At 45.9% G+C, this 54872-nt stretch carries 45 protein-coding genes, 6 tRNA genes and 1 rRNA gene (1 of these 52 only partly in view); 12 read left to right on the forward strand and 40 right to left on the reverse strand.

The features are described from left to right. Window positions 1-278, forward strand: the final stretch of a protein-coding gene (gene rarD, locus BM100_RS04605; RefSeq protein WP_092508386.1) for an EamA family transporter RarD. It extends 613 nt beyond the left edge of the window; 278 of the gene's 891 nt are visible here — the last part of the coding sequence; the start codon falls outside the window, past its left edge; the stop codon is at window positions 276-278. A 99-nt stretch (window positions 279-377) separates the two neighbouring features. Here rarD and corA read toward each other — a convergent pair whose 3' ends face one another. The 7 genes from corA to lptM form a co-directional block, all read right to left on the reverse strand. Further along, window positions 378-1328, reverse strand: coding sequence for a magnesium/cobalt transporter CorA (corA, locus tag BM100_RS04610; RefSeq protein WP_092508388.1), 951 nt, complete (start codon window positions 1326-1328; stop codon window positions 378-380). Window positions 1329-1416: 88 nt separating this feature from the next. After that, a complete protein-coding gene (uvrD, locus tag BM100_RS04615; protein ID WP_476756452.1) occupies window positions 1417-3582 on the reverse strand; it encodes a DNA helicase II in 2166 nt (721 codons plus the stop codon). A gap of 70 nt (window positions 3583-3652) precedes the next feature. Then, entirely contained in the window at window positions 3653-4369 is a 717-nt protein-coding gene (gene yigB, locus BM100_RS04620; RefSeq protein WP_092508392.1) for a 5-amino-6-(5-phospho-D-ribitylamino)uracil phosphatase YigB, read from the reverse strand. Then, a complete protein-coding gene (gene xerC, locus BM100_RS04625) occupies window positions 4369-5283 on the reverse strand; it encodes a tyrosine recombinase XerC (RefSeq protein WP_092508394.1) in 915 nt (304 codons plus the stop codon). Before xerC ends, yigB begins: the two co-directional genes overlap by 1 nt. After that, a complete protein-coding gene (locus tag BM100_RS04630; protein ID WP_244590607.1) occupies window positions 5280-5993 on the reverse strand; it encodes a DUF484 domain-containing protein in 714 nt (237 codons plus the stop codon). The genes xerC and BM100_RS04630 overlap by 4 nt, the downstream gene beginning before the upstream one ends. Window positions 5994-6041: 48 nt before the next feature. Next, the gene (dapF, locus tag BM100_RS04635; RefSeq protein ID WP_092508398.1) at window positions 6042-6866 is read right to left on the reverse strand and encodes a diaminopimelate epimerase; all 825 of its coding nucleotides are present in this window, start codon (window positions 6864-6866) and stop codon (window positions 6042-6044) included. A 33-nt stretch (window positions 6867-6899) separates the two neighbouring features. Beyond that, window positions 6900-7082 (reverse strand): LPS translocon maturation chaperone LptM, encoded by a 183-nt coding sequence (gene lptM, locus BM100_RS04640; protein ID WP_092508505.1) that lies wholly within the window; start codon window positions 7080-7082, stop codon window positions 6900-6902. A gap of 78 nt (window positions 7083-7160) precedes the next feature. Between lptM and cyaY the strand changes: the two genes are divergently transcribed. Next, the gene (gene cyaY / locus BM100_RS04645; protein WP_092508400.1) at window positions 7161-7481 is read left to right on the forward strand and encodes an iron donor protein CyaY; all 321 of its coding nucleotides are present in this window, start codon (window positions 7161-7163) and stop codon (window positions 7479-7481) included. Window positions 7482-7574: 93 nt separating this feature from the next. Here the strand turns inward: cyaY and BM100_RS04650 are convergent, their stop codons facing one another. Continuing rightward, window positions 7575-10175: a class I adenylate cyclase gene (locus BM100_RS04650; protein ID WP_092508402.1), complete on the reverse strand. Its 2601-nt coding sequence runs from the start codon at window positions 10173-10175 to the stop codon at window positions 7575-7577. A 630-nt stretch (window positions 10176-10805) separates the two neighbouring features. Here BM100_RS04650 and hemC point away from each other — a divergent pair. From hemC to hemY, 4 genes are read left to right on the forward strand one after another with little or no spacing between them, the layout of a single operon-like run. Beyond that, window positions 10806-11747, forward strand: a complete 942-nt coding sequence (hemC, locus tag BM100_RS04655; protein WP_092508404.1) for a hydroxymethylbilane synthase — start codon at window positions 10806-10808, stop codon at window positions 11745-11747. Beyond that, window positions 11744-12484 (forward strand): uroporphyrinogen-III synthase, encoded by a 741-nt coding sequence (gene hemD, locus BM100_RS04660; RefSeq protein ID WP_092508406.1) that lies wholly within the window; start codon window positions 11744-11746, stop codon window positions 12482-12484. The genes hemC and hemD overlap by 4 nt, the downstream gene beginning before the upstream one ends. A gap of 20 nt (window positions 12485-12504) precedes the next feature. Further along, window positions 12505-13710: a uroporphyrinogen-III C-methyltransferase gene (gene hemX / locus BM100_RS04665; protein ID WP_092508408.1), complete on the forward strand. Its 1206-nt coding sequence runs from the start codon at window positions 12505-12507 to the stop codon at window positions 13708-13710. A 2-nt stretch (window positions 13711-13712) separates the two neighbouring features. Further along, entirely contained in the window at window positions 13713-14918 is a 1206-nt protein-coding gene (gene hemY, locus BM100_RS04670) for a protoheme IX biogenesis protein HemY (RefSeq protein ID WP_092508410.1), read from the forward strand. Between the two features lie 849 nt (window positions 14919-15767). Here the strand turns inward: hemY and BM100_RS04675 are convergent. The 19 genes from BM100_RS04675 to trxA form a co-directional block, all read right to left on the reverse strand. Continuing rightward, a tRNA-Pro gene (locus BM100_RS04675) sits at window positions 15768-15844 on the reverse strand. 28 nt (window positions 15845-15872) lie between these two features. Then, window positions 15873-15959: transfer RNA gene (locus tag BM100_RS04680), tRNA-Leu, on the reverse strand. 15 nt (window positions 15960-15974) lie between these two features. Further along, window positions 15975-16050: transfer RNA gene (locus tag BM100_RS04685), tRNA-His, on the reverse strand. A 102-nt stretch (window positions 16051-16152) separates the two neighbouring features. Continuing rightward, window positions 16153-16229 (reverse strand) — tRNA-Arg (locus BM100_RS04690). Window positions 16230-16404: 175 nt separating this feature from the next. After that, a complete protein-coding gene (gene thrP, locus BM100_RS04695; RefSeq protein ID WP_092508412.1) occupies window positions 16405-17775 on the reverse strand; it encodes a bifunctional threonine/serine APC transporter ThrP in 1371 nt (456 codons plus the stop codon). 424 nt (window positions 17776-18199) lie between these two features. Further along, complete coding sequence (gene wecG, locus BM100_RS04700) at window positions 18200-18937, reverse strand: lipopolysaccharide N-acetylmannosaminouronosyltransferase (RefSeq protein WP_092508414.1); 738 nt, start codon at window positions 18935-18937, stop codon at window positions 18200-18202. Then, on the reverse strand, window positions 18924-20348 hold the full coding sequence (wzyE, locus tag BM100_RS04705) for an ECA oligosaccharide polymerase (RefSeq protein WP_092508507.1): 1425 nt from the start codon (window positions 20346-20348) through the stop codon (window positions 18924-18926). The genes wecG and wzyE overlap by 14 nt, the downstream gene beginning before the upstream one ends. An 11-nt stretch (window positions 20349-20359) precedes the next feature. Next, complete coding sequence (locus BM100_RS04710) at window positions 20360-21442, reverse strand: TDP-N-acetylfucosamine:lipid II N-acetylfucosaminyltransferase (RefSeq protein WP_092508416.1); 1083 nt, start codon at window positions 21440-21442, stop codon at window positions 20360-20362. Further along, on the reverse strand, window positions 21439-22689 hold the full coding sequence (wzxE, locus tag BM100_RS04715) for a lipid III flippase WzxE (RefSeq protein WP_092508418.1): 1251 nt from the start codon (window positions 22687-22689) through the stop codon (window positions 21439-21441). Before wzxE ends, BM100_RS04710 begins: the two co-directional genes overlap by 4 nt. Before the next feature lies 1 nt (window position 22690). Continuing rightward, window positions 22691-23821, reverse strand: coding sequence for a dTDP-4-amino-4,6-dideoxygalactose transaminase (gene rffA / locus BM100_RS04720; RefSeq protein WP_092508420.1), 1131 nt, complete (start codon window positions 23819-23821; stop codon window positions 22691-22693). Further along, on the reverse strand, window positions 23808-24545 hold the full coding sequence (gene rffC, locus BM100_RS04725) for a dTDP-4-amino-4,6-dideoxy-D-galactose acyltransferase (RefSeq protein WP_092508422.1): 738 nt from the start codon (window positions 24543-24545) through the stop codon (window positions 23808-23810). Before rffC ends, rffA begins: the two co-directional genes overlap by 14 nt. After that, window positions 24529-25404: a glucose-1-phosphate thymidylyltransferase RfbA gene (rfbA, locus tag BM100_RS04730; RefSeq protein WP_092508424.1), complete on the reverse strand. Its 876-nt coding sequence runs from the start codon at window positions 25402-25404 to the stop codon at window positions 24529-24531. The genes rffC and rfbA overlap by 17 nt, the downstream gene beginning before the upstream one ends. Window positions 25405-25422: 18 nt before the next feature. Then, on the reverse strand, window positions 25423-26523 hold the full coding sequence (gene rfbB / locus BM100_RS04735) for a dTDP-glucose 4,6-dehydratase (RefSeq protein WP_092508426.1): 1101 nt from the start codon (window positions 26521-26523) through the stop codon (window positions 25423-25425). Beyond that, on the reverse strand, window positions 26520-27788 hold the full coding sequence (gene wecC / locus BM100_RS04740; protein WP_092508428.1) for a UDP-N-acetyl-D-mannosamine dehydrogenase: 1269 nt from the start codon (window positions 27786-27788) through the stop codon (window positions 26520-26522). Before wecC ends, rfbB begins: the two co-directional genes overlap by 4 nt. Further along, window positions 27785-28915: a non-hydrolyzing UDP-N-acetylglucosamine 2-epimerase gene (gene wecB, locus BM100_RS04745; protein ID WP_092508430.1), complete on the reverse strand. Its 1131-nt coding sequence runs from the start codon at window positions 28913-28915 to the stop codon at window positions 27785-27787. Before wecB ends, wecC begins: the two co-directional genes overlap by 4 nt. A 53-nt stretch (window positions 28916-28968) precedes the next feature. After that, on the reverse strand, window positions 28969-30024 hold the full coding sequence (wzzE, locus tag BM100_RS04750) for an ECA polysaccharide chain length modulation protein (RefSeq protein WP_092508432.1): 1056 nt from the start codon (window positions 30022-30024) through the stop codon (window positions 28969-28971). 31 nt (window positions 30025-30055) lie between these two features. Further along, on the reverse strand, window positions 30056-31144 hold the full coding sequence (gene wecA / locus BM100_RS04755) for a UDP-N-acetylglucosamine--undecaprenyl-phosphate N-acetylglucosaminephosphotransferase (protein ID WP_092508434.1): 1089 nt from the start codon (window positions 31142-31144) through the stop codon (window positions 30056-30058). A 373-nt stretch (window positions 31145-31517) separates the two neighbouring features. Then, a complete protein-coding gene (gene rho / locus BM100_RS04760) occupies window positions 31518-32777 on the reverse strand; it encodes a transcription termination factor Rho (protein ID WP_092508436.1) in 1260 nt (419 codons plus the stop codon). A gap of 825 nt (window positions 32778-33602) precedes the next feature. Next, window positions 33603-33929 (reverse strand): thioredoxin TrxA, encoded by a 327-nt coding sequence (gene trxA / locus BM100_RS04770; RefSeq protein ID WP_420855311.1) that lies wholly within the window; start codon window positions 33927-33929, stop codon window positions 33603-33605. Window positions 33930-34078: 149 nt separating this feature from the next. Between trxA and rhlB the strand changes: the two genes are divergently transcribed. After that, window positions 34079-35362 (forward strand): ATP-dependent RNA helicase RhlB, encoded by a 1284-nt coding sequence (rhlB, locus tag BM100_RS04775; protein ID WP_092508438.1) that lies wholly within the window; start codon window positions 34079-34081, stop codon window positions 35360-35362. A 58-nt stretch (window positions 35363-35420) separates the two neighbouring features. After that, on the forward strand, window positions 35421-36959 hold the full coding sequence (gppA, locus tag BM100_RS04780) for a guanosine-5'-triphosphate,3'-diphosphate diphosphatase (protein ID WP_092508440.1): 1539 nt from the start codon (window positions 35421-35423) through the stop codon (window positions 36957-36959). Window positions 36960-37032: 73 nt separating this feature from the next. Here the strand turns inward: gppA and BM100_RS04785 are convergent, their stop codons facing one another. Together BM100_RS04785 and rep are read right to left on the reverse strand one after the other, a co-directional pair. Further along, window positions 37033-37989, reverse strand: a complete 957-nt coding sequence (locus BM100_RS04785) for an AEC family transporter (RefSeq protein WP_092508442.1) — start codon at window positions 37987-37989, stop codon at window positions 37033-37035. Window positions 37990-38109: 120 nt separating this feature from the next. Further along, entirely contained in the window at window positions 38110-40131 is a 2022-nt protein-coding gene (rep, locus tag BM100_RS04790; protein ID WP_092508444.1) for a DNA helicase Rep, read from the reverse strand. A gap of 237 nt (window positions 40132-40368) precedes the next feature. On the opposite strand from rep, the gene BM100_RS04795 reads away from it, so the two are divergent. Beyond that, on the forward strand, window positions 40369-41484 hold the full coding sequence (locus BM100_RS04795; protein WP_092508446.1) for a class II histone deacetylase: 1116 nt from the start codon (window positions 40369-40371) through the stop codon (window positions 41482-41484). 134 nt (window positions 41485-41618) lie between these two features. On the opposite strand, the gene ilvC is transcribed toward BM100_RS04795, so the two are convergent. Beyond that, a complete protein-coding gene (gene ilvC, locus BM100_RS04800; RefSeq protein ID WP_092508448.1) occupies window positions 41619-43097 on the reverse strand; it encodes a ketol-acid reductoisomerase in 1479 nt (492 codons plus the stop codon). Window positions 43098-43256: 159 nt separating this feature from the next. On the opposite strand from ilvC, the gene ilvY reads away from it, so the two are divergent. Then, the gene (ilvY, locus tag BM100_RS04805; protein WP_092508450.1) at window positions 43257-44135 is read left to right on the forward strand and encodes an HTH-type transcriptional activator IlvY; all 879 of its coding nucleotides are present in this window, start codon (window positions 43257-43259) and stop codon (window positions 44133-44135) included. Between the two features lie 120 nt (window positions 44136-44255). Here the strand turns inward: ilvY and ilvA are convergent, their stop codons facing one another. The 6 genes from ilvA to ilvL form a co-directional block, all read right to left on the reverse strand. Next, a complete protein-coding gene (gene ilvA / locus BM100_RS04810) occupies window positions 44256-45803 on the reverse strand; it encodes a threonine ammonia-lyase, biosynthetic (RefSeq protein ID WP_092508452.1) in 1548 nt (515 codons plus the stop codon). Window positions 45804-45805: 2 nt separating this feature from the next. Beyond that, window positions 45806-47656, reverse strand: a complete 1851-nt coding sequence (gene ilvD / locus BM100_RS04815) for a dihydroxy-acid dehydratase (protein WP_092508511.1) — start codon at window positions 47654-47656, stop codon at window positions 45806-45808. A gap of 91 nt (window positions 47657-47747) precedes the next feature. Further along, on the reverse strand, window positions 47748-48674 hold the full coding sequence (locus BM100_RS04820) for a branched-chain amino acid transaminase (RefSeq protein WP_092508454.1): 927 nt from the start codon (window positions 48672-48674) through the stop codon (window positions 47748-47750). Window positions 48675-48698: 24 nt separating this feature from the next. Next, a complete protein-coding gene (ilvM, locus tag BM100_RS04825) occupies window positions 48699-48956 on the reverse strand; it encodes an acetolactate synthase 2 small subunit (RefSeq protein WP_092508456.1) in 258 nt (85 codons plus the stop codon). After that, window positions 48953-50599 carry an acetolactate synthase 2 catalytic subunit gene (gene ilvG, locus BM100_RS04830; protein WP_092508458.1) on the reverse strand — a complete coding sequence of 549 codons (1647 nt, stop codon included), beginning with the start codon at window positions 50597-50599 and terminating at the stop codon, window positions 48953-48955. Before ilvG ends, ilvM begins: the two co-directional genes overlap by 4 nt. Window positions 50600-50744: 145 nt before the next feature. Then, a complete protein-coding gene (ilvL, locus tag BM100_RS04835; protein ID WP_092508460.1) occupies window positions 50745-50843 on the reverse strand; it encodes an ilv operon leader peptide in 99 nt (32 codons plus the stop codon). Window positions 50844-51442: 599 nt separating this feature from the next. On the opposite strand from ilvL, the gene BM100_RS04840 reads away from it, so the two are divergent. Next, entirely contained in the window at window positions 51443-52969 is a 1527-nt protein-coding gene (locus BM100_RS04840) for a YifB family Mg chelatase-like AAA ATPase (RefSeq protein ID WP_092508462.1), read from the forward strand. A gap of 54 nt (window positions 52970-53023) precedes the next feature. On the opposite strand, the gene BM100_RS04845 is transcribed toward BM100_RS04840, so the two are convergent. Further along, a complete protein-coding gene (locus BM100_RS04845) occupies window positions 53024-53362 on the reverse strand; it encodes a MaoP family protein (RefSeq protein ID WP_092508464.1) in 339 nt (112 codons plus the stop codon). Window positions 53363-53478: 116 nt separating this feature from the next. Here BM100_RS04845 and hdfR point away from each other — a divergent pair, with 116 nt between their 5' ends. Further along, window positions 53479-54315, forward strand: a complete 837-nt coding sequence (hdfR, locus tag BM100_RS04850) for an HTH-type transcriptional regulator HdfR (protein WP_092508466.1) — start codon at window positions 53479-53481, stop codon at window positions 54313-54315. 247 nt (window positions 54316-54562) lie between these two features. Here hdfR and BM100_RS04855 read toward each other — a convergent pair. The 3 genes from BM100_RS04855 to rrf all read right to left on the reverse strand — a co-directional run. Continuing rightward, a tRNA-Trp gene (locus BM100_RS04855) sits at window positions 54563-54638 on the reverse strand. Window positions 54639-54646: 8 nt separating this feature from the next. Next, window positions 54647-54723: transfer RNA gene (locus tag BM100_RS04860), tRNA-Asp, on the reverse strand. 57 nt (window positions 54724-54780) lie between these two features. Then, window positions 54781-54872: ribosomal RNA gene (gene rrf / locus BM100_RS04865) — 5S ribosomal RNA — on the reverse strand; the annotation flags it as partial.

The following is a 54872-nucleotide window of genomic DNA, read 5'->3' on the forward strand; positions in this document are numbered from 1 at the left end:
TGTTAAATAACACGATATCCCTGAATCTGTTATTGGTTGCGGCAGGTATCATTACGACCGTTCCGTTGCTGCTTTTCACCGCAGCGGCCTCCCATCTGCGTTTATCCACGCTGGGATTTTTCCAGTATATGGCCCCTACGCTGATGTTTTTGCTGGCAACTTTGGTATATGGCGAAAAAATTAGGACAGAGCACTTAATAACGTTTGGCTTTATTTGGGCTGCTTTGATCTTCTTTACACTAGATGCGCTTTATACTCAGCGCCGTTTACGCAAATAACACGATTATCCCTCCGCCCATTCATGGGCGGGGATTTCTCTTTATTGAGAGCCGATAAATTAACTTATTCGAAAATCACTGAAGCCAACCGGTTGATGACTACAACCAATTCTTCCGTTTAAAGTAAAGATAGGGGGCTAACCCTGCCGCAATCATTAAACCAATCGCGCCGGGATAACCAAATGTCCAATGTAACTCCGGCATAAATTCGAAGTTCATTCCATAGCTGGAAGCCACCAGCGTTGGAGGCAGGAAGACCACGGAAACAACGGAGAAAATTTTGATAATGCGGCTCTGTTCGATATTAATAAAGCCCATGGCCGCCTGCATCAGGAAGTTCACTTTCTGGAACAGAGATTCGTTATGCGGCAACAAAGATTCAATATCCCGCAAAATCTCACGTGCCTGTTCTAACTGATTGGCCGGCAATCGGGCACGGCGCACAAGGAAATTCAGCGCCCGTTGGCTATCCATCAAGCACAAACGGACTTTCCAACCGATATCTTCCTGTTCAGCAAGATTGGATAACGCGGTATCGAATTCATCACCCTGCTTGCCTTCCATAATGACCCGGCTCAGGGATTCCAGCACGCTGTAAATATTTTCAATGACGTCAGCCAACTGTTCGATTTTTGTTTCGAACAAGTCCAGTAACAGTTCATACGCATTCCCGTCAACCATAGTCTGGTTACGGGCGCGCATTCGGTACAATCGAAACGCAGGGAGTTCACGCTCTCGCAATGTGTAGAGACGACCGTCACGAATAGTAAATGCCACGGTCGAGTTGCCAGCATGGTCTTCGGCATCTTCAAAATAGAAGAATGAGTGGACGTGCATACCGTCTTCATCTTCAAAAAAACGTGCCGATGCCTCAATGTCATCCAATTCAGTGCGGGTTGCCAGAACTTGCCCAAGCTCATTTTGAACACGGAGGCGATCATTGTCCCCCAGCCCAACTAAATCTACCCACATGGAATCAGATAACTTATCACCTTCTTCAAGTTCAAGACGGAGCAGGCGATTATTCTCTAGTTTAAATACGTTCAGCATGTACCATAAGTCTCCTTATACTCCCTACGATTATCGTAAGGCGCGAATGTTACGCTCACAGGAAAAAGCCTGTCAACATTCGACCGGATTATTGGCCAGTTTCAAGTCTAGCGTAAGCGGCTACCAGCCATTTGATGCCTTCGCCCTGAAACGCTATCTGCAAACGGCAGTGCTCCTGACTGCCCTCTATATTGATAATGGTTCCCTCGCCGAACTTAGGATGGCGGACACGCTGACCAAGTGCATAACCGCTATCGTTGGCGCTAATGGGGGTTCCCAAGCGTTTATGGTTAACCGGACGGGACACTGTCGCCCGCAGGCGAACTTCAGCCACACATTCCGTCGGCAGTTCGCCAATAAAACGAGATGGACGATGATACACTTCCTTGCCATATAAGCGACGACTTTCGGCATAAGTCAGTGTCAATTTTTCCATCGCACGTGTCACACCCACATAGGCCAAGCGACGTTCTTCTTCCAGCCTTCCACCTTCGTCAATGGTTCTCTGGCTCGGGAACATTCCCTCTTCCATGCCCACAATAAAGACTTGCGGGAATTCCAGACCCTTAGCCGAATGCAATGTCATGAGCTGTACTGCATCCTGATAAGCATCTGCCTGCCCTTCTCCTGATTCAAGGGCGGCATGGGAAAGGAAAGCTTGCAGCGGCAGCAAATTTTCGTCTTCATCCTGATAGCTGAATTGACGGGTTGCCGTGACCAATTCTTCAAGGTTTTCTATACGAGCCTGCGCTTTTTCACCTTTTTCCTGCTGGTACATCGCCCATAGGCCGGAATCACGGATAATGCGATCCGTTTGCACATGCATTGGCATATCCTGCGTTTCGGTATCCAGCGCTTCGATCAATTCAATGAAACGCTGCAATGCTGATGCGGCACGCCCTGCCAACACTTTTTCCTGAATCAATAACAGGCTGCTTTCCCATAAGGTTTTTTGCTGATCACGCGCCATTTGACGCACAACATCCAGTGTTCTGTCACCAATGCCACGTGTCGGTGTATTCACAACACGTTCAAAGGCCGTATCATCATTCCGGTTCACCACCAAACGCAGGTAGGATAAAGCATCCTTGATTTCCTGCCGTTCGAAGAAGCGCTGACCACCGTAAATACGGTAAGGAATTGACATCTGCAACAAGGCTTCTTCCAGAACACGGGACTGGGCATTGCTGCGGTACAAGATTGCACACTCTTTCAAAGCGCCGCCATTGTCCAGCCAATGCTTGATCCGGCCTACAACATAACGCGATTCATCCAGTTCATTGAAAGCGCAGTAAAGTGAAATCGGCTCGCCTTCACTTCCTTCTGTCCATAAGTTTTTGCCCAAGCGATCACTGTTGTGAGCGATTAAGGCGTTGGCTGCTTTCAAGATATTGCCCGTGGAGCGATAATTTTGCTCCAGGCGGATTGTCTCGGCGCCAGGAAAGTCCTTGAGGAAGCGCTGGATATTTTCTACCTGCGCACCACGCCAGCCATAAATTGACTGATCGTCATCCCCAACGATCATGACCTTGCCGCTGTCGCCTGCCAACAAGCGGATCCAAGCATATTGGACACTGTTGGTATCCTGGAATTCATCTACCAAAATATTAGTAAAACGTTCGCGATAATGCTGCAAAATCTGCGGCTTGTTCAACCAGAGTTCATGGGCGCGCAACAATAATTCGGCAAAATCCACCAATCCTGCGCGATCACAGGCTTCTTGATAGGCTTGATAGACTTTCAGCCATATTGCTTCCACTGGATTGCCGTAACTTTCAATGTGCTGTGGGCGCAAGCCTTCATCTTTTTTACCGTTGATGTACCACATGCCCTGACGGGCCGGCCACTGTTTGTCATCCAAATTCATGGCCTTGATGATGCGCTTGATGAGGCGATGCTGATCTTCACTGTCAAGGATCTGGAAATCCTGTGGCAGATTGGCATCCAAATGATGTGCGCGCAGCAAGCGGTGAGCAAGGCTATGGAAAGTGCCAATCCACATTCCTCCCTGACTCGTACCAATCAGGCTTTCAATGCGGTGACGCATTTCCGCCGCCGCTTTATTGGTGAAGGTTACGGCCATGATGGAGAAAGGTGATGTATTTTCAACTGACAGTAACCAAGCTATCCGGTGAACCAATACGCGTGTTTTACCGCTGCCAGCTCCGGCCAGCACCAGCATATTAGTACGGGATGCCGCGACGGCTTCTCGTTGTTTATCATTCAGGCTTTCGAGCAGATAAGAGACGTCCATAATTACCATCAGTTGTGTGAGAAACACTGTTTTTTGAACAGTGTTTTTTTATACAGATCGCAATCTGAAATTATATCAGTGCTATCAAAGAAGCCAAATCAGAAATCTCGACATGTGGAACCAAGCGCCCTTCCGGCTCCTGCATCAGTACTTTGTTTTCAAGATTGATCCAACAAGCCTGCATTCCGCTGCAAAGTGCGCCTTCTACGTCCGTTTTCAGGTTATCCCCGATGTGCAGAATTTGATTTATCGGGAGATTCAGCCGTTCTGCCGCCAACCGGTACATATCCGGATAGGGCTTAGAACGCCCATCTACACCCGCTTTCAACACAAATTTGAAATAAGGGGCAAGCCCGCATGCCTCAGGTTCGGCGTTTCCATTGGTAATGGCTACCAACGGGATGTTTTCTGCCAGCACAGACAACGTGCTGTGGGTTGATTCAGGGATCGTAATTTGATTGCGCCAATACATAAAGCAAGACATGATTTCATCCGTGCCTCGCATAGTTTCTTCATTGCTGAAACCATGATGGCTAAACATAAGCTCTGCGGATTGCCTGCGCCATGAGGTAACGTCATGATAGATGTCCGGCTCCCGCTCAAGAATAGCCTGACGGTATAAATGCAGGTCTTCACGTTCAAATTGACTGAATCGGCTATCGTACTGCCTGATAAAACACAACACTTCTTTTTCGGTTTTATCGATCACAGGATGATTGTCGTAAAGCGTATCATCCAGATCGAATGTCATCGCTGCAAACGGCGCGAGAGGCCGATAAAAACGCATTATGATTTCCCTCGTTTGGCTCTGGGGTGGGCCACATCATAAACTTTGGTCAAGTGCTGAAAATCCAAATGCGTATAGATCTGGGTCGTTGACAGGTTTGCATGACCAAGCAGCTCCTGCACAGCACGCAGATCACCACTGGATTCCAGAATATGCGTGGCAAAAGAGTGGCGCAATTTATGGGGATTGATATGGCTGTTCACACCTTGCCGGATCCCCCATTGTTCAAATCGTTTCTGCACGTTGCGGGCAGAAATCCGCTTCCCGCTCTTGGACGAAATGAAAATCGCATCATTTTCCGGCTCAAACAACTCCCGCATTTCCAGCCAACGCTGAAGCCACTCCTGTGCCATGCGGCCAAATGGAACTTTACGCTCTTTGCTGCCCTTGCCGTGAACCCAAACTTCCCCTGCATCCAGATCCAAATGGCGACAATCAAGGCCAACCAGCTCAGACAAGCGTAACCCCGCACCATACATAACTTCCAGCATGGTTCTGTCACGGACTGACAGCGGATCATTCAAATTGATGTTGAGGAGTTGGTTAACTTCATCCACATCTATGTTTTTGGGCAAATGGCGTTTCTTGCGGGGAGCGCTGACCGTTTTCGCGGGATTGGCTTCCAATTTCCCCTGCATGACCATCCAATCAAGGAAGCTGCGCAAAGAAGAAAGGCGCAGGGCAAGGCTGGCAGATCCCAATCCTGCCCGACGGCTACGGGAAGCAAACATTCTTACTTTAGCCGGATCAAGCCCCTGCCATTCACGCACGCCCATCTCCAGTGACATCTGCGCCAAAACAGCCAGATGGTGCCGATAGTTGGTGATAGTGGCGGGACTTAAGCGCCGTTCAACCCGCAAGTAATGCAGAAACGCCTCTACCGGCTCCAGAAGAAGATCGTTCGGCTGAGTCATGCGCGTTCAATCCAACGGGACAATAATCCCGGCAGCAATTTAGCCAGATGATCGAGAAGATCCGTTCCCATGCCATCGTGATAGTGTTTCTTATCATGGCTGTTGAAAATCATCATGCCCAAATCACTCTGTGGCCCTAAAAGGGAAATGGCTACCGAGCCGACATGGCGCGCCTGCGGCATCAGCAATAGAATTTCCGGGCCATGCAATGAACCAAGGTAATGGTTTCTATTGCCAAAAAGCTTAATGCGGACAGGCTCAAAAGTATGGCGGGAAATGGCCAGCTCTGGCGCATTCAAGGGAGCGCCAAGATGCCATTTCTCACTGAATAGCCGGATATAGCAATTGCTTAGCCCAAATGTTTTTGCCCATGAGCTCAAGCGGGAAAGTAAATCTTGTAAACTCTTCGCACTGGAGAGATCGGTGAATAACTGTAACAAGCGGCTAAACAGGACTTCATTTTGTTTGGCCTGCTCCATTAACTGAACCATATCATCTTCCAGATAACGAATGCGTTTCCTTTGGCGGTTCATGTGCCATTCCACCAAGGAAACACTTTCTCTTACCGGATGAGGTATCCGTACCCTCTCGACCATATTGGCATTGCGGATAAAAAAATCTGGATTATTCAATAAATAATCGACTACCGCTTGCTCATCCTGTCTTTTCAGCTCACTTTCGATGTGCAATGGTTCGTCTTTTCCACTCATTTTCCCATGCCCCATATTTCAAGAATGACTCAATGAAAACTGAATCAATCACAAATGAATCGTACCGTCATATACGTGGGTTGCAGGCCCTGTCATAAAGAGTGGCGTTCCCGGCCCGGCCCAGCGAATGAACAAAGAACCGCCCGGTAGATCGACCCTTACCTGACTGTCCAGTAAATTTTGCTGAATACCTACGGCCACTGCCGCACATGCCCCACTGCCGCATGCCCGTGTTTCACCGGCTCCACGCTCAAAAACACGCAGCCGAATATGGCCGCGATTCACAATCTGCATAAAACCGACATTCACTCGTTCAGGAAAACGCTCATGGCTTTCCAGCACAGGCCCCAGCACTTCAACTTCGGCAGTATCCACATCCTCAACCTGTATGACACAATGAGGATTACCCATTCCCACTACGCCACAAAGTACTGTGCGCTCAGCAACCCGGATAATATAAGTTTTCTCGGCCTTATTGGCACGAAAAGGGATATGTTGCGGTTCAAAGTCCGGTTCTCCCATGTTGACACAAACTTGGTTATCATTTGTGACACTCAATACCATACGGCCAGCTTGCGTGCTGACTTTAATATCCCGTTTATTTGTCAGCCCCTTGAGACGGACAAACTGGGCAAAACAACGAGCGCCATTCCCACATTGAGAAACCTCGCTGCCATCAGAATTAAAAATGCGATAGTGGAAGTCTAGGTCAGGATCATAGGGAGCTTCAACAACCAGAAGTTGGTCAAAACCTATCCCAGTATTTCTATCGGCCAGACGGCAGATTAACTCTGGAGAAAAATAAACATTCTGGGTTACAGCATCAACAACCATGAAGTCATTGCCAAGACCGTGCATTTTGGAGAATTGCATATACACCCCAAGAGAAATCACATTACCGACTCATTATTGTTGAACTTCGACAGACTGCTGGGTATCCGCTGGCAATGCCTTATATGTGTTGTTCATATCTGCCTTGCCCGCTAAAGACTGTGTTGCTGGCGGAAAATATAAAGGCCCTTTCAAGCCACAACCAGCCAAAGAGAGTAATGCTATGATAGTCAATGACCAACGGAGTTGTTTTTTCATCATATTAATGCCTGTGATTCATGCGCCAATACTCTCTATAATCGCAGCTAGGCCCTGAAAAGCAAATAGGAAATAAACATGAACGATAGCGAATTCCATCAATTGGCAGATCAATTGATGCTTCATCTTGAAGAAGAACTAGATAATTATGATGGGGATGCAGATATTGACTGTGAAACAAACGGCGGTGTGATGACGCTCAGTTTTGAAAACGGCAGTAAAATCATTATCAACCGACAAGAACCTTTCCACCAAATCTGGCTTGCAACCAAAAATGGCGGTTACCATTTTGACTATCGCGATAGCCAATGGGTTTGCGACCGCAGCGGAGATGATTTTCTCTCTATACTGGCCCAAGGGATCGCTGAGCAAAGCGGTGAGCCATTCCAGTTTTCATGATGTTCTTTCTGTCCCTCGCCCACACCGGGCGAGGTTTCATGGCTATCCCAGCATCGTTAAAACTGACGCAATTACTGTATCAATTCTTCAGCATCAGTAATGATACAAAGAGCGGTAAGGATCATGCGACTGACACGTTCCCTCAAGGCGTTCCTCAATATCAAGCCTTGCATTGCTCGTTTCCATATCATCCACAGGAAACGAACCATCGACAAAAGGAGCGACATGGGTACGCTCACCTTTCTTAATAATCTGGTAGAACTGAGGCAAGTTGAAATTGATAAAGCTGGAACCATAGGTAAAACGATCATGGGATGAAGAGTAAAAACGGCTGATATCACGCACCAGCTCTTCTCTGCTCCCTTCACAATGCGAATAAATTTCTACCCGATTGGATTCGTCAAGGATATAGATATTAAACCCTTGTTTATTCTCAATGTCTTCGAAAAAAAACTGGATGATCCCTTCACAGGCAAACCCGTCTATCACAGGGGGTAGGAGTTTTTCTTTGTTATCAATCTTAACGGGCAAGCCATGCAGTTTCGTATTGGAGATCGCACCATAAAACTCCACCGCATTTTCCAATTTTTGTACCGAAACGTTTAACCGCTCGAAGAACAATCCCCACGTTTGCCCTGAAATGCGCAATGCTTTAAAGCGGTTGGGATCTTGACGATTACTGGAAAGGCGCAATTCAATACATTCGGAAACCAATTGCTGGATGCGGGTACAGATCAAACCACGCAGATGCTTGCTATAACAAAATACTTCAACGTCCGATGGAGGTGCCGCATCCCGATGCATTTTGCCCAAGATGGTTTTCAAGGCTTCCAATACCGATTGTTCACCGCTGAAATGCAGAGTTCTCACTTCATTCCAAGAGTTGCGGTAAAGCAGATCAATGCTGCCCACCAAACATTTCTGGGACTCGCCAAAGCTGAAGACATTCATTTTTTTGAAGTCAAAATGAACAATTTGATTGGAGAATGCCGTTGTCGGATCTTTTTCCAGATTGACGATTATCGCCAAGTGGCGAATTTCACAAGGGCTATATAACGCTTTGGGTGTGGGTGCCGGTAAACGGATCGGGAAATGCGTGGCAATATCATTCACCAAATCACACAGTTTCTCCCTGTCACACTGGGATTCCCCATAATGCATGTGGATCCGGGTTTCTTTCGTTAATAGCCCGTTGAAATATGTCCAGGAAACTAATTTATTCAAATAACGGTTATATTCCAGCGGTTGATGGCCGATGATCGATTCTATCGTTGGTGCCTGATTATACAGATACCAGCCGCTGCGGTTCACGCGCCCCGGAGGAACGTAAATGAAAGTCAAATCTTGTTCTGACAGATCCGGCGATATCTGAGGATTCACCAATGTCACTTTGCCGGGCAGCGCTTCAAAAGCTGCATACAGTTTACGGGTCAATACGCCAATATCTTGCGGGCTGGCACTGACACTCAAGTTATTGCGGCGGGCAAAGCGGATTAAGTTGCGGTAACTTTGCATCATGGTGTCGAGCAATTCATTATGGGCTTCACGCACCTGCTCAATTTTCCACGAATTGCGGTTATCCAGCATGGCTAATTTGTGCTCGTCCCAGCCCCATTCATGCACCAATTGAGACATCACCTGACGACGCCATCCGGTACAGCCTTTATCACCACGGCTTTCCATCAACTTTTCACACACCTTCAGATAAAAACAGCGGCGCGCCAAATCCAGTCGTGTGTGGTCGTTCGTGGCAGTCAGGTAGCGGGTTACACGCTCCAGCATCATGCTATAGGCATCAAGCCCAAAAGAAACAATCGCACCGTCATGAAAATATTGTTTCATTTCCAGTGCCAAAAGTTTGCCATTGGGGTATTCCCATGAATAGGCTTCCAACAACAAACTTTTCAATACCGCTTTATAAGGGGAGTCCACACTTTTATAAAGCTGCCAAAGGCTCGCGCCAAAATATTCTTCTGCCGACAACTCACCCAATCCCCCAAGATCCAGCCATTCATTGGGCGTCAGAACGCCTTGGGCATAGAGGGAAAGGACATATTCGTCATAATGCGCTTCTTCTTCTACCGGAACCATCGTCCACAACAGACGTTTGCCGGCCATACAGACCGCAGTACGGTAAAATTCATCAAGCAGAAGAATATGCTGGGTAGAACCACAATCTTCACCGTTCAGCCGACCACTGGCGTGGTGCCGAAAACGGTTTTCATCTATCAGAAAAAAAGTGACTTCAATCCCCAGAGACGCTGCCCATTGTTCTATCAGGGAGCATTTCTTTTCCAGTAACGCTTTCTCATCGTTATCTAGCCAGGATTGGTGGCAAACCCAAACATCGACGTCTGAAGAGCAACTCTGCCCTATTGAAGAGGTGCTACCCATTGAATAAATTCCCGTGATCGGCAATTCCCCATTGGGTGCATGTGTCAAAGCACCAGCAAGCTGGCTACCTAAATCATTAATCCAAAACTGTTGCGATTCGTCAGGTGAAAAAAAGCAAACTCCATGAGGAACATCGCTTTTGATATAACCCGGCATCATTGGATGATGATAATGTAATAATACTGGAATTAAATTATAAACTTGCTTAAAAGCGGCACTCATTGAGTTCGTTGCGCGCTCTAATCTGAGTTGATTAATTGCATCCAGTCGCTGCTTCAGCGTTTCAATATAGAGATACAAGAGTTTCGCCTGATATCTGTTCCAGTGCCCACAGTGGTCCCCTGTTTCTGACAATTCATGGCATGGCAATGTTATTTGAAATTATTTTTACAAACTTATTGTCGGAAACGTGATCAATTTAACACCTTGCGATCAAAGCGTAAAGTCCGCAATATCATTTTTTCGCTTCCTATGCAATAGGAAAACTGCAATTAACTCATTGTAAAGTATTAAGTTAATCACGAAATAGAGACAGAAATAAGCCTTGTTAGAATAAGTATTATAGTTGGTTATTTTTTCATACAGTTGATGTAAGGTATTGTAAATCATCAACCTTCTATAACTATTTCATCTAATCGTATTTTTTATTGTTAAATATCTTCTGTCGCTTTTTATCATTAAGTTAAATTAAAAATATCAATTTGCTTTTAAATCAATCTGTTTGTTTATTTTAACTATTTAAATAAAATATAATTTTAATTATTAAAATTATTTTTACCTTATAAGCTGTATATCCATATACTATTTTGTTTTTTCCTCCATTTTCGTAACTGGAAAAAAAATCATTGAAATGTTAAAACTGATTCTATTTTCTCACTAATTAGTGACTAACTGGTGGCTGAAAATCCGCCGTAATCAATATAGTTATCCATGACAATGAAAACCATTCGCATCGCTACCCGCCAAAGTCCACTGGCGATGTGGCAAGCCCAGTATGTTCAAAAGCAACTTGAGCACTTTCACCCAGAACTGCATGTTGAATTAGTTCCAATGGTTACACGTGGCGATGTTATTCTCGACACTCCGTTAGCCAAGGTCGGAGGTAAGGGGCTTTTCGTCAAAGAGCTGGAACTGGCCCTCCTTGAAAAACGGGCAGATATTGCCGTTCACTCCATGAAAGATGTTCCTGTTGAATTTCCCGACGGTTTGGGGTTGGTCACAATCTGTGAACGGGAGGATCCACGGGATGCTTTTGTTTCAGTAGAATACGCCTCTCTTGATGAACTGCCCGCAGGCAGCGTTGTCGGTACATCCAGTTTGCGCCGCCAATGCCAAATCCGTCAGTTGCGCCCTGATTTGGTGATCCGTGATTTGCGCGGCAATGTCGGTACTCGCCTGAACAAACTCGATAACGGCGATTATGATGCCATTATTCTTGCCGCCGCGGGGCTGAAGAGATTGGGGTTGGAAGAGCGTATTCGGATGCCATTGCCGCCAGAATTATTATTGCCGGCAGTCGGCCAAGGTGCTGTCGGGATTGAATGCCGGCTGGATGACAAACAAACCCGTGAGCTTCTGGCACCGCTGAATCACGCCAGAACAGAGACTTGCGTTCTGGCGGAACGCGCCATGAACACGCGTCTTGAAGGCGGTTGCCAAGTGCCAATCGGCAGTTATGCAATCTGGCAAGAAGATAAAATATGGTTACGCGCACTGGTTGGCGCCCCTGATGGCAAAGTCATCGTGCGTGGAGAAAGAGTGGTATCACCAGAAAATGCCCGTCAATCCGGTATCGAATTGGCTGAGGAGTTATTAGAAAAAGGCGCACGCCAGATCTTGGCCTGCGTATATCAGAGGAATCCACCTGAATGAGCATTCTGATCACCCGCCCTGCCCCCGCAGGAGAGGATTTGGTCAAGCGATTGCAGGCGGTGGGAAAAACCGCCTTCAACGCGCCTCTCATCGAAATTCATCCGGGGGCAGACCTGCCATTGTTGTCACAAAAGATGCAATGTCTGTCTGCGGGGGATCTGGTTTTTCTGTTATCGAAAAACGCTGTTCTTTATGCCGATAAACAACTGGTTCAAGAAGGTCAATCGTGGCCTGATGAGCTATCTTATTATGGTATCGGCAAATCAACTTCTCTGCTGTTTCAGCAACAGGCCGGGCTGGAAATTGCCTGGTCTGAGCAAGGCGAAACCAGTGAAGAGTTATTGCAACTTCCCGCTCTACAACAAATGAACAATAAACGGATCTTATTGCTTCGGGGCAATGGTGGCCGTGAAGTTATTGCTTCTACATTAAGAATGCGTGGGGGTGAAGTGGATTACTGTGAATGTTATTCACGACAGCCAGTAAAATATCATGCGGTCGATTTTAGTCGTCACTGGCAACAGCATGGTATTAAAACCATCGTTGTAACGAGTGGCGAAATGCTGCAACTGTTATATAACTTAGTAACTGACAGCGATGGAAAAGCGTGGTTATTGGGTTGCTGCCTGATTGTGGTCAGCGAACGCCTTGCCAATATTGCCCGGACATTGGGCTGGCAAGTGATAAAAGTAGCCAAAAGTGCAGACAATGACGCCTTAATGCAGGCACTGGAATAAACCAATATGGGATGTCCATTATGACGGAACAAAAGCAATCCACCGATGCGGTTGAGATATCACACCCTCAGCAGCCTGAAACAACGCCTTCCCATCAACCTAAACGCTATGGATGGATGGGCAATGTGCTTTCAATCGCCATTTCACTGGCAGTAGGTGCTGGCGGTCTTTATATTTATTATCACAATAAACAGCAGAATACGGCCCTGAATGCTGAGAAAACGACTCTCCAGCAACAAATTGCTTCTCTGACCCAACAACAGTCCGCCGATAAACAGGACTTTGATGAACAGCTCAAAAAGCTACAGGCATCGTTAGAAAAAGCTGAATCACAAAAACAACAGCTGGATGAAAACCTGACTGTGCTGCGGGATCGGGTTGCGGCACTTTCGAGCACAGATATCGAAAATTGGCGTCTGGCACAGGCAAGCTCTTTGGCTACAATGGCAGGCCGTAAAATATGGAGTGATCAAGATATCCCCACGGCAATCGCCTTGCTGAAAGATGCCGACCATAACCTGGCTGAAATGAATGATCCCAGCCTGCTTTACGCCCGCAATGCAATCAATACAGATATTATTGCTCTGACTAAAATCAAGCAGATTGATTTAGATGGCATTATTCTGATGTTGAATAATCTATCCAACCAAGTCGATGACTTGCATTTGGCAGATAAAATGGAAAAAGCGGCGCCAACGGCTGAGAACGAACGTGAAATTACGTCTTCTCTCTCTGACTGGCAAGAAAACCTAAGCAATAGCTGGTCCAGCTTTATGGATAATTTTATTACCATCACGCCCCGGGATAACAGCAAAGAGCCGTTGCTGGCACCTAATCAGAATATCTATTTGCGTGAGAATATCCGCTCCAAACTGCTCATCGCCGCACAGGCTGTTCCGCGTCACCAAACGAAGATTTACAAGGACGCTCTGGAACAGGTCGACAAATGGGTCAATGCCTATTTTGATACCTCAACTCCGGAAGCCGCAGCCTTCTTAGAAAATGTGAATTCACTGGCAAAGCGCCCGCTTTCTATTGATGTTCCGGAACAACTGAGTAGCCAGCCAATACTGGCAGATCTGGTGCGTAAGCGTATCTATAATTTACCGCCGTCCCAAACCGGCGCCCAATCCAAAACGAATCCCAAAGACCAGCCAGAAATACCATCTCAGCCAACCCCCGCATCTGCATCTGATCAAGCAGAAACACTGATTGAGGAGAGCTGAGCATGCTGAAAATTCTATTATTGTTCATTGTCCTTATCGCCGGCATTGTGCTTGGCCCGGTGCTGTCTGGACACCAAGGGTATGTTTTGATCCAGACGGACAGTAAAAATATCACCACAAGCATAACTGGCTTGGTGATTATGTTCCTCCTGTTGCAATTCCTGCTCATTTTTATCGGTTGGTGTTACCGTCGGTTAAAAAGCACCAGCACATCGACTCATAGCTGGCTTTTTGGCGGGTATAAGCGCAACCGTGCACGCTCGCAAACCAAGCAGGCACTGCTGAAACTGGCAGAAGGTGATTTCAAGCAAGTTGAGCGCCTGATAACCCGCAATATTGACCATGCGGAATCCCCTGTCGTCAACTATTTGCTGGCAGCAGAAGCCGCCCAGCAACGTGGTGATTACCGCCGCACTAACCAATACATTGAACATGCCGCTGAAGTTGCCGATAAGGATCAACTGCCAGTGGATATCACCCGTGTACGTCTCCAGTTGGCGCAGGGTGAAATCAATGCCGCACGCGCTGGCGTGGATAATTTGCTGAATAACGCCCCTCGCCATCCAGAAGTCTTGCGGTTGGCTGAACAGGCTTACTCACAATCTGGCGCTTATTCATCCCTGATTGATATCCTGCCGTCAATGATGAAAGCCAAGCTGTACAGCGAGGAAAAAATTCATAAATTGCAGCAACAAGCCTACATCGGGTTAATGAATCAAATCATGGCAGAAAAAGGCTGCGCGGGGCTGAAAACCTGGTGGAAAGATCAAAACCGAAAAATTCGCCATGCTATCGCACTGCAAGTTTCCATGGCCGAGCATTTGATTGAGTGCAACGATCAAGAACCCGCCCAGCAGATCATTCTGGACGGATTAAAACAGCAATATGACGAACGTCTTCTGCTATTAATTCCACGCCTTAAAACAAACAATGCCGACGCTGTGCAAAAAGCGCTGACTCATTTGTTAAATCAACATGGCGCAACACCTTTGCTCAACAGCACAATGGGGCAAGTTGCTTTGCATCGTGGTGAGTGGGCAAATGCAGAAACCGCTTTTAAGGCTGCGCTGGCGCAACGGCCCGATGCCCATGATTATGCATGGCTTGCCGATGCCCTCGATAAATTGCAGAAACGTGACGAAGCATCCCAAACACGCAACACAGGCTTTATGCTGACTTTAAAGCGTGATAGTGACATCAAAGCGTAACTATCTGCCCTGCTGTTGTTTTGGTTGGTGGGATTAAGTGCATATGCCGGATAAATGCCAAATTACTGCACTTATATATCCAGACAATGCATCTCCGGTTACATGGATAGCAGTTTGATCAACAGATTGCCATGTTACCGGGGAATGTCAGGCAACCTGAAATGAGTGGCAGCAGGCAAAAAAAAAAACACCTATCGAAAAAGACAGGTGTATAAATACAATCAGGTTTACAGACGGATAGTGCCTCACTCAACGTTGTGTCCGGTTTGTGATGAAAAACAGTGATGCTTACTCATCTATAACGTGGACCATAGGCACTGACAATCAGCTCTACATCATCCCGAGGTTTATGAAGCCAAATGCTGTCATAAGGAGTGGGATGAGCATCTACAATTCCTATTATGCATTTAGCGTGCCAACTTTTTCCATGTTGAATAAATTCCCTTTATCTCAGAAGTCGCTGACTTTCTATAATCAGCCTTTCAGTTTTCACAAGAAAACATCAAAAACACCGTCTCCCATTTGAGACGCTATTCAAGTTGCTTTAATTTAATCGTTTAAAATCAATTTATTGTGCGTCTCCTATTTGAGACATCAAAGATATGGTTTGTCGTTAAAACGCAACATCTATGAAAAAATAGCTTTTAAAACATTTAGTTAACACTTAAGCAAAAGTCGCGGAGAGAGTTTTTATCTCAAGCCGGTTATAGAGAAATCAAACAGAAATAAAATAGAAAAATGCTTTGCAGAAGGTGGAAAAGAAAGAAAAAAGAAGAAGAAAGAGAGAAACCAGAAAAAAGAAAAAGCGAAAAGAAAAAGCCCCGCGATATGCGGGGCTTTCTCAGAATCTGGTCGGCGAGAGAGGATTCGAACCTCCGACCCACTGGTCCCAAACCAGTTGCGCTACCAAGCTGCGCTACTCGCCGAAATATGACTGTTTAACATCTTTTTTTATGGTGCGAAGGGGGGGACTTGAACCCCCACGTCCGTAAGAACACTAACACCTGAAGCTAGCGCGTCTACCAATTCCGCCACCCTCGCGTTTCATAAAAAAGATGGGGTGGCTAACGAGACTCGAACTCGCGACGACTGGAATCACAATCCAGGGCTCTACCAACTGAGCTATAGCCACCATAACAGCTTTTTACGTACTACTTTTCTTACTGCTTACAATAAGAGTTACAACAACATCCAACCACGATAACCCATTGTCACTGCTCTTGCACGCTTTAAATGGCGCGCCCGACAGGATTCGAACCTGAGACCTCTGCCTCCGGAGGGCAGCGCTCTATCCAGCTGAGCTACGGGCGCTTAACGCCGTTGCGGTGGAGGATAGTACGGATTTAATGTCGTACTGTCCAGTGCTTTTTTAAAGAAATGATTCGTTTGATTACGCTTTGCTCATTTAGTTGATAAAGACAACACATTTCCACCGCAATGCCACCTTAAATAGTTGATGGCTTATTCATTAATCGAAAAACTATTTTTATTTTCTCGGCTTATTAATGGTTTTGCCCAGAAAATAAACGAGTGACACGATCAGCAAAAATATTCCCCCGACTATCAGTGAGAAACGGGTATCCGGGTTAATCGCCATCCCTATCAGCACGCAGCACAGGAAAATCAATGTCAGGTAATTGACATAGGGAAACAGGATTGATTTAAACTTGTGCTGTTTCAACGCTTCGGCATGCTGCTTGCGAAAGCGCAGCTGGCTCACCAGAATCACAAACCACGGCACCATACCGGGCAATACGCTGGCACTATAAACATAAACGAAAACCGATTGTGGATTTGGCAGCAAGTAATTCAGGCTTGAGCCAGCTATCAAACACCCAATAGTGATCGCAATGCATCGCGCAGGAACACCGTTTTTCGTTAACTTCAACAATGAAGCCGGCAATTGACGATTTTGCGCCAAGGCATACAACATCCTGCCGCCGCTATACATTCCGCTGTTACAGCCTGAAAGTGCAGCCGTCAATACAACAAAGTTAATCACCGCAGCCGCTGATGCAATGCCGACTTTGGCGAAAGTCATGACAAACGGGCTGCCATGCGATCCAACTTCGGTCCAGGGAAACAGTGTTACAACAATAAAAATGGCACCCACATAGAAAATCAGAATGCGCCATAGAATATTGTTGATCGCCTTTTTGATGGTCACCTGTGGGTTTTTCGCCTCACCCGCGGTGATACCAACCAGTTCAACCCCCTGATAGGACGCCACAACAATACAAAGGGCGAATAAAAAGCCTTTCCAACCGCCCGAGAAGAAACCACCGTGTGCGGTCAGGTTATCCAACCCAATAGGCTGCCAGCCATTGCCTAATCCGAAGAAAATTAAGCCCACGCCAATCAAGATCATTACGATGATCGTGGTGACTTTGATCATGGCAAACCAGAACTCCAATTCACCATACAATCGAACGGCGGCCATGTTAGCCAAAGCCACCAGCCCAACCGCCACCAGCGCAGAAACCCATTGAGGCAACTCCGGGAACCAGAATTCAGCATATACCCCGATCGCTGTAATTTCCGAAATTCCGACCGAAACCCACATGAACCAGTAGCCCCAAGCCGTCAAGCATCCCCAATACGGACTGAGGTATTTATGCCCAAACGCAGCAAACGAACCTGTCACCGGCTCAAGGAACAGCATTTCTCCCATGGAACGCATGATAAAAAAGACAAAAAGGCCGGCTATGATATAGGCCAGCAGAACAGAAGGACCCGCCCATTTCAAAGTACTGGCTGACCCCATAAACAGCCCTACCCCGATTGTGCCACCCAGCGCAATCAGCTCAATATGGCGAGCCTCAAGCCCTCTTTGCAGGCCCTGTTGTGAATCACTCATAAAACTCCCTATCTACTTGTATAGCCGTTGTCTTTCAAGTTGCCTCTTTGCTGGCTGCGCTCGCTCCCACCAGTTACCGTTTTTATCAACATACGGTTATCCGTGCTCCCGGGGATGGATGAAAAGCTCCTGTCTTTCATCGGAGGCCAGCCTTTGGCCGGGCAAATTCGTTCCCCTGCCGCCTCGACACAACTCGAAATCCATAGGTTATATGATGTCTATATTTGCAATTAGAAAAATACAGGAATTGATAATTAACCGTTGTAAAAAGTTTGGGATCAAAACACGTTTTGCCAATCAGTGAAATAAAAAATTGTAAAATTGCACCAATACTCGTTTTATTGGGCTGTGAAGGCAGGAAAATGAAGGGGTGCCTGCTGCATACGATCGATGCAACAGGCTTAAAACAGAAATAATGCCCGAATTAAAGCTTACCGCCGTAATAATAACTCAGGAATCTCAGCAATTTCAGTTGCCTACGAATGCGGCTTGGTTGAGAGAGCAAACGGTATAGCCATTCCAACCCTAAATTTTGCCAAATTTTCGGTGCGCGTTTGACGTGCCCGGTGAAAACATCATAAGTCCCACCGACACCCATATACAATGCGTCAGGATGAACCTTGCGGCAATCACGCATAAAGATTTCCTGTTTAGGCGATCCCATTGCCACAGTAACGATGGCGGCGCCACAAGCATGTATCCGCTCAAATACAGTCTCTCGCTCTTCAGGCGTAAAATAACCATCCTGACTGCCGACGATGTTAACATTCCACTGCGCCCGCAATTTGCTTTCTGTCTGTGCCAACACTTCCGGCTTTCCGCCAACCAGAAAAACAGGCGTACCTTCACGGCCGGCTTTTTCCATCAAGGCTTCCCATAAGTCTGCTCCCGCAATGCGTGACACGTCTGCCTCTGGGTATTTACGACGAATGGCTCGCACGATACTGATGCCATCTGCGTATAAATATTCAGCCTCATTCAGCAACATATTCAATGCGTTGTCTTGCTCTGCCGTGAGGACTTTTTCCGCATTAATCGCGACCAGCGTACCTGTTTTTACCTGCCCATCTTGAAAAAGATGGGCAAGAAAATGCGACATATCTTTAAAGCCCCAAATACTGAGGCCACGAATGCGATATTTGGCAATGTTATTCAACGCCATTTTTATTCCTTACATCCAACACAGCGGATGTTTTTTGCGAAACGGCCGAATTGCGGGCGCCCAACCTGCGGATCAATCCTGCACTTTCAAACAGCCAATACAGCAGTTTCGCCGCAACCAGGCACAGACCAAAGACAATGCAAAAGAACACAACCCGTGAAACAAAAGAATCCACGCCCTCACGGGCGAGAACGATCATGTTAAAAATTGCACCAAAACAGAAAGCCTGCAAAATAGCAGCCTTATAACGATTTGTTTCCTGCTTTCCGGATTCATAGACCCAATCAAACCATTTGATGATAAGACCAACAACTACCGCCCCCAGAGGAATAAAGAATACGCCTCCCATAACCACGAGCGAACCAATCAATGTTGGTGAAATCGCAAGGCCAGAGTGATTATTCAATACGTCCCAAGTGAAGTAATTAGCGGTATTCAAGACGAGGGCAGGTCTGTCCGGCCATAGCCAACTGGGAATAAAGACATAGAAATCACGGATGATAGGTGCCAGCCCCTGAAAATCTATTTTGCTGTAGTTATTCAATAACAATGCCAAGTTTTCCCACGGAGAGAAAGTATCCCGCGTGAGGTACAGAAAAGTGTAAAATGCTTCCGCTCCGCTGACATCCAAACTATAGCGTTTCAATGCCAGCCAGAACATGCCGACTATTCCCATACCGCCTGCGGCAAACAGCATCCACAGGGTTATCCATCCCCGGACAATGCCAATGAACAGGAACAGGGCAAACGCGATAATGATATTTGCCCGCGTGCCTCCGACTATCACGTAAGTCAGAATGCCAAATCCGACGGTTCCAAGTAAAAAGCACAGCCAGCGAATCTTGGTTGGTTTCAGGAAAAATATCACCAACATGGCTGGAATGAAAAAGTAGAAAAAGCGTTTGAGCGCCACCCCGGAAACCTGACTGGAGAATATCTGGCTGTAAGACTGTAATTTAAACAGCAAGAAACCATTCTGCATAAAGAACAAGCCCACGGTAACGATGGCAATGCTGGCCAGCAGGAACCAAGTCAGATTTGTTTCTACGCGATTCATCGTGAACAACGGCTTGCGTGGTGATGCAACCAATGAGGGCTCAGAATCGTTGTGGCAGGCGGCCGTTTTACTGCTGAGCCGGGTTTTATAAGCTACATAGTAGATAGCGTAAAAACAACTTGATGCCAACATCGCATGCAACAACGCATCGGCTGGCACGACCCGTACATCAAATTGGAACGCCAGTAAGCTCGTCAATGGGAAGCCAAAATAAAATGTCAGCAAATACAGCAAGGAAAAGAAGACATTGAAATTAAAGCGGACGCGCCGGAATTCCTGATATGTCAACGTCAGGATAAAGACCAGTGAGATCATGTAAACAACGAATAGCCCGCCAAATTGCGTCAATGTCAATTGCGTTAAGGTCATTGTTCCTCTCCAGATGCAGTTGACAGGGCAACTTTCCATCCCTCAATAAAATTGGGATCAAAAAAAGCAATGGTCGTTTTATCAAGGGATAGCATCTGGCGCTGTGCTTCCTGCACCCAGTGTTTATTCAAATCATCGCCATCAAACAGCACAGGAACCTGCTGTTCCGTTAAATCATGCCAGAATGGATTTTGCCGGCTGAGAACAAACGGAATGCCAAATTGAATCAATAAACAGAGCGTACCAATGCCCTGTTGACGATTAAAAATGAAATAACCCAAATCACATTGACTCAGCAATGTTAGATATTCGTCAAACGCCATTTTATCTTTCAGAATACGGACGTTTTGCGCCGGAAACAGCGACAATGCGGTTTGCTCCACGCTTTGGATGTAAGTTTGGTTATTGCCGGGATACCCCATTGGCATAATGACCCGTGCTTCATCACCAAACTGGTGGTGGATTTTATGCAATGCTTCAATATGGCGATTAGATTGATCACCTGAATTTCCCAGTAACACCGTGATCCCTGCCGGTGAACATGTTTTTTCCGTTACCGTCAGCGCAGGATCCATTCGGGTTGGGAAATAAAGCAATGACGATGGAATATCAGGGTTAGCTTGAGCAAAGTAACGAAGATCGCCTTGCGTAGCAAAAATATGCCCCACCCGCTTTTGCGCCAAGCGGCGGAACAGGTAGAACAATCGAAATTTCAGTTGGCGGGATTCTTCATACAAATCAGCGCCCCAGACATGCCACCAGAATTGATGTCGCTTAATCTTGCCCAACAATAAGGCTATCCACAACGCTGCGTTAAACTGCCCATGAAACAAGAAACGAGTGCTTCTGTTTTCCTGTGCTTTCGCAATCACCGCCCGTGACAATGCAGATTTGTTGCCATAAACCGCAATCGTTAAGTTGGGATAATTCGATAACCATGCGTGGTCTTTTGACACCACCATAAAACACGGTTTGGCCGGAAAATCGTTCTCCTTCACCAGGACGTCATTAAAGAAACGCAGTAACGTTTGATTGTGATGTGGGATATCCGATCCCAGAACGTGAATTAGGGTTGTCATGCTCGCCTGCGATAAATGATAAATACGCTACAACAAAGAATGAAATAAACAATGTAAGTCGCCATATATGACTGAGCTGCTCCCAATGCGCCATTTTTCGGTATCAACCAATGAGAGAAACCCGTCAGCAGGAGAAATTGACTAATCTCAGCCAAGACATAAAAACGCAGCGCTGCTTTCGCTATCACCAAATAACCAAACACATACGCACCGACTTTCAACACATCTCCCACCAACTGCCATGCAAATAGCCCGCGCATAGTGGCGAATTTATCTGTAAACAGCAACCAAATAACAAAATCCCGCAACAACCAGACTGAAAAACTGGCAGCAGCAACGGCAGGCAAGACGAATTTCAACGCTTTCATCAACTCACCGGTAATTTCCTGCTTACTCTTTAAACGTGAAAGTGTCGGCAACAGATAAACCGTGAAAGACGCGGTGATAAATTGTAAATAGGCATCTGAAATACTGCTCACGCCCTGCCAAATCCCGACTTCTTCCCAGCTATAGCGCTCTGCCAGCAAGTTTCGCATCATGACATACGCAACGGGTAATGTAATGGCAGTCAGCAACGCCATCAGGGTAAATTTGCCCAAATGGCTGGCAATCGCGCGATCCCACATGGGTTTCAAGGCAGTGAGCGGAATGGCCTTGCGTTGCAGGAGAATTCCTCCGGCGGGCAACACCACCAGCGCTGGCACCAAAGCCAAACCTGCCAATGCACCTTCATAGCCTCCCAGCCAATAACAGAGACTGTAAGCAACCACTCCCGTCAAACTTCCGAGGATGATAGCAAGTGCATTGCCCTTGGCATCCCTGAAGCCTTTCAAGATAGCCAGAAAATAATTGGCGTAAGCAATCCCCATTTGGATAAATGCGAGTGCCTGTACAACCTTTGTATAACGGTCATGGCCAAACAGCCCGACAGTGATGGCATCGGTGAACAAGAGAAAAATCACGGCCAACAGCGTCGAGAAACCTAAAATAATTAAGGATGATGTTCCCAATACTACCCTGAGTTTTTCTGGTTGCTGATGATATTCAGCAACATATTTGGTCACACCATTAAAAATCCCCGCACCGGAGAGTACCCCCAGTACGGTAATAAGTTGGCGAAAATTACCTGCCTGTCCGACACCAGTAGGGCCGAAGGACACCGCCAGCAGTTTAATGACCAGCAACCCCACACCAATTTTGATCAGTGTGGAAGCGGCTGTCCAAACAGAAGTTTTGGCAAGTGACATATCAGGAGAAATACGCCTTGATGCGGTTTATCACAACTTGTTGCTCTTCATCGGTAATGTTGTAGAACATCGGCAAACGAACTAAACGCTCACTTTCACTGGTCGTAAAGCGGTCTTCTCCGTGGAAGCGGCCACATTTCTCACCGGCAGGGCTGGAATGCAAGGCAACGTAGTGGAATACACTCAAGATGTCGTGTTCTTTCATATAACGATTAAATTCACTACGCTCTTCTACATCTTTTAATTTGATATAGAACATATGGGCATTGTGTTCCAAACCTTCGGGTACGATCGGTAACGTTAAACGACCCGCTTCCGCTAACGGCTTCAATGCTTGATAGTAGTTATCCCACAATGCCAGGCGGCGTTGATTGATTTCCTCAGCCACTTCCAACTGCCCCCACAAGTAGGCAGCCTGCAGATCAGACAACAGGTAGCTGGAGCCTATATCGTACCAAGTATATTTATCCACTTGCCCACGGAAGAGTTGTGCACGGTTGGTGCCTTTTTCACGAACGATTTCTGCACGATTAATCATGGATTTATCATTGATTAATATCGCACCACCTTCACCACCGGCGGAGTAGTTTTTAGTTTCATGGAAGCTAAAACAACCAATATGCCCAATCGCTCCCAACGCACGGCCTTTATAGGTGGACATAACCCCCTGTGCCGCGTCTTCTACCACATACAGGTTGTATTTTTCCGCCAATGCCATGATGGTATCCATCTCACAAGCCACACCGGCATAGTGTACTGGCACAATGGCACGGGTTTTTTCTGTAATGGCTGCTTCGATTTTGGTTTCATCAATGTTCATCGTATCGGGATGAATATCCACGAACACAATTGTCGCGCCACGCAACACAAAGGCATTGGAAGTCGAAACGAAGGTATAGCTTGGCATAATGATTTCGTCACCCGGCTGGATATCCAGCAAGATGGCCGCCATTTCCAATGATGCTGTACAAGATGGTGTCAGCAATACCTTCGGGCAACCAAAGCGCTCTTCCATCCAGGCTTCACAACGCTTGGTAAAGTTACCATCACCACACAACTTACCACTGCTCATCGCCTGTTGCATGTATTGCAATTCTGTGCCGACTATCGGTGGTTTGTTAAATGGAATCATTTAATCTTCCTCTATATAACCAATATGCGGTGCTTTCTATGATGGCACCACGACGTGTATAAAGACGCAAGGCAGTAATGTTGCTGATTTGTGTTGCCACTCTCAGCCGTTGTATCTGATGGTTCTGGCACCACAGCTGCGCCGCCGACATTAATTTTGTTCCAATTCCTTGATGGTGATTGCCCGGTACCGCAGCCAATAAGCCAATACGTGCCTCATTGCCACCAAGCTCTCTTAACGTGACAAATCCTTTCATTTGGCCGTATTCATCATTGATAAGCAGGCATTCGTGATCAAACGTCCCCAATACTGCCTTTTCAACCCAAGCGGCATAGAACCGGCCGCTGTCTCCCGGCTGATACCACGGCTCGCGGAAGCGGCTGGCTTTGAATACTTGCGCCGCTGCCGCCTTCAAGGCAGGTATGTCTTGTGGTATCGCACAAATGAGTTCTGCATCCAAGCCAACTATCTCTTTGGATTCAATCGGTAACAGCAAGTCCGCCTCACCTTCCACCAAAGAAAAACCCAAACCGGACAGCCTATCAATAATGGCTGTCTGCTGTGCAGGAATTTTTGCCTGCACCAATGCATATTCATCCAACTGTTCAGCCGTTATTGCCACAGCGTCCGGCGGCGTTTCCGGCAATAAATGCAACCGCGCCGTGGATAAGCCAAAAAACTGGCTATCCCAAGCCAGCGGCTCAAGGTTAGCGTGAATAGACATCAAGCAAGTCCATGATATATCTGCCGTAACCTGTTTTTGCCAAATCTGCGGCAGCAATTTTGAGCTGTTCAGTACTCAGCCAGCCATTCCGCCATGCGATTTCTTCCAGACAGGCAATTTTAAAGCCCTGCCGCTTTTCAACCGTTTGAACAAATGTACTGGCTTCAATCAAGCTGTCATGGGTGCCGGTATCTAACCAAGCAAAACCGCGCCCCAATAACTCGACGTTCAATTCACCCTGCTCCAGGTACATCTGGTTAATGCTGGTGATTTCCAGTTCGCCACGGGCAGAGGGCTGGACTTGTTTGGCAAAATCCACAACTTTGTTGTCATAGAAATAGAGTCCGGTCACTGCCCAATTGGATTTAGGCTGCACGGGTTTTTCTTCAATGGAAAGTACCCGGTACTGATCATCGAATTCCACAACCCCAAACCGTTCAGGATCCATCACCTGATAACCGAATACGGTTGCACCGCTCTTGCGGCCTACGACACTTTGCAGTTTCGGGCTAAATGCCTGCCCAAAAAAGATATTGTCCCCGAGGACTAAGCAGCAGGCATCATCACCAATGAACTCTTCGCCAATTAGAAATGCCTGCGCCAATCCGTCTGGAGAAGGTTGTTCAGCATAATTCAGATGGATGCCAAACTGTTCGCCATTGCCCAGCAGCCGTTTAAAGGCCGGTAAATCTTCCGGCGTAGAGATAATCAGGATATCGCGTATTCCCGATAGCATTAAAACCGACAGCGGATAGTAGATCATCGGCTTGTCGTAAATAGGCAATAGCTGTTTTGATACGCCACGCGTTATTGGATACAAACGGGTGCCGGAGCCGCCCGCCAGTATAATTCCTTTCATGTGTTCCCCCTGAAAGGCTTATTCATTTCCCAGTCCAAGGCGTTCTCTTGCATAAGAACCATCTTGGACTCTACGCCACCAATTCTCGTTTTCCAGATACCATTGCACAGTCTTGCGGATGCCGGATTCGAATGTTTCCTGCGGTACCCAACCTAATTCACGTTCAATTTTCGCCGCATCAATGGCGTAACGCATGTCGTGTCCCGGGCGATCGGCCACATGGGTAATTAAATCCCGGAAATGTGCAATTCCTGCTGGTTTTCTCAGGCCTTTTCCTTCCGAACTCTCTCCTTCAGAACAAAGCTCTTCCAGCAAGGCACAAATCGTTTCCACGACATCAATATTGCGGCGTTCATTATGTCCGCCGATATTATAGGTTTCACCAGATTTAGCCTGACTGACCACCAAATGCAGTGCCCGTGCATGATCTTCTACATACAGCCAATCTCTGATTTGTTCACCTTTGCCATAGACCGGCAACGGCTTGCCTTCCAGCGCATTGAGGATCACCAACGGGATCAGTTTTTCCGGGAAATGATAAGGCCCATAGTTATTGGAACAATTGGTGATTATCGTTGGTAAACCATAAGTCCTGCGCCATGCCCTGACCAAGTGGTCACTGGAGGCTTTTGACGCAGAGTAAGGGCTGCTCGGTGCATAAGGTGTGGTTTCAGTAAAGAACCCGTCTTCACCATGTAAATCGCCATAAACTTCGTCAGTGGAGATGTGGTGAAAACGGAAAGCAGCCTGTTTTTCTTGATCCAGTTGTGACCAAAATGCGCGTGCCGCTTCCAGTAAGACATAAGTCCCAATGATATTGGTTTCAATAAAAGCAGCGGGGCCATCAATGGAACGGTCAACGTGGCTTTCTGCCGCCAGATGCATGACTGCATCTGGTTGGTATTGTTGGAATACACGATCCAAGGCGTCTCGCTGACGGATGTCGACCTGCTCAAATGCATAGCGGGGATGATTGGCGACCGGTGCCAGCGATTCAAGGTTACCGGCATAAGTCAGGCTATCCACGACAACAACGCTGTCTTCCGTCTGGTTGATAATATGACGGACAACCGCAGAGCCGATGAAACCAGCACCGCCGGTGATTAGAATACGTTTCAACGCCAAACTCCTTTTGTATCCACAATCCATTTCTGTTTTATTTCATTGCCACTGATGGCCTTGAACTGACGGTGATCCACCAGCATTAATACCACGTCTGCCTCTGCCAGCGCCTGATCCATATCCATCAACTCGACCACGCCTTTTAATGAATTAGGCAGTTCATGTACATTGGGTTCAACAGCCACGGTTTGCCCTGCATGCCACTGGGCAACCATCTCTGTGATATGAACTGCCGGGCTTTCACGTAAGTCATCAATGTTGGGTTTGAAGGCCAGACCGAAACAGGCAATCTTAATTTCATTCGCACGTTTGCCACTCTCTGCCAAACAATCAGCCACTGCGGCTTTCACTTGGTCAACCACCCAAAGTGGTTTGCCATCATTGACTAAACGCGCAGTATGGATCAAACGGGATTGTTCAGGATTCTGGGAAACGATAAACCACGGATCAACCGCGATACAGTGCCCACCCACGCCCGGGCCGGGCTGCAAAATATTCACGCGTGGATGACGATTTGCCAGACTGATCAATTCCCACACATTGATCCCCTGTTCGGCGCAAATCAGGGAGAGCTCATTGGCAAAGGCGATGTTGACATCACGGAAACTGTTTTCTGTCAGTTTGCACATTTCCGCCGTTTTGGCGTTGGTGATAACGCATTCACCTTCAAGGAAAATTTTGTACAGCTCGCTTGCCCTGCGGGAAGATTTAGCCGTCATGCCGCCGACTACGCGGTCATTTTTGATAAGCTCCACCATCACTTGACCTGGAAGCACACGCTCAGGGCAATAGGCAATATCAATATCAATATCCGAATCTTCACCTGCTTGCTGTGGAAATGAAAGGTCAGGGCGTACTATCGCCAACCATTCCGCCATTTGCTCCGTTGCGCCCACTGGAGAAGTGGATTCCAAAATGATCAAATCGCCTTTTTTCAAAACCGGCGCTATTGATTCAGCCGCAGAACGAACATAAGCCATGTCCGGTTCGTGTTCACCTTTAAACGGAGTCGGCACAGCAATCAAGAAAGCGTCCGCCGCTTGTGGTGCGGTCACGGCTTTTAAGTAACCGCCTTCCACGGCAGCTTTTACCACTTTATCCAAATCTGGTTCAACAATATGAATTTCGCCACGGTTAATCGTTGCTACCGCATGTTGATTGACATCAACGCCAATGACCATTTTTTGGCGGGAGGCAAATGCCGCAGCGGTCGGCAATCCAATATAACCAAGGCCGATAACAGAAATTGTTTCAAAATTCATAATGTCACCTGATTTTTCTTTAATGCTTCAAGAATTCGCTGGCAAGCCTGCCCATCACCATAAGGGTTATGAGCGTGGCTCATTTGTTGGTAGGCGATGTCATCCGTCAACAGACGCGTGACTTCTGCAACGATAGTCTGTGTTTCGGTCCCCACTAATTTTACGGTGCCCGCATCGACGGCTTCAGGCCGCTCTGTAGTATTGCGCATGACCAGAACCGGTTTTCCCAAAGAAGGCGCTTCTTCTTGGATACCACCAGAATCGGTCAGGATCATGTAGGCATGATTCATCAAATAGACGAATGGCAAGTAATCCTGCGGGTTGATAAGAATAACGTTATCAATGCCATGTAGGATACGCTTTACAGGCTCGCTGACATTCGGATTCAAATGGACTGGATAAACGACTTGAACATCAGGATGCGCTCTGGCTATTTGGGCCAATGCTTCGCAAATACACTCAAAGCCCTTGCCAAAGCTCTCACGACGATGGCCTGTCACCAGAATCATTTTTTTATTAGGGTCAATGAACGGATAAAATTCAGCAAGCTGACCGGACATGGTTTCGTCATTCACAATACGATCACGCACCGACAGCAAGGCATCGATCACTGTATTGCCAGTAACGAAAATGCGGTTTTCTGCAATGGATTCTTTCAACAGATTGTTGCGGGAATTTTCTGTCGGTGCAAAGTGGTACATTGCCAAATGCCCGGCGATTTTACGATTAGCCTCTTCCGGCCACGGAGAATACAAGTCCCCCGTTCTCAATCCCGCCTCAATGTGACCTACCGGAATATGTTGGTAAAATGCCGCCAGGCTGGTTGCCATTGTTGTTGTCGTATCGCCGTGCACCAGCACGACATCCGGCTTGAACGCTTCCAATACAGGCTTGATGCCTTGCAAGATACGGCAGGTGATATCGGTCAGATCCTGCCCCTTTTGCATGATATTGAGGTCAAAGTCCGGTGTTATCCCAAACAAATGCAAAACCTGATCCAGCATCTCCCTATGCTGGGCAGTGACACACACTTTTGCGTCAAAGGCAGGATCCCTAGCCAATGCGTGTACCAACGGAGCCATTTTGATGGCTTCAGGCCGGGTACCAAACACAGTCAACACTTTCACAGTGGCTCTCTTATTTTATTAATCATTACAGATAATTCCACGAAAGGGAGTGGTTACTTACGATTCCGTTTTACCAAGGCAACACCAGCCCCAACCAACATACCGATGGCTCCCCACATTACCATCATAAAAACACGGCGGGGGCTATCCCGGTTGACTGGCTCTTCAGGGGTTCTGAGATAACGGTATGTCTGAAAAGTGTTTTGTAAGGTCGGCCCAACATTCAATGTCGCCAGCATTGCTATGTTCTGATCATAATCAATGCTGTAATCAGGCCCGGTGGCCTCCAGAGTTTCAATCTGAGCCTGCAACAGTGGTGTGCCCAACATAAACATCTTGGATTCAGGCACTTCTTCGATAGGTATGCTTGTTTGATTGCGATGAATGCCTTGTTTTTCGGCCACTTTCAGTGACTGTTGCAACACATTCAATTCACGCCCATATACTGCCTTGGCGACTATTTCCTGACGTTTGACCAGCGCTTTCATCGACTGGGTGCGTGTTGCCCATGCACCTTTGATTTCAGTGTTCAGGTGAGTACTCGCCCGCTGATTCGCAAACGCGATATATTGACGCAGGAGCTGATTGGCATCCGCCGCAGTTTCTGCTGTCAATTTGATACTGTCATTCAACGCTTTTTTATCGTCACTCCGCGTGATCTTGATATCATTTATCAAGTTTTCCAGCAGCACAGCGTCCACTTTTTCTTTACCTTCCTTGCGCTGTTTGTAATAAGCAGAATGAAGCCAGAATTCACGGCGTGTGTCATAGGCTGACACCTGAGTCATAAACTCTTTGTATGCCCCATCCGAAATAGTCGGCAATTGAGTCTCTGGCGAAGCATTGATGTGAGTATCCAAATTACGCAAAAACTGTTGTTGCGAATAGTAACTGCCCAAGTTATTGGTCGTCGGTAAATCTGTAATAGCGGTTGCGCTCCACTGTTGTGGCATCAAATAAGATGCCAGCAGAGCGACGGCAGCGAAAATAATTGCCAGTGCGATGATCCATATCTTTCCACGCCACAGAGCATGACACAGTCCACGAATATCCAATTCATACTCTATAGCAGGCTGATCCTGTTTAGATTTCGTTTCTGAGTTTATCACTGCACAAAACCTCTTTGATAAGTCGATGTTTTTAATGATGGCTGGCTGTCCGGCGTATACGTCGCTTAAACCGTTTGATAAAACGGGCGACTCGCCAGGCTCGTTTGATGCAATAGCCATACAACATAAAAGCAAGCAAGAATAATGCCAACATAACCCACTCGGGGACAAAACTTAACCGTTCACCAATAATTCCAATGGCTGCCAATAAAGCTGCTGACAAAGTAATCAAGACGAATGCCTGACGGGAAGTAAATCCAGCGCGCATCACCAAATGGTGAATATGTTGGCGATCCGGAGAAAATGGACTCATCCCCTTACGCAAGCGGCGGTACATAATGGCAACCATATCCATCAGGGGAATCGCAATGAGCCATAATGCTGTGACGGGGTTAATGGAACGATTTTCCCCTTGAGTTGCTTCAGTCAGTAACCAGATAATCGTAAAGCCGATCAAAGTGCTTCCCGCATCCCCCATAAAGACTTTGAAGCGCTTTCCGAGTAGCCCAAGATTGAGAAAAATGTAAGGCAATATCCCGGCAATAAATGCGAAACACCAAAATGCCAATGCCGTATTACCATTTTCGTACAGCAAAATGCCCAATGCGCCGAAAGAGATACAGGATAGTCCCCCCAACAAACCATCAATCCCATCGACCATATTGAAAGCATTGATGGCAGCCCAAACAGCGAACAAGGTCACAACATAGCTGAATGGCCCCAAGACCATTTCCCATGGGCCGAAGGTATTCCCCAGGCTTTCAAGTTTAAGGCCAGCAAAATACATCATGCTGATACCAACCAATGCCTGAATGGTTGCCCTAATCTTCACACTAATATCAAAACGGTCATCCAATGCTCCAATAAAAACCAATATCCCTGCACAGGCAAGGTATAACCATTTATGAGGTATAAACTCTTTCGTAATAACAAATGCGAAACAAACACCAAAAAACACTGAGATTCCACCGACCAGAGGGATCAGTCCATGATGACGCTTACGATAATTCGGCTTATCAACCAGACCGATATTTTTTGCAATTTTGCGCGCTATAAATAGAAAAGCAAATGAGAATATAAATACGCAAAAAATTTCGATACTCATACTGGAAATATTCACAATAACAACTCTCTGTAAAAATAATGATGGGTCATCTATTATTCATTGACTTATGGATACCCAGTGTGACACCGCATCCATAAGTTCCCTGCCACAAAACAAGGTATCTTGGCTTATAAAAAATTATAAGAAGTAACAAAACGGGACATATAAGCTATAAGGCACAATCAATAATTTTTTTGAGTCATCAAAAAACTATTGCTTATAAAACACACTGTTAATCACTGGAAAAACATGCAATATATGTACCAATTTAAGCAAATAAGGTAAGTTACAAATAAAAAAAACGCCACAAAAACGTGGCGCTTTCATGAAATGATTATTTTTTATTGCGTGCGAATTAACTTGCAATGTTATCGCTTCACTCGCGCAACTATGAACGTTTCATAAAGTCGAAGAATTCTTCGTTTGTTTTTGTCATAGCCAGCTTGTTGATAAGGAACTCCATCGCATCAATTTCACCCATCGGATGAATAATCTTACGCAGGATCCACATCTTCTGTAGTTCATCCTGTACAGTAAGCAGCTCTTCTTTACGCGTTCCTGAACGGTTGTAGTCAATGGCAGGGAAAACACGTTTTTCAGCAATTTTGCGAGACAAGTGCAATTCCATGTTACCTGTACCTTTGAACTCTTCGTAGATGACTTCATCCATTTTAGAGCCGGTATCAACCAACGCAGTAGCGATAATGGTCAGGCTACCGCCTTCTTCAACGTTACGGGCAGCACCAAAGAAACGTTTTGGACGATGTAATGCATTCGCGTCCACACCACCAGTCAATACCTTACCGGAAGCAGGTACTACGGTGTTATATGCACGAGCCAGACGGGTAATGGAGTCCAGCAGGATAATAACGTCTTTCTTGTGTTCAACCAGACGCTTCGCTTTTTCGATAACCATTTCTGCCACTTGAACGTGACGGGAAGCGGGTTCATCAAATGTGGAAGCGATCACTTCACCTTTTACCAGACGCTGCATTTCGGTGACTTCTTCTGGACGTTCGTCAATCAGCAGAACCATCAAAACGCAATCAGGGTAATTATGGGCAATATTAGCTGCAATATTTTGCAGCAGCATGGTCTTACCCGCTTTAGGTGGAGCAACAATCAGACCACGCTGGCCGCGGCCAATCGGTGCCGCCAAATCCAGTACACGTGCAGTCAAATCCTCAGTAGAACCATTACCACGCTCCATGCGCAAACGACTGTTGGCATGCAATGGGGTCAAGTTTTCAAACAGGATTTTACTGCGGGCATTTTCAGGCTTGTCAAAGTTAACTTCATTAACTTTCAGCAAGGCAAAATAGCGTTCACCTTCTTTAGGTGGGCGAATTTTTCCTGAAATGGTATCACCGGTACGGAGATTGAAACGGCGGATTTGACTAGGAGAAACGTAGATATCATCGGGGCCGGCAAGGTAGGAGCTGTCTGCTGAGCGGAGGAAACCAAATCCATCCTGTAATATCTCCAGCACACCATCTCCGAAAATATCCTCTCCGCTTTTCGCATGCTGTTTGAGGATAGAGAAAATGATGTCTTGCTTACGCATACGAGCCAGATTTTCCAGCCCCATATTTTCGCCGAGAGTAATCAACTCTGATACCGGCGTATTTTTTAATTCGGTAAGATTCATAATGGTGGGTTCTTTAACTCGGGGTATATCTCGAACTATGAACGTGAATGGTATGGCAGCGTTATCGATGCCTGTTTATTTGTACCAAAAACGAATAAAACCTTCTAACATATTAAATTATATTACAAGGCAGTAACTTGGAGCACTCAGGGAGATAGCAAATTAAGGCTGACAAACAGTCAAATATGACTGAAACAATAACGAAACGTGGTTTATGTCAATATAGGAACTATCTCAGCGCAAGCATTATCTCTGAATGAGTACTGTTTATAACTATTTTTACTATATATCTAAATTATCTATATGTTACGCCCAATCTATAATGCAACCACGATAACGTGAACATTATTCAGTGTCATAACAATGGATACTATTTCAGCGCGAGCAGCTTCGTTACGGAATCAATATCTGATAGTAAGAAGTCCCAACATGAAAATGCCCAGTAAAACATCCTAATTAAAGGTGTTCAGCATCAGAACGCTTCAGCATGCCAATCTATATACTTAATAACTCGTATATAGACTCAGAAAGTTTACTAAATGCGATATGCTATCAGATACTTTAGGTGATCCAGAAATAACAGATTTATCAGATACTACAGATTTTTTAGTACGCAACATGCGTTATGTCAACTCCAGATCCCAACTATTTATACAACTCTTTATACAAATAAGCTGTTATATCGAATAAGGAATTCTCTTACACAATGCTCCATACGAGTACGTGGACGCTAACTTATCATGCTTCGTAGCGGACGTCTAGCGGTCAATAAGATAAATAACTCTATACGCTAAACGCCCGTAATTACTGTGACCTATTTCTAAATTAGAGGTGAGGTTCCAAAAATTCTTTCAATTGAGTTTTTGACAACGCTCCCACTTTTACTGCGACTTTTTCACCATCTTTGAACAGAATCATCGTTGGGATACCACGAATACCGAATTTCGGTGCTGTTTCACTGTGATCATCAATATTCAATTTAGCGACAGTCAGTTCTCCCGCGTAATCGGCAGAAACTTCATCCAGAATAGGAGCAATCATTTTACAAGGGCCGCACCACTCAGCCCAGAATTCGACAAGGACTGTACCTTTCACATTCAGCTTATCTTCGTCAAAATCACTGTCAGCCAGATGAAGGATACCTGCTTTCACAGTCTCATCGTTCATAATCTTTTCGTTCATTTTTTTGCTCCAAAAGTAACATCTTTTACTACGTCAGTGTACATTACCAACACTAGGGTGTCTTTATTTCAGCGGATACACTTTCTTAAAGCAATAGTTAACTGATATTCTACCATACTATGAGCAAAACACATTTGACAGAAAAGAAGTTTTCCGACTTCGCATTGCACCCCAAAGTCCTGGGAGCCCTTGATAAGAAGGGTTTCTCAAACTGCACGCCGATACAGGCGCTAACATTGCCTTTTACTGTCGAAGGCCGAGACGTTGCGGGGCAGGCACAAACCGGAACAGGCAAGACGCTGGCATTTCTGACGTCTACTTTCCACTATTTATTAACTAATCCTGCGGCGAAAGAGCGCAAAATCAATCAGCCAAGGGCATTGATTATGGCTCCTACCCGCGAATTAGCGGTCCAGATTTACTCTGATGCAGAAGAGCTGGCAGAAGTGACTGGGTTGAAAATGGGCCTTGCCTACGGTGGCGATGGCTATGATAAACAACTTAAGGTATTGGAATCAGGTGTCGATATCGTTATCGGGACAACCGGACGCTTGATCGATTACGCAAAACAGGGCCATATCCATCTAGGTGCCATTCAGGTTGTCGTACTTGATGAAGCCGATCGCATGTATGATTTGGGCTTTATCAAAGATATTCGCTGGCTGTTTCGTCGTATTCCGGCGGCAACGGAAAGAATGAATCTGCTATTTTCCGCTACGCTGTCTTATCGGGTGCGTGAACTGGCTTTCGAACAGATGAATAATCCTGAATATGTAGAAGTAGAGCCTTTGCAAAAAACAGGGCATCGCATTAAAGAAGAGCTGTTTTATCCTTCTAATGAAGAAAAAATGCGTCTGTTACAGACCTTGCTGGAAGAAGAGTGGCCGGATCGCTGCATTATTTTTGCCAATACGAAACATCGTTGTGAAGATATTTGGGCCCATTTGGCTGCCGATGGCCACCGTGTCGGTCTCTTGACTGGCGATGTAGCCCAGAAAAAACGCCTGCGTATTCTGGAAGAGTTCAGCCTGGGTAATCTGGATATTCTGGTTGCCACCGATGTTGCAGCCCGTGGCCTGCATATTCCATCTGTGACACATGTATTTAACTATGACCTGCCGGATGATTGCGAAGATTATGTCCACCGGATTGGTCGAACAGGCCGTGCCGGAGAAAGTGGCCATTCTATCAGCCTGGCATGTGAAGAGTATGTGTTGAATTTACCGGCAATAGAAGAATATATTCAGCACCAAATCCCTGTCAGCAAATATAACAGTGATGCGTTATTAAAAGATTTACCTGTTCCTAAGCGCCGTAACCGCGCACGTTCAGGGGGACATCCACGACGGACTAATATGCCGCGTCGAGGTAATCCAACACGCAACCGCAAACGCCCAAGCTGAAATAATGCGGTGCAGGAATAACACGATGCTAAAACAATACATGCCGGAATAATATACTATGCTGAGTTCTTCTTCGCTCTATGCTGCCATCGATTTAGGCTCAAACAGCTTTCATATGCTGGTTGTCCGCGAAGTCTCCGGAAGTATTCAAGTAGTCAGCCGTATCAAGCGCAAAGTGAGGCTGGCTGCTGGATTGGATAAGAATAACCTGCTCTCACAACAATCAATGGAGCGGGGATGGCAATGTTTGCGCCTCTTTTCCGAATACTTGCAGGGTATTCCTGCCGCGCATATTCGTGTTGTTGCGACCGCAACCTTGCGTCTGGCGGTAAATTCGGGCGTTTTTGTCGGGAAGGCCTCAGAAATACTGAGTGTTCCCGTCAACGTCATCAGTGGTGAAGAAGAAGCCCGGCTGATTTATCAAGGTGTTGCCCATACTACAGGCGGATCGGAAAAACGGCTTGTGGTGGATATTGGTGGCGGCAGTACAGAACTGGTAACAGGTACCGGAGCCAACGCCAACCAGCTATTCAGCCTGGAAATGGGCTGTGTGACTTGGTTGGAGCGCTATTTTAATGATCGCAGCCTGACGGAAGAAAACTTTACCAAAGCCGAATCTGCTGCGCATGAAATACTTATCCCAATCACCACAACGTTGCTTCAGCAGGGCTGGCAAATCTGCGTAGGCGCTTCCGGTACAGTGCAAGCCTTACAAGAAATTATGATCGCTCAAGGAATGGACGAGTTGATCACGTTGCCTAAACTCCAGCAACTCAAATATCAAGCGATTGAATGTGGCAAGCTGGAAGAGTTGGAAATTGAAGGGCTGACCCTAGAGCGGGCTTTAGTTTTTCCCAGTGGGTTAGCAATTTTAATCGCCATTTTTCAGGCATTGAACATTGAAAGCATGATTCTGGCCGGCGGTGCCCTGCGCGAAGGCTTGGTATATGGAATGTTGGACTTACCCATTGAACAGGATATTCGTGCAAGAACTATCTTCAATATCCAACAACGTTTTCAGATAGATATTGAACAGGCACAGCGAGTAAAACAACTGACGGAACATTTTTATCGGCAAGTTGCCAAACCATGGGAACTGGATAATCGTTGCCTCGAACTGTTGAGCAGTGCCAGTTTGCTGCATGAGATAGGTTTGTTCGTTGATTTTCGTCAGGCGCCGACTCACTCGGCCTATTTGATTAACCATCTGGCGTTACCTGGTTATACCCCCGCCCAGAAACGGCTGCTGGCCGCTTTATTGGAAAACCAAAATGGGCCAATCGATTTAACTTCCCTCAGTCAACAAAATGCCCTGCCATTGTTGCAGACCCAGAGATTAAGCCGTCTATTAAGGCTGGCGATTATTTTCGCCAGTCGCCGGCGGGATGACAGCTTATCGGTATTACAGGTAAAAGTGGACAATGAAGATCTCATTATCACTTTACCTTACCAATGGCAGGCTCAACATCCACTCAGGGCAGAAACGTTACAGCAAGAAATTAAATGGCAGAGCTACGTTCAATGGTCATTGATTCTGGAGGAGCAGGAATATCTCCACCAGAGCCAAGAGAACGACAAGGACAGAGCAAACAGTTAACGATAGCGTGCAGCCGTATACTAAAGTTAACTATCAATATGCCGGTGACTGACATCAAAATCCCCATCCAAATTTAGACAGGCAACCATTGCAGAGTCATGGGGAGAGTCACTAATGCGATAAGCAGGGAAATGATAATGGAAAGCGAAATGGCTTCCTGTTTAAAACCATACTTGTTGGCAAACACATAAACCCCTGCCCCTATTGGCTGCGCTGCCATAATAATCGCGACAATCATCCAAATATCGGTTTTCTGCATACCAAACAAATAGTACGCGCAGATAAACGTAATCAATGGCTGTATGACAATTTTAAGGCATAACATCGGGATAACTAATTTCAATGTCTGACTATTGATATGCTCTGTGACCTTAAGACGAGATAATCCCAACCCTAAAGCGAATAAAGCCGTTGGGCCAGCGGCATTACCAAGAAGCTGGGCAAATGATTGCAAAAACTGGGGAACGGGAATGCTGAAGCAAACGAAAACCAATCCCGCAATCACAGAGATTGTCAGGGGATTGCTCAATGTTGTTTTCAATGCTCCGGTGAAACTTTGTCTGATCGATATTTTGCTGCCTGATTGACGTGAAGAAAAAACATCATACGTAATGATAACCGCGATGATAGCCGGAATATTATGCAAAATCGTCGCGATAGCAGCCGGAAGCGCAGCAGACTCACCGTAAACAGAAATGAGGATTGGAACGCCCATATAACCGGTTGTGCCGTAACATGCCCCCATACTTAAAATCGACGATTGTGGTAAACCAATCCCCATGATTTTTGCTACCAACATTCCTAAAATATACACTGCACCGATCCCCGCTAAACTGGCTGCGAGAAATCCCCACTGTTGCAGCTCACTAATATCTGCTTGAGCAATAGCAAGGAATAATAAGGCAGGAAGCGCGATATAAAGTACATAGTCATTGATTAATTTATCGGACAATCCGCTATCCGGGCGTAGACGACCAAAAAAATACCCAACCAAAATAATTAGAAATATTGGTGCAACTATCATAAACATTTTAAAGTCAGCCTTATGTAGATGAATTTAAAATAATATAGCTATTCATTTGAAATCAGTGATGATATTACCTTAATCAATTCATTCCCCTTTATGAAAAAAAGAGGGCGATGACCATTTTCACTTTTTCTGTCCTAATCCCAAACGTGATTTAATGTCTGCAAGCCGCGATTGCCCCTGCTTCATTCTTTCTTCTGCGCTCACCACCCGTTTACTCTGTGGCCAGCTTAAATCATCCTGAGGCAACTCCAGCAAAAACCGACTTGGCTCCGGGCGGATGAGTTCACCATACTGGCGGCGTTCTTTGCTCAGAGTAAAGAAAAGCTCTCTCTGTGCGCGTGTGATCCCTACATAAGCCAAACGGCGTTCTTCCTCAATATTGTCTTCATCAATGCTACTTTGGTGTGGCAGCAAGCCTTCTTCCATACCCACCAAGAAGACATAAGGGAATTCCAACCCCTTGGAGGCGTGCAATGTCATCAACTGAACCTGATCCAATTCTTCATTTTCCTCTCCCCTTTCCAACATATCCCGCAGAGTAAAACGCGCCACAACTTGAGAAAGCGTCATTGGCTCATCCAAATCATTTCCCTCAAGCATCTCGCTCATCCAAGTGAAGAGCTGATTGACGTTTTTCATTCTCATCTCTGCCGCTTTTGGGCTCGGTGAGGTTTCGTAGAGCCAGCTTTCATAATCCATGCCCCGCAATAAATCTCTTACTGCCAGTAATGGTTCCCGTTCAACCTGACGGGATATCTCTTCCATCCAGTGAGTAAAACGTTGTAATGCAGCCAAGCCTCGTCCACTCAGATGCTGCTCCAAACCGAGATCAAAGCTGGCCTGATATAAACTTTTGTTACGCTGATTCGCCCATTCGCCCAATTTCTGGATTGTCACTGCCCCGATTTCTCGCCGTGGCGTATTGACGATACGTAAAAATGCGCTGTCATCTTCAGGATTGGTCAAAACACGCAAGTAAGAAAGTAGATCCTTAATCTCCGGTCGTGAAAAGAACGAAGTTCCTCCCGAAATACGGTAAGGGATACGGTTTTGCATCAACATTTTTTCGAAGATACGGGATTGGTGATTGCCACGATAAAGGATCGCGTAATCTTTATATTCCGTTTTGTTAATAAAATGGTGGGCGATCAGTTCACCGACTACACGTTCAGCCTCATGATCTTCGTTATTGGCTTCGATCACTCTGAGCGATTCACCATAGTGCAGCTCTGAAAAGAGTTTTTTCTCAAATACATGGGGATTGTTGGCAATCAAAATATTGGCAGCTTTTAATATCCGTCCTGACGAACGGTAATTTTGCTCCAGTTTGATCACATTCAGCAGAGGGAAATCCTCTTTCAATAAGATCAAGTTTTGCGGGCGGGCGCCACGCCATGAATAGATAGACTGATCATCATCTCCAACTACCGTAAAGCGGGCACGGTTCCCCACCAACAGTTTCACCAATTGATACTGGCTGGTGTTGGTATCCTGATATTCATCCACCAGCAAATAACGGATCCTGTTCTGCCAACGCTCCCTGACTTCCTCATCACGCATTAGCAACAGTGTCGGCTTTGTGATCAGATCGTCAAAATCGAGAACATTACAGCTCGTCAGATGCAAGTCATAACGACGATAACACTCAGCAAACTGGTGATCTTGTGCCGAACGAGCAGCACCAATCACTCGCTCTGGTGACATTAAGTCATTCTTCCAGTTAGAAATACTCGAAATCAGCTTTTGCAATAGATCCTTATCTTCCTCCAACAAATCTGCGGTCAGATCTTTTAATAAGGCCATTTGATCTTGGTCGTCGAACAATGAAAAATTGCTCTTCATACCCAACGCCTTATATTCACGCTTGATTATTTCCAAACCCAAGGTGTGAAAAGTCGAGATCATCAGCCCCTTTGCTTCCTTCCGGCCCAGAGTTTGCGCCACACGTTCTTTCATTTCACGTGCCGCCTTATTTGTGAAGGTGACGGCCGCAATCTGGCGAGGCTGATAACCACAACCGCGGATCAGGTGGGCAATTTTATTGGTGATCACTCGGGTCTTGCCGGAGCCTGCACCCGCCAGAACCAGACAAGGCCCTGTGACAAACTCAACCGCTTGTTGTTGGCTTGGATTTAATCGCATATTTTTTCGAAGGTTATATCAGGATGAAAGATCAAGGAGCTGAATTGTAGCAGAAAGCACGGCTCAGTTATGAACTCATACAATAAATGAAGTCGATGGTTTTTACTGAAAATTGACGTGCCTTAAACTGCATACATAATGAGTCCCAACTAATTTAAATACTTAACATCACTCCGACTTAACTGGTGTTATAACAATTTATTGTTGAGGTGAAATCAATCAAGAAGGAGATGCGATATGCTACGTAAAACTGGCTTTTTCTTTGATGAACTTTGTTTCTGGCATAGCTCTGGATTATCCCATGTTGTCACATTTCCTGTAGGTGGATGGGTTCAGCCTCCCGCAAGTAATGGGCATGCTGAATCCCCCGAAACCAAACGCAGAATGAAAAGTTTAATGGATGTTTCAGGCTTGAGTCGTTCATTGCATTTACGCAGTGCTGAGCCTCTCGATGATGAAGCATTAAAACTTGTCCATACCGAAGAGTATTTACATCGTTTTAAGTCCATGAGCGATAATGGCGGCGGTATATTGGAACCTTCTGCCCCAATGGGACCAGGTACCTATGAGATAGCCAAACTCTCTGCCGGACTGGCTTATGCCGCAGTAAAATCGGTATTGAGAGGTGAGTTGGATAATGCTTACAGCCTTTCCCGCCCTCCCGGACACCATTGCCTGCCTGATAGCGCGATGGGCTTTTGTTTTCTTGCCAATATTGCCCTTGCCATTGAGAACGCAAAAGAAAAACTTGGCGTTGGCCGAGTCGCAGTCGTTGACTGGGATGTTCATCATGGCAATGGAACACAACACATTTTCTGGGAACGTGATGATGTGCTGACGATTTCGCTGCACCAAGATGGAAGTTATCCTGAAGGTTACAGCGGAGAAGAAGATATCGGTGTCGGTAAAGGGGAAGGTTTCAATATCAATATCCCATTGATGGCAGGAGCCGGGCACAACAGCTATATGTATGCTATGGATAGTATTGTGCTGCCGGCACTTAAACGCTACCAGCCTGAATTGATTATTGTTGCCTGCGGCTATGATGCCAATGCGTACGATCCCCTGTCCCGAATGCAGCTGCACAGTAACAGCTACCGTGAAATGACCCGGAAAATACAACAAGTAGCGGATGAGTTATGCCACGGCAAACTGGTCATGGTACATGAAGGGGGATATTCCGAAGCCTATGTGCCGTTCTGTGGCTTGGCTGTTCTGGAGGAATTAAGTGGCGTCCGCACTGAAGTCAACGATCTTTCACTGGAAATGATCCAATTACAGCAGCCCAGAGAGCGATTTGAGGTTTTACAACGCCAACTGATTGATGAAATCAGATTAAGATTTAATCTGTAGTTTGTATTCTGTAATATCTAAAATATTCTGCCCGATATGATTTATCGGGCAGAATAAGGACTGTATTTTTTTATCTGCGTACTGTTTTATTCGGGTACTGCTTTATTGAGGCATTGTTTTATTAAGGTTTTGCTTTATCCGCCAACTGCAATGCGTTTCATATCAGTCATATAACCACGCAAAGTATGGCCGATGATTTCAATTGGATGATTACGGATGGCTTCATTCACATCACGCAATTGAGCATTATCGACGCCCCGATCGGCAACAGGTTTACCTAAATCCCCTGCTTGCAGGGTCGCCATAAATTTTTCTTTCAGCAGCGGAACCGCAACATGAGAGAACAGATAGTTGCCATATTCCGCGGTGTCAGAAATCACCACATTCATCTCATACAAACGCTTACGGGCAATCGTATTCGCTATCAGCGGCAATTCGTGCAATGACTCATAATAAGCAGACTCTTCAATGATGCCGGAATCTATCATCGTTTCAAATGCCAGCTCAACGCCAGCCTTCGCCATGGCTACCATCAGCACGCCGTGATCGAAATATTCCTGCTCACTAATGTGACCATTGTATTCAGGGTAATTTTCGAATGGCGTTTTGCCGGTTTCTTCACGCCAAGTCAGCAAGTTTTTATCATCATTCGCCCAGTCTGCCATCATTGTGGAAGAGAATTCACCGGAAATGATATCGTCCATGTGTTTCTGGAACAGCGGCGCCATAATGGTTTTCAACTGCTCGGAAAGTGCATAGGCACGTAATTTCGCCGAATTGGAGAGACGATCCATCATCAACGTAATTCCGCCCTGCTTCAGAGCTTCAGTCACGGTTTCCCAGCCAAACTGAATTAATTTTCCGGCATAGCCAGGCTCCGCACCATCAGCTATCAATCGGTCATAGCACAGCAAAGAACCAGCTTGCAGCATGCCACACAGAATAGTTTGCTCACCCATCAAATCGGATTTAACTTCTGCAACGAAAGACGATTCCAGAACACCGGCACGATGACCACCTGTCGCAGCGGCCCATGCTTTCGCGATAGCCATTCCTTCGCCTTTGGCATCATTTTCTGGGTGCACAGCAATCAGGGTTGGCACACCAAACCCACGTTTGTATTCTTCGCGAACTTCCGTTCCCGGGCATTTCGGGGCAACCATCACAACGGTGATATCTTTACGTACCTGCTCTCCCACTTCAACGATGTTGAAACCGTGGGAATAGCCCAATGCTGCGCCTTCTTTCATCAGGGGCTGGACGGCCTGAACGACTGATGAATGTTGTTTGTCTGGCGTTAAATTGACAACCAAATCGGCCTGTGGAATTAATTCTTCATAGGTGCCGACCTTGAAACCGTTTTCTGTTGCCTTGCGCCATGAAGCACGTTTTTCTTCAATTGCTTCTTTACGCAACGCATAAGAAATATCTAAGCCAGAATCACGCATGTTCAGGCCTTGGTTTAGCCCTTGAGCACCACAGCCAACGATCACTATCTTCTTGTTTTTTAAATACCCTGCCTCGTCAGCAAATTCTTCCCGCGTCATGAAACGACATTTGCCTAATTGCGCCAATTGCTGGCGTAAATTCAACGTATTAAAATAGTTAGCCATGGTGACTCCGATATAATTATGTGTGATGTCGTGTTTGCATAGAACCAATATATGACATGTACGCCATTGCTTAAATTGATATATTAACAAGACTGTATTGCAGTTTATGAAACAGGCCTTCCCATACAAACAGGTTTCTAAGCAAAAGGTTTACACGCGATGGATCTACGTGATTTAAAACTGTTTTTACACCTTGCGGAAAGTTGTCATTTTGGACGAACAGCCAAGGCCATGCATGTCAGCCCGTCGACGCTTTCACGCCAAATACAACGCCTTGAAGAGCTATTGGGACACCCGCTTTTTCTGCGGGATAATCGGACAGTGAAATTAACCTCCGCGGGTGAGCAACTTAAACAATTTGCTCAACAAACTCTCCTGCAATATACGCAACTAAGGCACTCGCTAAATCACCAAGCCCCTTCATTGACAGGAGAATTGCGCCTGTTTTGTTCGGTCACGGCTGCATATAGCCACCTGCCACAAGTATTGGATAAATTCAGGGCTGAACATCCTTTGGTGGAAATTAAACTGACAACCGGAGATGCCGCTGATGCCGTTGATAGAGTTCAATCCAATGAGGCAGATTTAGGTATCGCAGGCAAGCCAGAAAAACTGCCTGATAATGTCAGTTTCACCAAAATCGGTGAAATTCCGCTGGTACTGATTGCTCCGACTCTGCCCTGTACTGTCAAAACGCTCGCCACACAGGAATCTCCCGACTGGAATAAAATACCGTTTATTCTCCCTGAACACGGCCCTTCTCGTACACGCATTGAACTGTGGTTCCGGCGGAATAAAATCCTGCATCCCATGATTTACGCAACAGTCTCTGGTCATGAGGCGATTGTTTCCATGGTGGCATTAGGTTGTGGAATTGCCCTTATCCCTGCGGTTGTCGTCGAAAATAGCCCTGAGCCTGTACGTAACCGTATCTCTTTGCTGGATATTTCGTTGGTAGAACCGTTTGAATTAGGTGTTTGTGCATTGAATAAACGCTTAAATGAGCCTTTGATTAAAGCGTTTTGGGAACTGTTGTAATCTGCAGCGCCTTGGAGCTATCTGGCTATAAGCCACTGTAGGCGGTATGTGACGAAAAATAGCTCCAGAAAAGAGCTATTTTTCCGCTTGTTATAAGCACCAGTCGTTAAGAACGGATGGTTAAGTCAAAAATAATTTAAACGACGGGTTATCCGTTTCATCATGATAGTCATAACCCAACTCATCCAAATGGCGATCAAAGCGTAATTCAGGCTCTGAAAGTTCAAAAGCCGCCAATACACGACCATAATCCATGCCGTGACTACGATAATGAAATAAAGTGATATTCCAATGTGTGCCCAGTGTCTGTAAAAATTTCAGCAAGGCGCCCGGAGATTCAGGAAAAGCAAAGCTGAACAACCGCTCCTGCAGTGGCTTGGATGGTCTGCCGCCTATCATGTAACGAACATGCAGTTTTGCCATTTCATCATCAGTAAAATCAGCAACCTGATATCCCGATGCTTTCAACTCTTCAATAATTTCACACCGTTCCACATATCCACGGCTTAATCTAATGCCCACAAAAATACAGGCTTTGCTTGGATCAGTAGCATCCGAATAACGATAACTGAATTCAGTTACCACACGGGAACCCAATATCTGGCAAAAATGCAGGAAACTGCCTTTTTGTTCCGGAATGGTAACCGCCAATAACGCCTCTCGCTGCTCACCCAACTCACAACGTTCTGAAACGTAACGCAGACCATGAAAATTCACATTAGCGCCAGAAAGAATGTGCGCCAACCGTTCTCCCTGAATCTGATGTTGCTGGACATATTTCTTCAGCCCCGCCAATGCCAAGGCACCAGAAGGTTCCGCAATCGCCCTGACATCTTCAAAGATATCTTTCATCGCAGCACAAATAGCGTCGCTGTCCACCGTGATGACATCATCAACATACTGCTGGCATAAACGGAACGTTTCATCGCCAATGCGTTTCACCGCCACCCCTTCCGCAAATAAGCCAACTCTGGGCAAATCAACGGGACGCCCTGCTTCCAAAGCCGCTTTCAGACAAGCTGAATCTTCGGCTTCCACGCCAATGACCTTCATCTCAGGAACCAGTTGTTTGATGAGCACGGCAACGCCTGCAATCAATCCTCCCCCACCAACGGGAACAAAGATACGATCAAGGTGAACATCCTGCTGCAATAGCTCCATAGCTAATGTCGCCTGGCCCGCAATCACGGAGGGATGGTCAAAAGGGGGGATAAAGGTGTAACCCTGCTCTTTTGCCATCTCAATCGCTTTTGCTTTGGCTTCATCGAAATTCGCGCCGTGCAACAAAACTCGGCCGCCAAAGCTACGGACCGCATCGACTTTAATATCTGCCGTTGCTATCGGCATTACGACCGTTGCTTTCACGCCAACTTTATTTGCGGACAACGCAACGCCTTGCGCGTGGTTGCCCGCTGAAGCCGTAATCACTCCCCGGCTTTTTTGCTCTTCCGTCAAGGCAGCGATCATCGCGTATGCACCACGCAATTTGAAACTGTGCACTGGCTGACGATCTTCCCGTTTGACTAAAATCGTATTATTTAAACGAGAAGAAATTTTTTGCATTTCCTGTAATGGCGTAACTTGAGCAACGTCATACACGGGCGCACTCAATGCAGCTTTAAGATATTCCGCTCCATTGGGCTCTGTATTAAGAGAATAAACCGCCACAATCAGTACCCCAGCTTGGATTTATCACGCACGGCACCTTTGTCAGCGCTGGTCGCCAACGAAGCATAGGCACGTAATGCAAAAGAAACCTGACGCTGCCGCGAATGAGGTGTCCACGCTTTATCCCCGCGCGCTAATTCAGCCTCTGTACGTTCAGCCAATTCGATTTCGGCAACATCCAACTGAATTTTACGGTTTGGAATATCAATATCGATGATATCGCCATCTTGAATCAATCCAATCAGGCCGCCACTCGCCGCTTCAGGGGAAACGTGCCCGATGGAAAGACCCGATGTGCCACCAGAGAAACGCCCATCGGTGATCAACGCACAACTTTTGCCCAATCCCATTGACTTCAAGTAAGTCGTGGGATAAAGCATCTCTTGCATTCCAGGGCCACCTTTCGGGCCTTCGTAGCGAATGACAACCACATCTCCTGCCACCACTTTTCCACCCAAGATAGCATTAACGGCATCGTCCTGACTTTCATAGACCTTAGCCGGCCCCCGGAAAGTCAAACTGCCTTCATCAACCCCAGCCGTTTTTACAATGCAGCCATCCTCTGCAATGTTGCCAAACAGGACCGCCAAGCCCCCATCCTGACTGTAAGCATGCGCATATTCACGGATGCACCCTTCCTTACGATCATTATCCAACGTTGGCCAACGGCAATCCTGCGAGAAGGCTTGGGTGGTGCGTATACCCGCAGGCCCCGCCGCGTACATGCTCTTCACACTTTCATCTTCTGTTTGCATGATGTCGTACTGCGCCAAGGTTTGTGATAAGTCCAATCCCAACACATTTTTCACATTACGATGCAGAAGCCCTGCCCGCTCCAATTCACCAAGAATGCCAACCACGCCACCAGCACGGTGTACGTCTTCCATATGATATTTTTGAGTGCTCGGAGCAACTTTGCAGAGGTGAGGAACCTGACGGGAAAGGCGGTCAATGTCTGCCATGGTGAAATCAATCTCACCTTCCTGTGCGGCGGCAAGCAAATGCAGAACGGTATTAGTTGATCCACCCATAGCGATATCTAATGTCATGGCATTTTCAAATGCCGCTTTAGTCGCAATGCTGCGAGGTAAGGCGCTGTCATCATTTTTTTCGTAGTAACGTTTAGTTAATTCGACAATACGCTTGCCTGCATTGATGAACAGGTTCTTGCGATCTGCATGTGTCGCAAGCAATGAACCATTGCCCGGTTGCGAAAGCCCAAGCGCTTCAGTCAGGCAATTCATGGAGTTGGCTGTGAACATACCAGAACAGGAGCCGCAAGTCGGGCAAGCGGAACGCTCGATTTGATCACTTTGTTCATCACTGACGTTTGGATTAGCCCCTTGGATCATGGCATCAACTAAATCCAGCTTGATGATTTGATCAGATAAACGCGTTTTACCTGCTTCCATTGGGCCACCGGAAACAAAAATTACCGGAATGTTCAACCGCAGAGAGGCCATTAACATTCCCGGCGTTATTTTGTCGCAGTTGGAAATGCATACCATAGCATCAGCACAGTGGGCATTGACCATGTATTCAACCGAATCCGCAATCAACTCGCGCGAAGGCAGTGAATAAAGCATGCCGCCATGCCCCATCGCGATACCATCATCAACGGCGATGGTATTGAACTCTTTTGCGACTCCCCCTGCTGCCTCAATTTGTTCTGCCACCAATTTGCCAAGGTCACGTAAATGTACATGACCCGGCACAAACTGAGTGAATGAATTAACAACAGCGATAATGGGCTTTCCAAAATCTGCATCGGTCATCCCCGTGGCTCGCCATAAAGCACGGGCACCTGCCATATTACGGCCATGTGTCGTCGTGGCAGAACGGTATTTAGGCATTGCTTTTACTCCCATGTCTGTCTTATCTAATAACTTCACAATCATCAGAACAGGCGGGGAACAACCGCCTGTTGGCTTTTATATTTTTTTATTAAGGATTAACTGGATCCAGCCAGCCCCATTTATCTTCTGTCGTACCATCAAAGAGGCCAAAGAATGCACTTTGGATTTTTTTGGTGATAGGGCCACATTTGCCGATGCCAACTTGAATGCCATCGACACTACGAACCGGTGTGATTTCCGCGGCAGTGCCAGTCATAAAGACTTCATCAGCCAAATAGAGCGATTCGCGAGAAAGTGTTTGCTCACGAACTTCCAGGCCCAGATCCTGAGCCAGTTTAATTATTGCATCACGCGTGATCCCCGGCAGAGCGGATGAAGTAAATGGCGGAGTAAACAAAACCCCATCTTTAACTTCAAATAGATTTTCACCCGCACCTTCTGAAATATGACCATGAATATCCAATGCAATCCCTTCCTGATAACCGTGACGTCGGGCTTCACTCCCCACCAGCAAGGATGAAAGGTAATTTCCTCCTGCTTTTGCGCCCGTCGGGATCGTATTTGCTGCTACACGGTTCCATGAAGAAACCATTGCATCAACTCCCTGCTCCAACGCATCTTCACCAAGATAAGTTCCCCAAGGAAAGGCTGCAATAATAACGTCTGTTTTATAACCCGCAGGAGGATTAACACCCATGCCAACATCACCAATAAATACCAACGGGCGAATGTAAGCACTGGTTAATTTATTTTTACGAAGGGTTTCACGACACGCCTCCATCAGTTCATCGACACTATAAGTCACCGGGAAACGATAAATCTTGGCTGAGTCACGCAAGCGCTGCATATGTTCACGATGGCGAAACACAACTGGCCCTTTGTGAGAGTTATAACAACGAATACCCTCAAATACCGAAGTACCATAATGCAAGGCATGGGACATCACGTGAACTTTTGCTTCTGTCCAAGGCACCATTTCCCCATTGAACCAGATGTAATCGGCTTGCTTTGTCATTCTCAGTTTTCCTTCAATTGCGCATTATGCGCTTATCAATTGTGATTTTTTGTGTTTGATCTCAACGCCTGCGACATCGACTAATTTCATCAGTTGTGAAAAAAGTAAATTAACAGGACGCTGGCTGGATACTGTCAGCTCGATGCTTACATTATCACTATCTTCCGCATGATCCATATTCAATGCACATATTTGAAACCCACGATGGCGGGTAACCCTCAGAATTCTTTCCAAAATTTCAGGACAATATCTTGCCTGAATAGCCAGTTTATGTTGCATCATAATGACTTCTCCAACATAGTCGCGTTGCTTGAACCTGGGGGAACCAACGGCCAAACATTTTCTAATTCATCAATGGATACATGTAACAAATACGCACCCGGACTATTGAACAAAGCATCCAAGGCATCTTCCACCTGCGCTTTATCGGTGATGTGCTGCCCAGGAATATCAAAGGCTTGTGCCAGTGCAATAAAATCAGGGTTATCAGTTAAGATCGTTTCGCTATAACGTTTTTCAAAAAACAGCTCTTGCCACTGGCGGACCATTCCCAAGCGCTGGTTATCCAACAAGATCATTTTGACCGGCAATTGCTTACGCTTGATTGTGCCCAACTCCTGAACATTCATCATGAAAGAGCCGTCACCGGATATGCAGATGACCATATCTTCCGGACGCGCCATTTGTGCGCCAATTGCGGCAGGAATACCAAACCCCATCGTGCCCAATCCACTTGAGGTGATGAAATTTTCCGGCTGACTGAATGTCATGTGTTGAGCTGTCCACATTTGGTGTTGCCCTACATCGGTTGTAATTATGGTATTCGAGGATGAACGGTCAGAAACCTGCTTCAACAGCAACGGCGCATAAATGCTTTCACCTGGGTAGTCATAGCAACATACGTGTTCGTTTTTTAATTGCTTTACTTCTTGCTGCCAGTCTTGAATTGACAAAGTTTGCTGTAAATGAGGCAGTAATTCTTTTAAATCACCCAATAACGAAATATGCGTTTGGCGCAATTTATTAAATTCTGCAGGATCAATGTCCAAATGAATGACTTTGGCATTGGGCGCAAACGTATTCAGCTTCCCTGTCACACGATCATCAAAACGAGCACCAGCAGCAATTAACAAATCACAAGATTGAACAGCAAAATTGGCGGCTTTAGAGCCATGCATTCCCAACATGCCCAAATAGTATTCGTGGTCACAATCCGCAGCTCCCAACCCTTTTAATGTGGAGACAACAGGCATTCCTGTCTCGGCAACAAAACGGCGCAATTCAGGAACGGCTCCGGACATGCCAACACCGCCGCCTACGTACAATACAGGTTTCTGGGATGAGGCCAACAAATCGCGGGCTTGTTCCAATTCTCTCTGTGGAAGAGGTGAATTTTGAGATGTCGGTATCAGGTACGGAGCAAAATCCCCCTGAGCCAATTGAATGTCTTTCGGAAAATCAATCAAAACAGGTCCGGGACGATCACTCATGGCAATGCTAAAAGCATCAGCCATAACTTGGGGTATTTTCTCTACTGAATCGATCAGAAAACTATGTTTCGTACACGAAAGAGACATTCCCAAGATATCAATTTCCTGAAAGGCATCCGTTCCGATAAATTCAGTACCAACCTGACCAGTGATAGCGATAACAGGAACAGAATCCAGCAGAGCATCAGCCAATCCGGTGATTAAATTTGTCGCTCCAGGCCCTGAGGTTGCAATACAAACTCCAGGCTTACCACTTGCTCTTGCATAGCCGATTGCAGCTATGACAGCTCCCTGCTCATGACGGCATAACACGTGTTCAATTCCGCCGTCATACAGAGCATCATAAACGGGCATGATAGCCCCGCCGGGATAACCGAAAACTTTTTCAATCCCCTGCTCTCGTAATGCTGCTATAAGTGATTGTGCGCCGTTCATTGTTCCCCCATTGAATTCAGCCTGTGTTTGCTTGTTGTGACGTATTAGTTATGTTTGTTTTTGTTTACATGCCAGGGCGCCAAAAAAAACCCCCGCGCCTTTCGGTGCGGGGGTTTTTGTGAAATCTGGCTATTTTTCTGTCTGTCTAAGCCTTCCTTCGTCCAAGTGCAGCCCCGCACGGTGGGATAATAATCACCACCACACTCACAATAATTAGGCTAATAGCTAGGACAAAAGCGTTCATAATTTAGTTCGTTCTGCTTCTCATGCTTGACGTATATTTAAGAGTTATCACTTTCTATGAACATTGACAATAATTATTTTTTATTTTTTCATAACAAAATTATTTTATTTATATTTTTCATTCAGATAGATATTAAAGCAGATAAATCTGCTTTAGCCGACTCAGTTTACATGTAGAAAAATAACTATCCATCTGTTTAATAACATTATTAATAAATAAAACCGCAAAAAAACAATTTAATCATCTGTCTGTTAGTGGCGTAACAGAAAACATAATCGAAAATAATAATGTTGGCTAATAGTTATTATTGTTAACAAAATTCATTTATGAAATACATAACCATACCTAATAATTATTAATTGATTACTATCACGATAAGTATCATTCGGAAATTGATATAGGGCGTTATCAGGCTGTGCTTATTTATCTGATTATTCATAAATAATATGGAGTTATTATTTGATCAAAATGAAAACATAAACCTAAAAATAACCGTAAGAATAAATATCTTTACGAATCTCCTCGCAAAATAACCTAAAGAGACTTTTTATTATTTTTTATCGATTCATGATATTTGCTTTCTTGCTAAGGAGAGCATCATGGCACTCGCCGTCATTCATACACGGGCAACAATTGGCATTGATTCCCCTATTGTTACTATAGAAGCCCATATCAGTAATGGATTACCCGGCCTGACCCTTGTTGGTTTACCTGAAACTACCGTCAAGGAAGCTCGAGATCGGGTCAGAAGCGCATTGTTAAACAGCGGGTTTGCTTATCCACCCAAAAGGATCACGGTTAATTTAGCCCCCGCAGATCTCCCAAAAGAAGGTGGAAGATATGATCTACCTATTGCTATCGCGATACTGGCAGCATCGGAACAAATATCAACAGAAAAGCTGCAAAATTACGAATTTTTAGGTGAGTTAGCGCTTTCTGGAGAAATACGGCGCGTGACGGGAGCCATCCCCGCAGCCTTGAGTGCAAAAAGAGCAAGAAGGCAGCTGATCCTCTCTTCAGAGAACAAAACTGAACTGGCAATTTTGTCCCAAGATGAAGTATTGATGGCTGAACATTTGCTGCAGGTTTGTTATTTTCTGCAAGGAAAAGATACCCAATTATCTTCCCCTGAGCCTATTGAGCTACAGACTGAACCATCTATTTTGGATATGCAGGATATCATCGGGCAGGAACAAGCCAAACGGGCATTGGAGATAACGGCTGCCGGAGGGCATAATCTTCTGCTACTCGGCCCTCCCGGAACAGGTAAGACCATGCTGGCCAGCCGATTATGTCACCTATTACCACCATTAACGCATCAGGAAGCTCTGGAAGTCGCCGCAATCAATAGTCTGGTCGGATACTCAATTACCCCTCAAAAATGGCATACACGCCCATTTAGAGCCCCTCATCATAGTTCATCAATGGCAGCTCTCGTTGGAGGAGGTTCAATACCAAAACCAGGTGAAATATCTCTCGCACATAATGGAGTACTGTTTCTGGACGAATTGCCTGAATTCAATCGCAGTGTTCTTGATGCATTGCGTGAGCCTTTAGAGGCTGGCGCAATAGTTATATCCCGTGCAAAGGCAAAAGTCTGCTTTCCGGCTCAGGTTCAGCTTATCGCAGCAATGAACCCTAGCCCAACCGGTTATCATCAAGGTTTACACAACCGAAGCAGCCCACAACAAGTATTACGCTATCTTTCCAAACTTTCCGGGCCATTTTTAGATCGCTTTGATCTCTCAATTGAAGTTCCTCTGCTTCCTCTTGGCACTCTGAGTCAATCATCAATAAAACATGGAGAAAGTAGCCATGAAATCAAAAAACGAGTACAGATCGCCAGAAAAGTGCAAATCGAACGTTGTGGGCATGTTAATGCTTGCCTCAATAGCAAACAAACTGAAAGTATTTGCAAATTAAAGGCGGAAGATGCCGTTTTTCTGGAAAATACCTTATTAAAATTAGGGTTATCAATACGAGCCTGGCACCGGATACTCAAAGTTTCTCGTACTATTGCTGACCTAAAAGGGCAAAAAGGAATAGAAAAACCAGATATTATGGAAGCACTGAGCTATAGAAGTATAGATAGGCTACTTATTCAGCTACAAAAACAAGCCGGATAAATGAAAAAGGGGCTTTCGCCCCTTTGGAGAGATGATTAATATCAAATGATGATATTAATCATCATTATCGGTATAGTCCTCAGAAGAATCTACTTGTGGTTTTCCGCCAGAAAGAGTATGAAAACGTTTTGGACGGCTGATCTTTGCCAAATACTTAGCCCATACTTTTTCCTCCGTTGTCACCGGAGCACGCTCACCGCGGCAGACCGCAACAAACAGTTTTTCTTCTTCTGTTTGAGGTTCACGTTTACCAAGATCCAATTCATTAAACGCATACCCATAGCGTTCTAATAATTGGGCTTCTTTGATGGTGAAATCACCATGACGGGAAAATCCACGTGGATAATGTTTATTATCAAAAAAACGATTAGTCGTGATGAAGCTTTCAGCCATCTGACACACTCCTAACTCTAATGTCATACTAATTATGGCGCGGAGTATTAGGGAGGCTTGACATTCTGTAAAACAAAATATTTAAATCTTAACGACAAAAACTATTGGAGATGCATGTGGACACTGAATTACTGAAAACCTTTTTGGAAGTCAGTAAGACTCGTCACTTTGGTCGGGCAGCTGAATCGCTCTATTTAACACAATCTGCTGTTAGCTTTCGGATCCGCCAACTTGAAAATCAGTTGGGTACCAATTTATTCACACGGCATCGTAATAATATCCGCCTTACTGCGGCCGGAGAACGCCTTGTTCCCTATGCAGAGTCATTAATGAATACTTGGCAATTAGCAAAGAAAGAAATCAATTATGTTGCCCACCATACCGAACTTTCTATCGGCTCTATTGCGTCGCTATGGGAAGGTTATCTGACATCCTGGCTGAATTCGTTTTATAAATTCCATCAAGAAACAAGAATCGAATCAGTGGTATCTACACGTCAATCGTTAGTCAAGCAGTTGCATTCTCGTGAATTAGATCTTTTGATTACCACAGAGCCACCAAAAATGGATGAATTCCAAAGCCAGTTGATCGGTAACATTCAGCTTGTTCTATCGACGACGCAACATAATCTTGAAAAGGGTGTTGAAAATTACATCAAATTAGAGTGGGGCGCTGATTTCCATCAACAAGAACAGCAAATTTTAAAGAATGAACACCCACCTATCATCACAACCACATCGGCACATATCGCCAGAGAATTATTGGATAGTGTCAATGCGACAACATTCCTTCCTGTCCACTGGCAAGAAGAATATCCCAAGCTTGTAGCGTCACCTAATGCCGGGTTGATAGAACGGCCTTTATATGCAGTATGGCTGCAAAATAGTGACCAACAAGCCCTTATCCAACAACTAATAAAAATTCCCGTCGAAAAAGCACCTATTAAGCTTTGAGGATAACGTTTCTGCTAAAAAAGGTTCTACCTGTGCGTATACGTAGAATAGAATGAGTGATGTCTATGGAAATGCAATATCTACAGGAAAGGTAGGACTATATCACCACCAAAAATATAGTAAAAATCAAAAGGTAACGAGGATTATGGGTGAGTGATATACAAAAAACACAAATAAGAAAAAACCCAGCTAATTTTAGCTGGGCTATTAATCTGAAAGCTATATCAATTATTACTTAGTTGTTAACTGGCAGGGGCGGAGAGACTCGAACTCCCAACACCCGGTTTTGGAGACCGGTGCTCTACCAATTGAACTACGCCCCTAAATACGGTGGCGGTGCGGACGGGACTCGAACCCGCGACCCCCGGCGTGACAGGCCGGTATTCTAACCAACTGAACTACCGCACCACCGAATTTCGTTTGCCTTGACTGCCTTTTATGCCGGCAATCGGCTTTTAAATTAATGTCTGGCAGTGTCCTACTCTCACATGGGGAGACCCCACACTACCATCGGCGCTACGGCGTTTCACTGCTGAGTTCGGCATGGGGTCAGGTGG

This window comes from Xenorhabdus mauleonii (assembly GCF_900113945.1).
GTDB classification, from domain to species: Bacteria; Pseudomonadota; Gammaproteobacteria; order Enterobacterales; family Enterobacteriaceae; genus Xenorhabdus; species Xenorhabdus mauleonii.

Coding starts and splice junctions, on each gene's coding strand:
- corA (WP_092508388.1), bottom strand. CDS start 1,328: ATGCTGAACGTATTTAAACTAGAGAATAATCGCCTGCTCCGTCTTGAA.
- uvrD (WP_476756452.1), bottom strand. CDS start 3,582: ATGGACGTCTCTTATCTGCTCGAAAGCCTGAATGATAAACAACGAGAA.
- yigB (WP_092508392.1), bottom strand. CDS start 4,369: ATGCGTTTTTATCGGCCTCTCGCGCCGTTTGCAGCGATGACATTCGAT.
- xerC (WP_092508394.1), bottom strand. CDS start 5,283: ATGACTCAGCCGAACGATCTTCTTCTGGAGCCGGTAGAGGCGTTTCTG.
- BM100_RS04630 (WP_244590607.1), bottom strand. CDS start 5,993: ATGAGTGGAAAAGACGAACCATTGCACATCGAAAGTGAGCTGAAAAGA.
- dapF (WP_092508398.1), bottom strand. CDS start 6,866: ATGCAATTCTCCAAAATGCACGGTCTTGGCAATGACTTCATGGTTGTT.
- lptM (WP_092508505.1), bottom strand. CDS start 7,082: ATGAAAAAACAACTCCGTTGGTCATTGACTATCATAGCATTACTCTCT.
- cyaY (WP_092508400.1), top strand. CDS start 7,161: ATGAACGATAGCGAATTCCATCAATTGGCAGATCAATTGATGCTTCAT.
- hemC (WP_092508404.1), top strand. CDS start 10,806: ATGACAATGAAAACCATTCGCATCGCTACCCGCCAAAGTCCACTGGCG.
- hemD (WP_092508406.1), top strand. CDS start 11,744: ATGAGCATTCTGATCACCCGCCCTGCCCCCGCAGGAGAGGATTTGGTC.
- hemX (WP_092508408.1), top strand. CDS start 12,505: ATGACGGAACAAAAGCAATCCACCGATGCGGTTGAGATATCACACCCT.
- hemY (WP_092508410.1), top strand. CDS start 13,713: ATGCTGAAAATTCTATTATTGTTCATTGTCCTTATCGCCGGCATTGTG.
- thrP (WP_092508412.1), bottom strand. CDS start 17,775: ATGAGTGATTCACAACAGGGCCTGCAAAGAGGGCTTGAGGCTCGCCAT.
- wecG (WP_092508414.1), bottom strand. CDS start 18,937: ATGGCGTTGAATAACATTGCCAAATATCGCATTCGTGGCCTCAGTATT.
- BM100_RS04710 (WP_092508416.1), bottom strand. CDS start 21,442: ATGACAACCCTAATTCACGTTCTGGGATCGGATATCCCACATCACAAT.
- wzxE (WP_092508418.1), bottom strand. CDS start 22,689: ATGTCACTTGCCAAAACTTCTGTTTGGACAGCCGCTTCCACACTGATC.
- rffA (WP_092508420.1), bottom strand. CDS start 23,821: ATGATTCCATTTAACAAACCACCGATAGTCGGCACAGAATTGCAATAC.
- rffC (WP_092508422.1), bottom strand. CDS start 24,545: ATGTCTATTCACGCTAACCTTGAGCCGCTGGCTTGGGATAGCCAGTTT.
- rfbA (WP_092508424.1), bottom strand. CDS start 25,404: ATGAAAGGAATTATACTGGCGGGCGGCTCCGGCACCCGTTTGTATCCA.
- wecC (WP_092508428.1), bottom strand. CDS start 27,788: ATGAATTTTGAAACAATTTCTGTTATCGGCCTTGGTTATATTGGATTG.
- rho (WP_092508436.1), bottom strand. CDS start 32,777: ATGAATCTTACCGAATTAAAAAATACGCCGGTATCAGAGTTGATTACT.
- rhlB (WP_092508438.1), top strand. CDS start 34,079: ATGAGCAAAACACATTTGACAGAAAAGAAGTTTTCCGACTTCGCATTG.
- gppA (WP_092508440.1), top strand. CDS start 35,421: ATGCTGAGTTCTTCTTCGCTCTATGCTGCCATCGATTTAGGCTCAAAC.
- BM100_RS04785 (WP_092508442.1), bottom strand. CDS start 37,989: ATGTTTATGATAGTTGCACCAATATTTCTAATTATTTTGGTTGGGTAT.
- rep (WP_092508444.1), bottom strand. CDS start 40,131: ATGCGATTAAATCCAAGCCAACAACAAGCGGTTGAGTTTGTCACAGGG.
- BM100_RS04795 (WP_092508446.1), top strand. CDS start 40,369: ATGCTACGTAAAACTGGCTTTTTCTTTGATGAACTTTGTTTCTGGCAT.
- ilvC (WP_092508448.1), bottom strand. CDS start 43,097: ATGGCTAACTATTTTAATACGTTGAATTTACGCCAGCAATTGGCGCAA.
- ilvY (WP_092508450.1), top strand. CDS start 43,257: ATGGATCTACGTGATTTAAAACTGTTTTTACACCTTGCGGAAAGTTGT.
- ilvD (WP_092508511.1), bottom strand. CDS start 47,656: ATGCCTAAATACCGTTCTGCCACGACGACACATGGCCGTAATATGGCA.
- BM100_RS04820 (WP_092508454.1), bottom strand. CDS start 48,674: ATGACAAAGCAAGCCGATTACATCTGGTTCAATGGGGAAATGGTGCCT.
- ilvM (WP_092508456.1), bottom strand. CDS start 48,956: ATGATGCAACATAAACTGGCTATTCAGGCAAGATATTGTCCTGAAATT.
- ilvG (WP_092508458.1), bottom strand. CDS start 50,599: ATGAACGGCGCACAATCACTTATAGCAGCATTACGAGAGCAGGGGATT.
- ilvL (WP_092508460.1), bottom strand. CDS start 50,843: ATGAACGCTTTTGTCCTAGCTATTAGCCTAATTATTGTGAGTGTGGTG.
- BM100_RS04840 (WP_092508462.1), top strand. CDS start 51,443: ATGGCACTCGCCGTCATTCATACACGGGCAACAATTGGCATTGATTCC.
- BM100_RS04845 (WP_092508464.1), bottom strand. CDS start 53,362: ATGGCTGAAAGCTTCATCACGACTAATCGTTTTTTTGATAATAAACAT.